Here is a 53,720-nt window from a genome sequence, read left to right as displayed (position 1 = left end):
CGGTTCCGGCGGATGTGGAATTTCTACCTCACCTCTTGCGCGGCGGCCTTCAAAGGGGGTAGTTGCGATGTGACACAGATCACCATCGCAAGGCCCGGATAGATGCCCGTCTCCGATTCCATGCCAACGGCCGGCAAGTTCGTGGCGGCCATCGGTCTGGGTGCTCTTGGCTGGATCGGATCGGACCTGTTCCGCCCGTTGATGCCTGCGGAGACACAGTTCGGCATGTTCAATTACGTCAATGTCGGTCTTGGGATTGTCTGCGGCTGGATGGTGACAGGCAGACGGCTGGGCCATGGATATGCCACCTCGATCAGCGCCGGGCTGACGGGGATGATGGCCCTGGTGTTCTGGGCGCTGTTTTTCCAGAGCCTGAACGAGATGCTGCGCCTTGCGCTTGACCGCCGGATCAACGGGCTGATGACGGGTTTTACCACGATGCTGGAGCTTGCCGCCGAGTATGTGGTGATCATGCTTGACGGCACGCTGATCGGCGTGCTGCTGGCGGGCGGCTTTCTGGTGGGCGTTCTCGGCGAATTCGTGGCGCGGCGGTGGTCGTGAGCGCGGCGCAGGATGCCTATGTGACGGCGGTTCTTGGGGAGGCCGTGGGCGAGGCACTGCGCGTCGAGGCCATGGCCGAGGTGCTGCGCGGATATGAGCGGGGCGCGGAGGCCGCAGAAATGGCCACGCGGCGGCAGATGATCCTGGCGCGCGCCCATGCACGGCTGGCCGCGCGGGCGCATGCCGCGCCGGTGACCCTGCGCAGCGATGCCCCGCGAGACGCGGTTCGCGAAGAGGCCGTCGAGATCACCCATGACGGGTTCTTTCTCACCCGCCGCTACAGCTTGCGCGCGCCGCTTTTCGATGGCGGGCAGAGCGAGATGCTGGCGCGCGAGGTGTTCGTGGCGACCGATGCCGCGCTGGTGCTGCCCTATGATCCGGCGCGCGACCGGGTGCTTCTGGTGGAGCAGTTCCGCATGGGGCCATATGGGCGCGGCGATCCGCGCCCCTTCTTGCTCGAGCCGGTGGCGGGGCGCATCGATGGCGGCGAGACGCCCGAGGAAACCGCGCGCCGCGAATGCCGCGAGGAGGCCGGGCTCGAGTTGCGCGGGCTGGAGAAGATTTCAAGCCATTACTGCACGCCGGGCTATTCGACCGAATATTTCCATCTTTTCCTCGGGATTTGCGACCTGCCTGAGCTTGGGCAAGGGCGCGGCGGTCTGGAGACCGAGCACGAGGACATCCGCACGCATGTCATCGGCTTCGCGCAGGCCATGGATCTCTTGCGCTCGGGCGAGGCCAATAACGGGCCGCTGGTGCTGAGCCTTCTGTGGCTTGAGCGCGAGCGCGCGCGGCTTCGGACGGCGGGTTGAGTTCCGCAGCCCAACCCCATAAACCTGAAGGCCGAGACAGGACAGGAGCGACCAAAATGCGCATTGCACGGGATCTGGCCGAGGCCGTGGGGAACACCCCCCTTATCCGGCTCCGCCGCGCCAGCGAGGAAACCGGCTGCGAGATCCTCGGCAAGGCCGAGTTTCTCAACCCCGGTCAGTCGGTCAAGGACCGCGCTGCGCTCTATATCATTCGCGATGCGGTGAACAAGGGCCTGCTTGCTCCGGGTGGCACCATCGTCGAGGGCACGGCCGGCAATACCGGCATCGGCCTTGCGCTGGTGGGGGCGTCCATGGGGTTCAGGACGGTGATCGTCATCCCCGAGACTCAGAGCCAGGAAAAGAAGGACATGCTGCGGCTGGCCGGGGCCGATCTGGTGCAGGTGCCCGCCGCCCCTTACAAGAACCCCAACAACTATGTGCGCTATTCGGGACGACTGGCCGAGGAACTGGCGCGCACCGAACCCAATGGCGCGATCTGGGCCAACCAGTTCGATAACGTGGCCAACCGTCAGGCGCATGTGGAGACCACGGGGCCGGAAATCTGGGAGCAGACGGGCGGCAAGGTGGACGGGTTCATCTGCGCGGTGGGATCGGGCGGCACGCTGGCGGGCGTGGCGATGGCGCTTCAGGGCAAGGGCGTCAAGATCGGGCTGGCGGACCCCGACGGCGCGGCGCTGCACAGCTTTTACACCACCGGCGCGCTCAAGGCCGAGGGCAGTTCGATCACCGAAGGGATCGGGCAGGGGCGCATCACCGCCAACCTCGAGGGCTTCACCCCCGATTTCAGCTACAACATCCCCGATGCCGAGGCGCTGCCGCTCGTGTTTGACCTGCTGGCAGAGGAGGGGCTGTGCATGGGCGGCTCAACGGGCATCAACATCGCGGGTGCCATGCGCATGGCGCGCGAGATGGGGCCGGGGCATACCATCGTCACCATCCTGTGCGATTTCGGCAACCGATATCAGTCCAAGCTCTGGAATCCCGAGTTCCTGCGCGAAAAGGGCCTGCCGACGCCTGCCTGGCTTGAGGGGGCACCACGCTCGATCCCGGGGGTGTTCGAGGCGTGAGACATCTCCTTGTTGCTTTCTGGCTTGCACTGGCGACGGCACTGATAGGTGCCGTCTCGACCGTTTCCATGATCCCGGCCGCGCAGGCGCAGCAGGCGCTGAGCGGACCGGATTATGGGGTTTGGGAAAACCTTGCAGGGCGGGTCGAGGGGGCACTGGAAAGCGGCGAGGTCGAGACACTCGAGCTTGAGAACCTGCGGCGGCAGCTGGTCGAGTTTCGCCAGCAGTTCCTTGACGCGCAGGGTGTCAACGCCACTCCGATACGCACCGTTCGAGATCAGATCGAGGCGCTCGGGCCGGTGCCTGAAAGCGGCACCGAGCCGGATGACGTCGCCGCGCAGCGCGAGGAGCTGAACCGGCGGCTGGTGCGGCTGGAGGGTCCGGTGCGCACCGCCGAACTGGCGCGGAGCAGAGCGGATGGGCTGATCAACGGTATCGACGAGATGATCCGCAACCGGCAGACCGCCGAACTGTTGCGGTTGGGGCCGATGCCGGTCAATCCGCTGCACTGGCCAGAGGCTGCCAAGAGCGTGTTCGCCCTGCTGGACGGGATCCGCGCCGAGGTGGTGCAATCCTGGCGCAGCCCGCTGGGGCGGGTCATTCTCAACGACAACTTGCCGGTGATCTTTGTCTGGACCATGCTTGGGCTGGTGCTGCTTGCGCGGGGCCGGTTCTGGTCGATGCGGCTGATGCGGCAATTGTCCAAGGACGAGCCGAGCGCGGGGCGCTGGATCGCAAGTTTCGGGGTCTCGCTGGGGGAGTGGTTCCTGCCCTATGCGGGGATCTATGCGCTGGTCAAGGCGATTTCGGCGTCGTCCCTTCTGGGGCCGACGGGTGAGATCGTCATCAGTCAGATCCTGCCCGCCGCGTTCATATTTCTGCTGGCGCGCTGGTTGTCGCAGCGGGTCTTTCCCCGGCGCGAGCCGCGCGGCCCGGTGCTGCGGCTCGACGAGCGGTGCCGCTATTCGGGCAGGCTCTATGGTGCGCTGCTGGGGCTGGTGGTGGCGGCATTCTATTTCGTGCAGGCCGTGGCGCATGAGGCGGACTGGAGCGAGGCCGCGACCAATGTCGTGATCTTCCCGATCATGGTTCTGACCGGGTTGTTGCTGTGGCGGCTGTCGGCGCTTCTGCGGCTTCACCACCGGGCCTGCGTGGAGGATGCCGAGACCGAGACCGGCTTTGCCGACAGGATCACGCGGGCGGTGTCGCGGATCATGGTGGCGGTGGCCTTTGTCGGGCCGCTCCTGGCCGCTGTAGGCTATGTCAAGGCGGCGCAGGCGATGATGCTGCCGATGGCGATGTCGATCCTGATGCTGGCCGCGCTGCTCATTCTGCAACGTTTCCTCACCGAGCTTTACGTGATGATCACCGGCAACCGGGCGGGGGCGCGGGAATCTCTGGTGCCGGTGCTGGCGGGCTTTGCGCTCATCCTCGGGTCCTTGCCGGGATTCGCACTCATCTGGGGGGCGCGTCCTGCCCAGCTCGAGGAATTCTGGATGCGTCTGAGGGAAGGGATAAGTCTTGGCGGGATAAAGCTGTCGCCAACGGTTTTCCTCACCTTCGTTGCCGTCTTTGGCGCGGGCTATGTTGCGACGCGGCTGTTGCAGGGCGCGCTCAAGAACACGATCCTGCCCAAGACCAAACTCGATATGGGCGGGCGCAATGCCATCGTCTCGGGTCTGGGCTATGTAGGGATATTTCTCGCGGCGCTCATTGCCATAACGAGCGCGGGCATCGACCTCAGCTCGCTGGCGATTGTCGCCGGGGCGCTCTCGGTGGGTATCGGTTTCGGCCTGCAAAACATCGTGTCGAATTTCGTTGCGGGCATCATCCTTCTCATCGAGCGGCCGATTTCCGAGGGCGACTGGATCGAGGTGGGCGGGCAGCATGGCTATGTGCGGGGCATCTCGGTGCGCTCAACCCGGATCGAGACCTTCGACCGCACCGACGTGATCGTGCCAAATGCCGATTTCGTCTCCGGCACGGTGACGAACTACACCCGTGGCAATACCGTGGGCCGGGTGATCGTGCCGGTGGGCGTGGCCTATGGCACCGATACCCGGAAGGTGGAGGCGATCCTGCGCGAGGTGGCCGAGGCGCATCCGATGGTGCTGATGAACCCCAAGCCGACGATCCTTTTTCAGAATTTCGGCGCAAGCTCGCTCGATTTCGAGATCCGCGCGATCCTGCGCGATGTGAACTGGGTGGCGAGTGTCAGATCGGACATGAACCACGAGATTGCGCGGCGCTTTGCCGAAGCGGGCATCGAGATTCCATTCCCGCAGCAGGATCTGTGGCTGCGCAATCCCGAGGCGCTGCGTGGCGAGGCCGCACCCGCCACCGAACCACCCGCACCCGCACCAGGCGCGCCGTCCTCCGCACCCGCGATGATGACCGAGGGCGATATGGACGGCGATGGCGGCGAAGGCGACGGACGATGAGTGTGGCGCTCTATCTGGACGATCCTTACCTTGCCGAAGCCCCGGCGCGGGTGGTGGCGCATACGCAGGAGGGCGGCGTGGTCCTTGATCGCTGCCTCTTCTACGCCACCGGCGGCGGGCAGCCGGGGGACAGCGGCCGGCTGGACTGGCCGGGGGGCAAGATGGTGGTGGCCACCACCCTGAAGGCCGAGGCGGGCATCGCCCTTGTGCCGGGCGCGCCGCAACCGTTGCCGCCCGTGGGGGCTGAGGTGATGCAGTCTCTCGACTGGGAGCGGCGGCACCGTCTCATGCGGATGCACACCGCGCTGCACCTGCTTTCGGTGGTCATCCCCTTGCCCGTCACCGGCGGGCAGGTGGGTGAGGCGCGCAGCCGTCTCGATTTCGACATGCCCGAGGCACCCGAGGACCGCGAGACCCTGGAGGCGTATCTCAACCTTTTGGTGGAGCGCGATCTGCGCGTGTCGGAAGACTGGATCACCGATGCGGAGCTGGACGCCAGTCCGGCGCTGGTCAAGACCATGTCGGCAGCGCCGCCGCGCGGGCAGGGGCGGGTGCGTCTCATCCGTATCGGGCAGGGAGAAGGTCAGGTCGATCTTCAGCCCTGCGGCGGCACCCATGTGGCGCGCACCGGCGAGATCGGTGCGCTGCGTCTCGGCAAGGTCGAGAAGAAGGGCCGCCAGAACCGGCGGGTCTATCTGCATCTGGACGACTGAGCGTTACCGCCGCCGGTCCAGATCCGATTCGGTCTCGGCCAGACCTTCGCGCGACAAGAGCACCGCTACCGCGCGCAGCCCCGGCACATGACTGCACACGATCATGATCCCCACCATGATCGGCACCGCGAGAAACATCCCCGGTATTCCCCAGACCGCGCCCCAGAAGGCGAGGCTGATCATGATGCCGAAAGAGGACACGCGCAACGCGCGCCCCATCAGCGTCGGGTCGATGATGTTGCCGTTGAGGAACTGGATCGCGCCGGTAATGGCGAAAATGGCAAGTGTCAGCGGGCCGTCGGCCAGTTGCACGAAGGCCACCAGCGCCACCAGCACCGTGGCGATGATCGAGCCGATGGCCGGAATATAGTTGAACACGAAGGTAAGGATCCCCAAGGGCCCCGCGAGATCAAGCCCGAAGGCGCGCGCCACGAAATAGACCATGAGGCCGGTGATCGCGCTTACCGCGGTCTTGACCAGCAGGTAATAGTTCACCCGGTGGATGATCGAGGAGATGATGCGGCTGGCCTTGGCGGCCTGTGTGGCGTCGCCCAGAAGGTTTTCCAGCTTGGTGTCGAACCACACGCGCTCGGCGAAGAGGAAGCCGACGAAAAGGATGACCAGAACGGCGCCCTGCATCAGGCTGCCCGCCTGTCCCGCGAGCGTGCGCAGATAGCCCGCCACATCAAAAGTGGCGACCGCGTTGCGCACCGCGGTTTCGGCATCGGGACCAAGCCAGGCGACGGTGGCCGCGAGCGCCTCGGGGGCGCGGTCGGTATAGGCCAGCGTGGTCGAGAGCACGGTGTTGGCCTGCGACAGAATGATCGCCGAGAGGCTGAGCAGGGCCGCCGAGATGAGCGCCAGCGCGGTGAGGCTGGCCAGCCAGTTGGGGATTCGGGCCGGCCCGATGCGCACCCGCGCGATGGAGTTGATCGCATCGGAGGTCAGGCTGAAGAGGATGATCGCGGTGGCAAGCGAGATCAGCATGAAGCGCGCCTGCACCAGCAGGAAAAGCACCACGGCAAAGGCGATGATCACCTGTGCGGCGGTGCGGACGCGCCCGAGATCGGGCACGGGGTCTGGCGTGGGCACGGGGGCGTGCGGAGGGCGCTCGGCTTTGGTCATGGCCCTGAGTATCGGGAAATCCCCGCCAAGATCAACCGGCCTTGGCCTGCGACAGAAAGAGCCGGAGGGTTTCGGTATCGTGGGTGATCCGGATCGCGGCAGCGCTTTCGGCAAGGGCCCGGCCGAGGACGGCAAACTCGATCCGGCGCGGGTCAGGCGCGGGCCGGGCGGCGCGCCCCGAAAGCCCGTCCCAGAGCGCGGGATCGGCGTTGATCTGACCGGTGGCGGTCAGCGCGAGTGCCGCGCCATCGCGCGCCACATGCAGCGTGCCGCCGCGCGGCAGGGCGTGGAGCGCGCACATGAGCGCGAGGGTGAGCTGCTGCGCCTCGGAGCGCGTCAAACTGCCGTCAACTGCCCAGGTGAGCGAGAGGCGCGGGCGCGCGGCGAGCGGGGCGGCCAGCAACCTGTGCAACACCTCGCTGTCAACGGATGCGCCGGTGCTGGCCTGACCGAAGGCAAGCCGCATGAGATCGAGCGTGGCGCGCGCGCTGTCAACGCTTTCGCGCATGAGCGCCAGTTCCGGCGTTGGCGGTCCGGCCATCTCCATCAGGTCGAGCCCTGCCATGAGCGCGCCCAGGGGGCTTGCCAGATCGTGGCAGATACGCGACGCTAGAAGCGGAGCAAGGTCGGGCACGTCATCGGCCATCGCGCAACCGTCGGCAGGGCCTCGGAATGACAGAGATGAACGCCTTTCTCGAGCCGGGGATGCTTGTGACCAACCCGGCGCGCCCCGAGTGGGGCGTGGGGCAGGTGCAATCTAACGTGTCCGGGCGCATCACGGTGAACTTTCGCGAAGAGGGCAAGGTGGTCATTGACGGCAACCGGGTGGTCCTTCTGCCCCATCTGGATGACTGAACTTGGTTAGCGACAGGTTAACACGCGCATGGCCATGCGCCAACGCCGCGTTGCAAGCCTGCCCCTCGATAGGCTAAACCCGGCCAACCGCAGAAAGCCGAGGCCGATGAGCGCAGCCCCCCGATTCCGAGTAGAGCTTGCCCGCACCGAGGCCGATGTCATGGCGGCGCAGCGCCTGCGCTACGAGGTTTTTGTCGAGGAACTGGGCGGCGATGGCGAGATGGTCGATCACGCCGCGCGGCTGGAACGGGACCGGTTCGATCCGTTCTTCGACCATCTTCTGTTGCGCGACGACACGCGCGGCGGCGCGGTGGTGGGCGTCTATCGCCTGTTGCGGCAGGAGGCCGCAGCGCGCGCGGGGCAGTTCTATTCCGAGGATGAATACGATCTGGCCCCGCTCAAGGCAAGCGGGCGGCCCTTGCTCGAACTGGGCCGGTCCTGCGTGGCGCGGTCCTATCGCGGGGGTGCGGGGCTCTATCATCTCTGGCAGGGGCTGGCGCGCTATGTCGAGGCGCATGGCATCGAGGTGCTCTTTGGCGTGGCAAGCTTTCACGGGACCGATGCGCAGGCGCTGGCGCAGCCGCTGTCGCTTCTGCATCATCGCCACCTTGCGCCGCCCGAATTGCGGGTGCGCGCGCGGCAGGCGCATTTTCAGCGGATGGATCTGATCCCCGAGGCCGGGATCGAGCGGCCCGTGGCGATGCGCGCGGTGCCCGCGCTGATCAAGGCCTATCTGCGGCTGGGGGGCTGCGTGGGCGAGGGGGCGTTTGTCGATCATGCCTTCAACACGATCGACGTTTGTCTCGTGATGGATACCGCGCGGCTGAGCGCGCGGCAAAGGGCGCTCTATTCCGGCGAGGATGCGCGGTGAGCATGACCTGGTATTCGGACGCGCCGCCGCCCGAGGTGGCGCGCGCGCGCGGGTATTGGTGCCGCGTGATCTGGCGCGGCGCGCGCATTGCAGCGGTGATCGGCGCGGGCGTGCTGGCGACGCTCATTCTGCGGGGACCGGAGCACGCGCTGCACGGGCTGCAACGGCCCTGGACACAGCCCGTGACCGTCTACGTGATGGGCCGCGTGTTTGCCATTCTCGGCATCGCGCTGGTGGTCGAGGGCACGCCCATGACCGGCCCCGGCGCGGTGGTGGCCAATCATGTCTCATGGCTCGACATCTTTGCGCTCAACGCGCGCAAGCGGGTCTATTTCGTGGCCAAGTCCGAGGTGTCGGGCTGGCCCGGCATCGGGTTTCTGGCGCGGCTGGTCGGCACGGTCTTCATCCGCCGCAACCCGCGCGAGGCGAAGGCGCAGACCGGGATTCTGGCGGCGCGTCTCGGCGCGGGGCATCGGCTGCTGTTCTTTCCCGAGGGCAGCAGCACCGACGGGCAGCGCGTGTTGCCGTTCAAATCCACGCTCTTTCAGGCGCTGCGCGGTCTGGGCGCAGGGGTCCGGGTGCAGCCGGTGACGCTGATCTACGAGGCGCCAGAGGGGCAGGACGCGCGGTTCTACGGCTGGTGGGGCGATATGGAGCTTGGTGCGCATCTGGGCCAGGTGCTGGGTGCGGCGCGGCAGGGGCGGGTGCGGATCATCTGCCACGCGCCGCTTGACGTGGCGGCTTTCCCTGACCGCAAGGCGCTGGCGCTCGCGTGTGAGCGCGCGGTGCGGGCTGGGATGGGCGCGCGATGATCGGGCAGGGCACGAAAAACCCCCGTGAAACCCCCGTGCGGAACGTCCGCACGGGGGCTGGCCTGCCCGCAAGCGGGCAGGAGGAGAGCCGTAACACGCCTAGGAAGAGTGCCCGGAGAGCGCCGTCACCGAAACGGGGCTGGGGATGAGACTGGTCACAGCTACCGGATCGTTTTCGCCACTCACGTCGCGACCCTGATACACAACAAACCCCGCGACGATCAGACTTGCCAGAACAAGCATCCTGATTGTGTTGGCCACCCGCATGATCCCGTGCTCCTTTTTTCCCAAGCGTCACACACCTGCAACCGGCAGGCAGATCATCGTTGCCGCGGCGCGGCACGGTCAGGCAATAACGGCGGGCTGTTATCGGATAACACGGGCCTTTTTCGGCGGGCAGGTCGTGCTATCTTGACGACATCAAAGGGAGAAACCCATGGCTTTACGTCTTGTGCTGGCAATGATGCTTGCCATGTCCGGCCCCGCCCGATCGGATCAACCCATGCTCGATTACACCCCGCCGCCGCTTTCGTCCTGGAGCTATGTCAGCGATCAGGTCATGGGCGGGGTGAGCGAAGGTGGCGCGCGCGTCGCGGCCGATCATGTCCGGCTTGAGGGCGCGGTGAGCACGGCGAATCGGGGGGGATTCATTCAGACGCGGGTGATGCTCGACACGCCGTTTCCGGAAAATGCCCAAGGGCTGGTGATTCGCGTGCGCGGCAACGGCGAGCGGTATTTCATGCATCTGCGCACCGGCGGCACGCTGTTGCCGTGGCAATATTACCAAGCGGCGTTCGAGACCGGGCCGGCGTGGCAGGTTCTGCGGGTTCCGTTCACGGCTTTCCGGCCCTCTGGCGCGATGCTGCGCGCGACGCCGCGCCCCGAGACGGTCAAAAGCGTGGGTTTCGTGGCCTTCGGGCGCGACCACCGGGCCGATCTGGCGGCAGAGTGGCTTGGGCTTTACTGAGCCGGGTCACATCGCCGCGAGAAGCCGGGACAGCGCCGCACCGGCATCGTCCTCGCGCCAGATTTCCTCGCCGAAGGCCAGGAAGTCGCTGACCGGGGCAAGGCTGGCGACGGTCTGGCCATCAAGCGCGCCCTCGGCCACGACCGGCAGTTCGATCATCTCGGACCACCACTCGAAGAGCTCTCTCTCGGCGCGTGTGCCCGAACCGAGCGCCGTGGCCCCGACCGGACCGAAGGACACGTAATCCGCGCCCGCCTCTCCGGCGCTCATGCCGTCATGGCGCGAGGCCCCGCAAAAGGCCCCGACAATGGCATCGGGACCAAGCGCCTTGCGCGCCGCGCGCACCGAGCGCGCGCCGTCCGGAAGGTGCACCCCGTCGAGGCCAAGCCGTTCCACCAGCCCGAGATGGCGCTCGATCACCAATGCCACGTCGCGCGCGTGTGTTATTTCGCGGCAGGCATCCGCGGCGCGCGCGACACTGTCCTCGTCGGTGCTGGCCAGGGCGAGGCGCACGCAGGCCACGGCCTGCGCATCGAGCACGGCGGCAAGGCGGGGGGCAAACGCGTCCCGTTCGAAGGCGGGCGGGGTGACGAGGTAGATCTGCGGTTGCTCTGCTTCGGCCATGGCGCGAACTCCTTGAAATCGTGCCGCTCTCTTAGCGGGGAAAATCGTGTTTGACCACTCGTCGCGGGAAATGGCCTCTGGCAAGGTGCGGCACCGCTCTCTATCTTGGGCGCAACGGGCAAAAGGGGCGGGGCGTGGCGATTGCGGGGCTGGCCGAAGGGCTGACACGGGGCATCGAGGATCTGGGCGACCGCGTATCGGGCGCGTTCTTCGAGCCGGTGATCCGGCTGGGCGTCACTGGCCTTGCGCGCGCGGGCAAGACGGTGTTCATCACCGCGCTGGTGGCCAATCTCATGGACCGGGCGCGCATGGGCGGGCTGCGCGCGGCGGGCGAGGGGCGCATTCTGGCTGCCTATCTGCAACCGCAGCCCGATGTGACCCTGCCGCGTTTCGAGTACGAGACGCATCTGGCGGCGCTCACGGGGCCCGAGCCGCACTGGCCCGAAAGCACGCGCGCGGTCTCGGAATTGCGGCTCTCGCTGCGGGTGCGGCCTGCGGGGATGCTGGCGGGGCTGGCGGGGCCGCGCACGGTGCATCTCGACATCGTCGACTATCCGGGCGAATGGCTGCTTGATCTGGCGCTTCTGGACCAGAGTTACACACAATGGTCGCGCGGCGCGCTGGCCCGGGCCGAGGGGCAGGCGGAGGCCGGGGAATGGCGCGCGGCGCTCGATGCTGCCGATCCCGCAGCCCCCCATGACGAGGCCGAGGCGCAGCGGCTGGCGCGGGCCTATACCGGATGGCTGACAGCGGCGCGCGCCAAGGGGCGCGCCGATTGCACGCCGGGGCGGTTCCTGCTGCCCGGCGATCTGGCGGGCGCGCCGGTCGTCACCTTCGCGCCGCTGCCCGAGTTGCCGGGGGCGGGACGCCGCAGCCTTCTGGCCGAGATGGCGCGCCGGTTCGAGGGCTACAAGCGCGAGGTGGTCCGCCCGTTCTTTCGCGCCCATTTCGCGCGGATCGACCGGCAGATCGTGCTCGTCGATGCGCTGGATGCGATCCACAAGGGGCCGCAGGCGCTGGAGGAGACGCGCGGTGCCATGGCGGGCATCCTCGGCGCGTTCCGGCCGGGGCGCAACGCGTTCCTGACGCGGATCTTGCAGGGGCGGCGGGTGGAGCGGATCCTTTTCGCCGCCACCAAGGCCGACCATCTGCACCACACGCAGCACGCGCGCCTTGCCGCGATCATGGAGGCGCTTCTGCGCGAGGCGCGCGACCGGGCGGATTTCGCCGGGGCGCAGACGCGCGCCATGGCCATCGCCGCGCTGCGCGCCACGGTGGAGGAAGAGCGCGGCCATGGCGGCAAGGTGCTTGGCATGGTGCGCGGGCGGCTTCTGGAGACCGGGCGGCAGGCGGCGTTTCATCCCGGCGATCTGCCCGAGGATCCTGCCGCGCTGCTGTCGCCTGCCCGCGCGGGGGCCGAGGCGTGGCTGGGCGACGGCTTTGGCGCCATGCGCTTTGCGCCTGCGCGCCTGAGCCTGCGCCCCGGCGAGGGGCCGCCGCATATCCGGCTCGACCGGGCGGCGGAGTTCCTGATCGGGGACCGGCTGTGAGGCTGGCGCGCGCGCATATCTGGCAGGTGCCCCGGCTGGCGGCGATCCTCTGGGCCTTTACCCGCGAGACGCCGTGGTTGCCGCGCGCGCGCAGCCGGGGCGCGGATCTGCGGGTGCTGGTCACGGTGGTGCGGCGCGGCTGGGTGCGGGTGGCGTGGCTGCGCGGGCGCGTCGCGGGTTTCGTGGTGCGCGAGGGCAGCCGCATTCACGCCCTCTATGTCTGTCCGCGCATGCGGGGGCAGGGGGTGGGCCGCGCGCTCCTGACCGAGGCCAAGGCGGCGGGGGCGCTTGATCTCTGGGTTCTGGTGGCCAATGCGCCCGCCCGCGCCTTTTACCGTGCCGAGGGCTTTGCCGAGGAGAGTTATGCGCGGGGCGGCGGCAACGACGAGGGGCTGCCCGATATCCTGATGATCTGGCGCGAAAGGAACGGGGCATGAGCAAGGGGCCGGTGCTGATCGAGCTGGACGAGGGATCCGAGGCCGCGCCCGACCGTGCGCCCCCGGTGCCCGAGGCGCTGCCCGAGGGGCAGGCCATGCGCGCGGCGATGGCGGGGCTGGCGCGGCGGCCGTCCTGGCTCGGTCGGGCGTTCTGGGGGCTGGCGCTGGCGCTTCTCGGCGCGGCGGTGTCGGTCGCGGCCTGGGATTTCGTCATGGCGCTCCTTGCGCGCGCGCCCCTGCTTGGCTGGGCGGTGGCGGGCGTCGGCGTGGCCTTGCTGGGGGTGGCCGTGCTCATCGGCCTGCGCGAGGTGGCGGGGTTTGCCCGTCTCGGGCGGCTCGATTCGCTGCGCGCAGAGGCCGGGGCGGCGCGTGATGCGGGCGATCTGGCCGCGGCGCGCAGGGTGCTGGCGCGGCTGCGCGCGCTCTACCGGGGCCGGGCCGAGGCGGCCTGGGGTCTGGCGCGTCTTGACGAGCGGGCGGGCGATGCCTTTGACGCCGATGCGCTTCTGGCTCTGGCCGAGGCCGAACTGCTAGCGCCCCTCGACGCCGCAGCCCTGCGCGAGGTGGAAGGTGCTGCGCGGCAGGTGGCCGCCGTCACCGCGCTGGTGCCACTGGCGCTTGCCGATGTGGTGGGGGCGCTCGTTGCCAACCTGCGGATGATCCGCGCGGTGGCGACGATCTATGGCGGGCGCACCGGCACGCTTGGCAACTGGCGGCTGGCGCGGGCGGTAATGGCGCATCTGGTGGCCACGGGCGCGGTGGCCGTCGGTGACGACCTCATCGGCAGCGTGGCGGGTGGCGGGCTGGTGTCGCGGCTCTCGCGGCGCTTTGGCGAGGGGGTCGTCAATGGCGCGCTGACGGCGCGGGTGGGGCTGGCCGCGATCGAGCTGTGCCGCCCCCTGCCGCGCATCGCCACGCCCGCGCCCTCGGTCGGCGGCGTGGTGCGGCGCGCGCTGACCGGGCTTTTTTCGCGTGGAGACGCGGCGGGGTAGGGCGCGGCGCGGTTAGCCGAGCCGCGCCTTGACCTGCCCGCCCACGGCACCGAAATCCATCTGACCGGCGTGGCGGTCCCTGAGCCGGGCCATGATCTTGCCCATGTCGCGGATCGAGCTTGCGCCCACATCGGCGATGGCGCGGTCGATGGCGGCCGCGACCTCGGCGTCATCGAGCTGGCGCGGCAGGAAATCCTCGATCACCGCGATCTCGGCGCGCTCGCGTTCGGCAAGATCCAGACGCCCGCCCTCTTCATAGGCGCGCACGCTTTCGTTGCGCTGCTTGGTCATCTTGGCGAGAATCGCCAGAATGTCGGAATCGCCCAACGGGGCCGCATCCTCGGAGCCGCGCTGCGCGATTTCCTGATCCTTGATCGCGGCATTGACCAGCCGCAGCGTGGCGAGGCGGCTCTGGTCCTTGTCCTTCATGGCCTGTTTGAGGGCGTGGTTGACCCGGTCGCGCAAATCCATCTGTCCATCCCCATGGCAGTTCGCAAGTCCATGACATTAGCCAATGCGCAGACCCAAGGCAACCTGTCCACATGCGGCGTGGATCGCGGCTTGACCCTGTCGGGGGCTGGGCCTAGGTATGCGCCGATTTGCCCAAGCCCGGAGACGCGCCCGATGGCCCATGCGACCAAGCCCCGCCCGACCGCCTGCCTTGCGCTTGCCGATGGCTCGCTCTTTTACGGACACGGCTTCGGGGCCGTGGGCGAGACGGTGGCGGAACTGTGCTTCAACACCGCCATGACCGGCTATCAGGAAATCATGACCGACCCCTCCTATGCCGGGCAGATCGTGACCTTCACCTTTCCGCATGTCGGCAATGTCGGCGTGAACGCGCAGGATGACGAGACCGCCGAGCCGGTGGCCGAGGGCATGGTGGTCAAGTGGGACCCGACCGAGCCGTCAAGCTGGCGCGCCGAGGAGCATCTGGCGCAGTGGCTCGCGCGACGCGGGCGCATCGCCATCGGCGGCGTGGACACGCGGCGGCTGACGCGGGCGATCCGCCAGCAGGGCGCGCCGCATGTGGCGCTGGCGCATGATCCGTCGGGTAATTTCGACGTGGGCGCGCTGGTGGCGAAGGCGCGCGGTTTCGCGGGGCTGGAGGGGATGGACCTTGCCCGCCGCGTGACCTGCGCGCAGTCCTACCGCTGGGACGAGATGAGATGGGCCTGGCCCGAGGGTTATGCGCGCCAGACAAAGGCGCGCCACAAGGTTGTTGCGGTCGATTACGGGGCCAAGCGCAACATCCTGCGGTGCCTTGCAAGCGCGGGCTGCGAGGTCACGGTGCTGCCCGCGACGGCCACGGCCGAGGACGTGCTGGCCCATTCCCCTGACGGGGTGTTCCTGTCCAATGGCCCCGGCGATCCGGCGGCCACGGGCGACTATGCCGTGCCGATGATCCGGGGCGTTCTAGACAAGGGGCTGCCACTCTTCGGGATCTGCCTTGGTCATCAGATGCTGGCGCTGGCCCTCGGGGGCCGCACGGTCAAGATGAACCACGGCCATCACGGCGCGAACCACCCGGTCAAGGATCTGGAGACCGGCAAGGTCGAGATCACCTCGATGAACCACGGCTTTGCCGTCGATGGCCAGAGCCTGCCCAAGGGCGTGATCGAGACGCATGTCTCGCTTTTCGACGGGTCGAATTGCGGCATACGTCTCAAGGACCGGCCGGTCTTCTCGGTGCAGCACCACCCCGAGGCAAGCCCCGGACCGCAAGACAGCTTTTACCTCTTCGAGCGGTTCGCGGCCTCGATGGCGCAGTGACGGGCATTGCCTCTTGCCGTCGCCCGCTGCACGCGCTCAACTGGCGGCAAAACGGCAAAACGGCGAAAGGCGGCTGAGATGGACATGAACCTTGGAATGCGCCCCGAGATGCGGGCGCTGCTCGCGCGGGTGGCGGAGATGGTGCGCGACGAGATCGCGCCCATGGAGAACGCGTTTCACGCAGAGGTGGAGAAGGGCGACCGCTGGCAATTCACGCCCCGGCAGGCCGAGATCCTCGATGGGCTGAAGGCACGGGCCAAGGCGGAGGGGCTGTGGAATTTCTGGCTGACCGAGGGTGAGGCGGGGTTTGGCCTCACAACGGTCGAATACGCCTATTTCGCCGAGGAACTGGGCAAGAGCCCGCTCGCCCCGGAGGTGTTCAACTGCAACGCGCCCGACACCGGCAACATGGAGGTGTTTCACCGCTACGGCACGGCGGCGATGAAAGAGCGCTGGCTCAAGCCGCTGCTCGCGGGCGATATCCGCTCGGCCTACCTGATGACCGAGCCGGATGTGGCCAGTTCGGACGCCACCAATATCGCCATGTCCTGCGTCCGTGAGGGCGATCACTACGTTCTGAACGGTGAGAAATGGTGGGCGACCGGCGCGGGCGATCCGCGCTGTGCCGTCTATATCGTGATGGTGCGGACGGGGGGCGAGGACCTGCCCAGGCACCAGCGTCATTCGATGATCGTCGTGCCCGCCGACAGCCCCGGTATCGAGAAGCTGCGCGCGATGGAGGTCTACGGCCATGACGACGCGCCGCACGGGCATATGCATATCCGTTTCTCGGGCGTCCGCGTGCCGGTGGAAAACCTGCTTCTGGGCGAGGGGCGCGGCTTCGAAATCGCGCAGGGGCGGCTTGGGCCGGGGCGGATCCATCACTGCATGCGTGCGATCGGGCTGGCCGAGGCGGCGCTGGGGATGCTGTGCAAGCGCAGCCTCGCACGCGAGGCCTTCGGTAAGCCGCTGGCAGAGCTGGGCGCGAATTACGACATCATCGCCGAATGCCGCATGGAGATCGAGCAGGCGCGGCTTTTGTGCCTCAAGGCCGCGTGGATGATGGATCAGGGCGATCCGCGCGCCGCAGCGCCGTGGATTCACCAGATCAAGGTGGTGGCCCCGCGCGTCGCGCTCAAGGTCATCGACGAGGCCGTGCAGATGTTCGGCGCGCAGGGCATTTCGCAGGACGTGCCGCTGGCGGCGATGTGGCACCATGTGCGCACGCTGCGGCTGGCCGACGGGCCGGATGCGGTGCATCGGCGGCAGGTGGCGCGGGCCGAGTTGCGGCGCCATACGCAGGCGAAGGTCTAACCCAGCCACTCCCGCACGGCCGCCTCGAATTCGCGCGGCTTCTCGGCGTGGAGCCAATGGCCCGCGCCGGGGATCTTCATGAATTGCGCGCGCGGGAACATCGCCTTGATCCGGGGGCGGTGTTCGGGCGTGACATAGCCCGAGTCCGCGCCGGTCAAAAACAGGCATTTGCCCTCGTAAACACCTGATATATCAGGAAACCCTATGATTTTCGGCATCTCGCGCGCCAGCGTGTCGAGATTGAGCAGCCAACGCTTTTCCTTGACGTCGAGCGCCTGAAGGAAAAACGGCACGAGGTCGGGATTGTCGATCCGTTGCAGAAGTTGCGCGCCCGCGTCAGAGCGCCGTTCGATCACAGAGAGATCGACCGATTTCATCGCCTCGACATAGGCAAGCTGGCTGTGAGAATAGGCGACGGGGGCGATATCCGCCACGATCAGACGGTTCACAAGCTCGGGGTGCGTCAGTGCCAGCACCATCGCCGCCTTGCCGCCCATGGAATGGCCCATCACATCCCATGTGCCACCTTCGGCCGCGATCACCTCGGCCAGATCGGCGGCCATGTCCTCATAGGAATGCGTGTCGAACCAGGGGCTTGCACCGTGATTGCGCATGTCCACGGCAAGCACGCGACGGGTATCCGACAGGCGCTTGGCGATCACGCCCCAGTTGCGGGCAGAGCCGTAAAGCCCGTGTGCGATCAACAGCCCGGGGCGATCGGTCGGCTTGCCATGGTCGATATGGGTCAACATGGGGTATCCTTAGCGCCACAGGTCGGGCTTGGCCAGAGCGGGCGGGTGTTGTAAGTTGTGTCAGGAGAGGTGTTCAAGTGATTGATACAGTGGAGTTTCATAGGAAAATCGAGGCGTTGCGCGCGGCGCTGGAGGGAAAGCTGCGCGTGAAAGGGGCGGATCTGGACCGCCAGATCCGGCGCGCGGGGCGTCGTCTGCCAAAACGCCAGCGGCGTGCGGCGGCGGTGATTCTCGGCGCGCAGGACTGGATGGGTCATCCCCGTCTGGCACGGCTGGTCGATCATCGCGCGGTGAACGCGGCCTTTGGCGATCTGCACGGCCATCTCGGGCGGCTCGATCCGGGAGAGGCGCGCAAGACAGCGCTTTTGCGTTTTCTGGGCGGTATCGTTCTCAACCTGATGGTGTTCGGGGCGTTGCTTTACCTGATCTATTCGCTTGTCGGCGCGTCCTGAACCTCCTGCAGGCGCGCGCGCAGCGCGGTTTTCAGAACCTTGCCGTAATTGTTCTTGGGCAGGCTCTCGACCGCGACATAGCGTTTGGGGGCCTTGAACCGGGCGATATGCGCGCGGCAATGGGTGTCGAGCGCCTCGGCGCTGACATCGCCCACGATGAAGGCCACCACCACCTCGCCCCAGTCGGGATCGGGCGCGCCCACGACGGCGGCCTCCGTCACGTCGGGGTGGATGAGCAGCACCTCCTCCACCTCGCGGGGATAGATGTTGCTGCCGCCCGAGATGATCATGTCCTTGGACCGGTCGCAGAGCGTCAGGTAGCCCGCGCCGTCCATCCGCCCCAGATCGCCGGTCCGGAGCCAGCCGCCCCGCAGCGCCTGCGCGCTGGCCTCCGGGTTCTGCCAGTAGCCGGGCATCACCAGATCGCCGCGCACGAGGATTTCGCCCACAGCGCCCTCGGGCACGTCCTGCCCGCTCTCGTCGGCGATGCGCACCTCCACCACCGATTGCGCGCGCCCGACCGAGCCGAGCCGCGCGCGCCAGTCGGGATGGGCGCGGTCCGCCACCTCGGCGCGGGAAAGTGCCGTGATCGCCATGGGCGCTTCGCCCTGACCGTAGATCTGGAGAAAGACCGGGCCGAACCAGTCCACCGCGTCGAGGATGTCGGCCTCATACATCGGCCCGCCGCCATAGACGATGCGGCGCAGCCCCTCGCCGCGCGCGCCCGTCGCCCTGGCATGGGCGGTCAGGCGGCGGACCATGGTGGGGGCGGCGAACATGTGCAACCGGCCATGATGGCGCGCGAGATCGAGGATCTCGCCCTCGTAGAAGCCGCCCGATGCGGGGCAGACATGGCGCGCGCCGCGCAGCACATGGACCAGCGCGTAAAGCCCCGCGCCATGGCTCATCGGCGCGGCATAGAGCGTGGCATCGTCGCCCGAGACCGCGTCCACATCGGCCAGATAGGCAAGCGACATCGCCGCCAGCATCCGGTGGGTGATCATCACCCCCTTGGGCCGCCCGGTGGTGCCCGAGGTGTAGAAGAGCCAGGCCAGATCCTGCGGCGCGCGCGGGGCCACATGGGCCAGCGGCGCGCCCTCGGTGACGGGCTGCGCGGCCACGCCTTCGGCCTCAAGCGCGGCGCGGCGCGGCGCGTCTGCCAGCACCATGCACGCGCCCGCATCGGCAATGATCCAGGCCGCCTCGGCCCCGTGCAGCTTGGCATTGATCGGCACCGCGACCGCGCCCGCATACCAGATGCCGTAAAGGGCGGTCAGGTAGTCCGGCGCGTTGCCCATGAAAAGTGCGACCCGGTCGCCCGGCGTGACCCCCTGCGCGATGAGCGGGCCCGCGACGCCGCGCGCGCGGGCATCAAAGCCCGCATAATCGGCCACCTGCTTGCGCCCGAGAAAGAGCGCAGGGTGTCGGGGCGCGCCACGCGCCGCCCGCTCAAGCCAGAGACCGATATTCATGGGGCCATCCTTCCCTTGTCCGGGGCAACAAACCACCCTCTGCGCGGCGGCGCAATTCCGTAGGACTACGCAAATCGCTTGGAGCGGCGCGGCGCGCGCGGCATAACGGAGGCCATGGAGATCGGAACCCTCGCTTTCGAACACGCGCCCATCGGTCTTGCCGTGCTCGAACATCGCATCATCCGCGCCTGCAACCGGCAATTCGCCGCGACCTTCGGCGGTGCGCCCGGGGATTATGGCGACGTGCCGCTCGCACGGTTCTACCCGTCGATCGAGGATTACCGGCGCATCGGGGCCGATGCGCTGGCGGTCATGCGCCGCACCGGACGCTATGGCGATGAGCGTGTGATGCGGCGGGCGAGTGGCGATCTCTTCTGGTGCCGCGTGCGCGGCGCGTCGCTCACGCCATCGGCCCCGTTTCAGCGCGGGGTCTGGTCTTTTGCCGATCTGTCGGAGGAGCGGCCCCTTGTGCGGCTCACGCAACGCGAACGTGAAGTGGCGATCCTGACCTGCCGGGGCCAGACATCCAAGGAAATCGGGCTGGAACTGGGGCTGAGCTATCGCACGGTGGAGGTCTATCGCGCGCGCCTGCTGGAGAAATTCCACGCCCGCAATCTGGCCGAACTGGTGGCCAAGCTGTCGGGGATGCCGCTTTGACGCACCTGCCGCCACGGCAATTGGCCGCTTTTCTCAGCCCCCCGCATGGCCTATAAGCGGCCAAACTCACGCCATGCGGGCACGTCATGCCTGCTACGCACTTACCGAGGACGCAAATGTCGAACAAATCGCATGAATCGGACGTGGCCTTTATCAAGGCCCTCGCGGAACTTCTCAACGAGAATGACCTGACCGAGCTGTCGGTCAAGCGCGAATATGGCGAGGATGACACGCTTCACGTCCGGGTGAGCCGCAAGGGCGAGGCCGTGACCTATGCCGCCGCCCCGGCCCCCGTGGCCCATGCCGCCCCCGCTGCCGCTGCCGCTGCCGCCCCTTCCGCCGCTGCCGCGCCTGCCGAGGACCCGGCAAGCCATCCCGGTGCTGTCACCTCGCCCATGGTGGGCACCGTCTACATGCAGGCAGAGCCGGGCGCGCCCGCCTTTGTCAGCGTGGGTGCGCAGGTGGCGGAGGGTGACACCCTTCTGATCATCGAGGCGATGAAGACCATGAACCACATCCCCGCCCCGCGCGCGGGCACCGTCAAGCGCATCCTGATCGAGGATGGCGCGGCGGTGGAATATGGCGCGCCCCTGATGATCATCGAGTGAGGCGCAGATGTTCGACAAGATCCTTGTGGCCAACCGCGGCGAGATCGCGCTCCGGGTGATCCGTGCCGCGCGCGAGATGGGGATTGCCTCGGTCGCCGTCCATTCCACGGCGGATGCCGATGCGATGCATGTGCGCATGGCCGACGAATCGGTCTGCATCGGCCCGCCGCCCTCGTCCGAGAGCTATCTTTCCATCCCCTCGATCATCGCCGCCTGCGAGGTGACGGGCGCGCAGGCGATCCATCCGGGCTATGGGTTTCTGTCGGAAAACGCCAATTTCGTCCAGATCGTCGAGGATCACGGGCTGACCTTCATCGGCCCCTCGGCGGAGCATATCCGCATCATGGGCGACAAGATCACCGCCAAGGACACGATGAAGGCGCTTGGCGTGCCTTGTGTGCCCGGCTCCGAGGGCGGCATCGCCGATGTGGCCGCCGCCAAGGCGCTCTGTGCCGAGATCGGCTTTCCGGTGATCGTCAAGGCGACGGCGGGCGGCGGCGGGCGCGGCATGAAGGTGGCGCAGAGCGCCGACGAGCTGGAACGCGCCTTTCTCACCGCGCGGTCCGAGGCCAAGGCGGCGTTCGGCAATGACGAGGTCTATATCGAGAAATACCTGACCACGCCGCGGCATATCGAGGTGCAGGTGTTCGGCGATGGCAAGGGTCGTGCGGTCCATCTGGGCGAGCGGGACTGCTCGCTTCAGCGCCGCCACCAGAAGGTTCTGGAAGAGGCACCCGGCCCCTGCATCACCGAGGAAGAGCGCGCGCGCATCGGCAAGATCTGCGCCGACGCCTGCGCCAATATCAGCTATCGCGGCGCGGGCACGATCGAGTTTCTCTATGAGCAGGGCGAGTTCTTCTTCATCGAAATGAACACGCGCCTTCAGGTGGAACACCCCGTCACCGAGGCGATTTTCGGTGTCGATCTGGTTCAGGAACAGATCCGCGTGGCCGAGGGGCTGCCGATGTCCTTCACGCAGGAGGATCTGCGCATCAATGGCCACGCCATCGAGGTGCGCATCAACGCCGAGAAACTGCCCGATTTCGCGCCGCGCCCCGGCCGGATCACGCAGTTTCACGCGCCGGGCGGTCTGGGCGTTCGGATGGATAGCGCGCTTTATGACGGCTACAAGATCCCGCCTTATTACGACAGCCTGATTGCCAAGCTGATCGTCCACGGGGTCGACCGGCCCGCCGCGCTCAACCGGCTTGCGCGCGCGCTTGGCGAGTTGATCGTCGACGGGGTGGATACCACTGTGCCGCTCTTTCACGCGCTCTTGCAGGAAGAGGACATCCAGCGCGGAACGTATAATATCCACTGGCTGGAACGCTGGCTGGAAACCAATCTGCGGGCGTGATGCCCGCGTTTCTGCCCCCGGAGATGCTGTTGCGTGCCTATGCGGCGGGGGTATTCCCGATGGCCGAGCACCGCGACGACCCGGAGGTGTTCTGGGTCGATCCGAAACGGCGCGGGGTGCTGCCCTTGGGCGGGTTTCACATCTCGCGCAGTCTGGCGCGGCGGATGCGGCGCGGGGGCTACCGGGTGACGCTTGATGGCGATTTCGCCGGCGTGCTCGACGCCTGCGCCGAGCGCGCGGATACCTGGATCAGTGCGCCGATCCGCGCGGCCTATCTGGTCTTGCACGCGCGGGGGGATGCGCATTCGCTGGAGGTGTGGGAGGGCGGCGCGCTTGCGGGCGGGGTCTATGGCGTGACGCTGGGACGGGCGTTTTTCGGCGAAAGCATGTTCTCGCGGCGCACTGATGCGTCCAAGCTGGCGCTGGCATATCTGGTGGACCATCTGCGGCGCTGCGGTTTTACCCTGTTTGACACGCAGTTCCTGACCGACCATCTGGCAAGTCTCGGCGCTGTCGAGATCAGCCGCGCCGCCTATCACGCGCGTCTTGCCGAGGCGCTGTCAGGCGCGGCGGATATCCACGCCGTGCCGCTGGAAGGCGATCCGGTTCAGGTGGTGCAGCGCAACACCCAGACATCGTAGCGCGGATGCTCCAGCGCGTTGAGCGCGGGCGAGGAGGCCAGCATCCAGCCTGAGAAGAGCACCTGCCCGCCTTGTGTCGTGCGGATGTTGAGAAAGGCATAGGCGTCGCTGGCGGGGTTTTCGACGGGGTAGCGACATTCGCCGAGTTCCACGGTCAGAGAGCCGAATTCCGCCGTGCCCCCGTTGGCCAGTTCCAGATCGCGCACTTCGGTGGTGATCTTGTCGAGCGCGCGCAGCACAGCGCCCGTGCCGGGGGTGGCAGGCTCCTGTGCCCAAGCGGACCCAGCCAGAACCAGAGCGCAGAGCGCCGTGCGCGTGCGCCTCATTGACCCGCAGGCGCCTGCTCGCCCCCCGAGACGAATTTCATCAGGAGGGACACGAGGCTGACCGAGCCTTGGGTGAATTCGATCTCGTCGCCCGCCTCGAAATGGAAGGGCGATCCGCCGGGCAGAATCTCGACATAGTTGCCGCCCAGCAGCCCCTCGGAGGAGATGGCCACGGCGCTGTCATCGGGCACGTTGATGCCCTCACGCACGGTAAAGACCGCGTTGGCGCGATAGGTTTCGGGGTTGAGCTGGATATCGGAGACGCGGCCCACCTTGACGCCGGCAAGGCGCACATCAGTGCCGACGTTCACACCGTCCGCGCTGCGGAAAGAGGCGGTGAGCGTGTATTCACTACCCCCCCCGGTCATGCCGGTGGTCTTGCCGGCATAGACCAGGAACCCCAGTGCCACGGCAAGAACGACCCCGCCCACCAGAACCTCGGATTTGTTCTCGGACATGTTGCGCCCCTTATTCCGGTTGCCATGCCTCGTAATCGCGCCGCTCCACCGGGGCGGTGCGGCGGATCGAGCCTGCGGGCGCATAGGCGAGCGGTGTGCCGGTCAGGTTCTCCTGATGCGGCTTTTCCCAGGATTTGCGGGGCAGGGGGCGCTCGGTCGGTGCCTCGGCAAAGGTGTGATGCAGCCAGCCATGCCAATCGGGGCTGACGCGGCTTGCCTCGGCCTCGCCGTTGAAGATCACCCAGCGGCGCTTGGCGTCACGGCTCTGGTAAAAGATGTTGCCCTGGTCATCCTCGCCGACGCGCACGCCCTTGCGCCAGGTATGTAACTGGGTGTTGAGCGTCTGCCCGTTCCACCAGGTGACGGCGCGCAGCAAGGTGTTGAGAATGCCCATGGACGACTCCTGTCTCGTGTCCCGCTCTTATAGGCCGAACCGCGCCGCAAGGTCCAGACGCAGCGCCGTCGCGGGGTCAGGCGCGGTCCGGGGTTGGGGCCAGCGCGGTCAGTTCGATCTCGATGCGGTATTTCGGGTCGATGAGATTGCATTCCACCATGGTCGCGGCGGGCGGATTGGCACCGAAGGTCTCGCGCAGGATAGGCCAGCACGCCTCGAACTCGGCCGCGTCGGGCAGGTAATAGGTCACGCGCACCGCATCGGCAAACCCGGCCCCCGCCTTGGCCAGCGCAGTCTCGATGGTGGCGAGTGCCGCGCGGCATTGTTCGGTCACGGTGTCGCCCGCGCCGACGGTGCCCGCCACATGGACGAACCCACCCGCCACCACGGCGCGGGCATAGCCCACCTTTTCCTCGAAAGGGCTGCCTGAAAAGATCCGCTTCATATCCTGCTCCACGTAAAAAGGCGGGGCCTGTGCCCCGCCTTGGCCGGTCCGGTTGGCGGGGTCAGCCCGCGCTCTTGCCTTCCTTCTTGCCGCGTTTCTCGGCGTATATGATCAGAGGGGCGGCGGCCACGGCCACGGCCTCTTCGTTGACCACCACCTCTTCGACATTCGTGAGGCTGGGCAGGTCGAACATGGTGTCGAGCAGGATATCCTCGAGGATCGAGCGCAGGCCCCGCGCGCCGGTCTTGCGGGCGATGGCGCGCTTGGCGATGGCCTTGAGGGCGTCATCGGTAAAGGTGAGGCGCGCGCCCTCCATCTCGAAGAGGCGCTGATACTGTTTCACCAGCGCGTTCTTCGGCTCGGTCAGGATGATGACAAGCGCGTCCTCGTCGAGATCCTCGAGCGTGGCCAGAACCGGCAGACGGCCGACGAATTCCGGGATCAGGCCGAACTTGAGCAGGTCCTCCGGCTCCAGTTCCTTGAAGAGTTCGCCCACGTTGCGCGCGTCGGGGTCCTTGACCTCGGCACCGAAGCCCATGGCGCTGCCCTTGCCGCGCTGCGCGATGATGCGGTCAAGCCCGGCAAAGGCCCCGCCGCAGATGAAGAGGATGTTGGTCGTGTCCACTTGCAGGAATTCCTGCTGCGGATGCTTGCGCCCGCCCTGCGGCGGCACGCTGGCCACGGTGCCCTCCATCAGCTTCAGAAGTGCCTGCTGCACGCCCTCGCCGGACACGTCGCGGGTGATCGAGGGGTTTTCCGATTTGCGCGTGATCTTGTCCACCTCGTCGATATAGACAATGCCGCGCTGCGCGCGCTCGACATTGTATTCGGAGGACTGCAAGAGCTTGAGGATGATGTTTTCCACATCCTCGCCCACATAGCCCGCCTCGGTCAGGGTGGTGGCATCGGCCATGGTGAAGGGCACATCGAGGATGCGGGCCAGCGTCTGCGCCAGAAGCGTCTTGCCGCAGCCGGTCGGGCCGATCAGCAGGATGTTGGATTTCGACAGCTCGATATCGTTCTTGCCCGACTGGTTGAGGCGCTTGTAGTGGTTGTGCACCGCGACCGACAGAACGCGCTTGGCGCGCGCCTGACCGATCACGTAATCGTCGAGCACCTTGCAGATGTCATGCGGCGCAGGCACGCCGTCGGTGGACTTGAGCCCGGCGCTCTTGGTTTCCTCGCGGATGATGTCCATGCACAGCTCGACACATTCATCGCAGATGAACACGGTCGGCCCCGCGATCAGCTTGCGCACCTCGTGCTGGCTCTTGCCGCAGAAGCTGCAATAGAGCGTGTTCTTGCTGTCGCCGGAATTGTTCGCCATGGCTTTCCTTTCAGCGCCGCTGCCCGCGCGGCGTCGGTCGTCTTGTCTGATGCTTCCCGCCAAGCTTAAGTCAGGGCGAAAAGCACCACAATGCGAATTTCACGATCGCCCGCGCACGGGCGATCACCGATCATTTATCGTCGGCCTCATCGGGTTTCGCGCGGTTGGCCACGATTTCGTCGATCAGGCCCCAGTCCTTGGCCTCTTCGGGCGACATGAAGTTGTCCCGCTCGAGCGCGGCCTCGACCGCCTCGATCTTCTGTCCGGTGTGGCGCACGTAGATTTCGTTCAAGCGGTCCTTGAGCTTTTGCGTCTCGCGGGCGTGGATCATGATATCGGTGGCTTGCCCCTGATAGCCGCCCGAGGGCTGGTGCACCATGATCCGGCTGTTGGGCAGCGAAAACCGCATCCCCGGCTCGCCGGCGGTGAGCAGCAGAGAACCCATGCTTGCCGCCTGACCGACCACGAGGGTCGAGACCTTGGGCTTGATGTATTGCATGGTGTCGTAGATCGACAGGCCGCTCGTCACAACGCCGCCGGGGCTGTTGATATACATGCTGATTTCCTTGGACGGGTTTTCCGCCTCAAGATGCAGCAATTGCGCGACAATGAGGCTCGACATGCCGTCATGCACGGGCCCGCTCAGGAAGATGATCCGTTCCTTGAGCAGGCGCGAGAAGATGTCATACGCGCGCTCGCCCCGGCTGGTCTGCTCCACGACCATCGGCACGAGGGTGTTCATATATGTCTCGAAAGGGTCTTTCATCCTGTCCCGCCTGCTGGTTCGCCCGGACCCCGAGAGGCGCGAGCCGTCAAAATACGCCGATGATACCGGCTGGTTGCTAAAGGAGTCTTAGTGGCGCGCCCCACCCCCTGCAAGGGCCGCGCGCGCGATTCGTGTGAGACAATCGCGGCTTTGGCGATTGCCGCGCGGGCCCGAAAGCCTTAAAACCGGCGCAAAAGGATGGCTGGACGATGACCTTGCCCGATATCACCGAGACCGACATGGCCCAGATGCAGGACAGCGCGGAAAAAGCCGCGGATTTCCTGCGCGCTCTTTCGCATGAGGGGCGGCTGATGATGCTGTGCCATCTGGTGCCGGGCGAGCGGTCCGTGGGTGAGCTTGAAGAGTTGCTCGGCGCGCGTCAGGCTGCGGTGTCACAGCAACTGGCGCGGCTGCGCCATGAGGGGCTTGTGCGGACGCGGCGCGACGGAAAGACCGTGTATTACAGCCTTGCCGATCCGCGCGCGCTCCGGCTTCTCGAAGTGCTCTACGAGATGTTCTGCGCCCCCGCAGGGCAGGGGCGCAAAGGTTAGGCCTCTCAGGCCGGTTCGACCGATTTGCCAACCGCGAAGGGCGCGAATTTCGCGTCAAGCTCGGTGTGGTTGACGTGGTTGGCGTAGTTCGAGATGGTCTTGACCGCCAGCGCGAGGATGATCTCGAGGATGTGCATGTCGCTGTAGCCTGCGGCCTTGAACGCCTCGGCCTCGGCCTTGGTTGGCAGGCCGCGCGTCTCCCACATGTGGTGGGTGAATTTGCGCAGCGCCTCGAGTTTCGCGTCACTGAGCGGCTTGCCATCGCGCAGAGCCTGCGTATGCGCCTCCGACAGTTTCGAGACATGCACGGCCAGCATCGAATGCGCTGCGGTGCAATAGTCACAGCCATTGCCCTCGGAAATGGTCAGGAATACGACCTCCTGTTCCGGCGGGGTGAAATTGGCCTGCTCGCGGAAATGGGCATAGCCGTGCAGATAGGTGCTCAGCAGGCCCGGATTGTTGGCCATGCCGCGATACATGTTGGGCACGAAGCCCAGCTTGGCGCGCGCGCCGTCAAGCAGGTCCTTGGCCTTGCCCGTGGCGGCGTCGTCGCTCACTTGCGGCAGATCGGTCTTGTATTCGGCAGTCATCAGCGCCTCCTTTGGTTGCGTTGCCATGTTAGTTATTGCGCTTCGAGGTGGAATGTAACCGCCGCCGCGTTCACCAGAACGTGAGCGCCGTGCGCAGGCGAGAAGCCGGGTGTGCAGTCATGCAGGGCCTCGGGGCGCGGGCACCCGTCGCCGCCCCTCACGCCACAAAAGCACGCCCGCCCCGGTGAGGATGACCGCGGCGCCGAGGATCGAGACCGCATCGGGCCAGACCCCGAAAAAGATCCCGTCATAAAGCGCCGCAAAGATCAGCGCGGTATAGAAGAACGGTGCGACAAAGCTCGCATCGCCCCGCGCCATGGCATTGACAAAGGCGGTCTGCGCCAGCGCCATCAGCAGCCCGAGTGCCACCAGCGCCGCCCATTGCGCGGGCGTGGGTGCGGCCCAGACCCAGATCACGGCGAGCGTGGCGAGGACAAGGCCGATCGCGTTGTTGACCAGCAGGATCTGCCACGGCCCCTCGCGCCCCGCGAGCCGCTTGATGAAGATAAGCTCGCCCCCCAGACAGACCGCCGCGCCAAGCGCCAGTAATGCGCCGGTCTCGATGACGCCCGAACCGGGGCGCATCAGGATTGCCGCGCCGACAAGTGCGGTCGCCGCCGCGCCCCACCGCACCGGCCCGACCTTCTCGCCCAGAAGCGGGATGGCCAGCATCATGCCGAAAACCGGGTTGAGAAAGCTGATCGCGGTGGCGTCCGACAGCGGAATGAAGGCGGCGGCCGCAAACATCAGCGTGACCCCGCCCCAGCCAAGGGCCGAGCGCTTGGCATGGGTGGCGAGGTCCGGCTGCGTGAGGCGGGGCCGGATCACCGCCGTCATGGTGGCGATGGCCAGAAAGGCAAAGAGAAACCGGCCGTGGCTGATCTGGAACGGGCTGAGCGCGGGGCCAAGCGCGCCGGTCCCGAGCGCCTTGGCCAGAAGCGTCGTGCCCGCCAGCAGCGCGGCGGCCAGAAGCGTGAGCAGGGCGGCGAGGCCGGGATTGGGGGCGCGCGGCGTGAACATGGCCGATCCATGCGTCAGCGCCGCCGTCCCTGCAAGCGGGAAACGTGCTCGCCATGCGACAAGATTTCGTGCGCCGTGCTCCAAAAACGACATCGCGTCGCGCCCCGCCAAGCCCGCGCGCGCGGCCCGTGCCAAGCCGGGGGCAGAGGAGAGCCCATGCAACCGCGTTCCGTCCCAGACTGGCTGCGCCATCCGCCCACCCCTTCGGTGCGCGGTTTCGGCTTTCTGGCGGGGTTCGAGGCAATGGCGCGCGGCATTCTCATCTCGGTCATGCCGCTCGAGATCTACCGCGCGCTCGGGGCCGCGACGCGGGTGTCCGAGATCTATTTCCTCGTGGGTCTCCTGTCGCTCGCCACCGGGCTGATGGTGCCCTATGTCACGCGCTTCGTGCCGCGCCGCCGGGTCTATGCGGGCGGCTGCGTGATGTTCGCCACCGGCGCGGGGATGGGTGCGCTTGGCGGTCCGGTGGCGATGGTCGCGGCGCTGGCGCTGGTGACGGCGGCGACGGTGACGATCTTTGTCTGTTTCAACGCCTATGTGCTCGATCATATCGCCAAGTCCGATCTGGGCCGGTGCGAGACCTCGCGCATGTTCTTCGGGGCGTTGGGCTGGACGGTGGGGCCGTGGCTGGGCGTGGTGCTGCTCGATGTCTGGCGGCCCTTGCCCTTTGGCATTTCGGCGCTGGCGGTCCTGGCGATGCTGGGCGTGTTCCAGTGGCAGAGGCTGGGCAACGGGCGGCTCATAACCCGCGCGCGTGGGCCGGCGCCCAATCCGCTGGCGTGGCTGCCGCGCTTTGCCGCGCAGCCGCGGCTTGTGGCGGGGTGGCTCTTTGCGGTGGTGCGCTCCTGCGGCTGGTGGGTCTATGTGGTCTATCTGCCGATTTTCGCGCTGGAGCGGGGATTGGGTGACTCGGTGGGCGGGATGCTGCTTTCGGTCTCCAACGGGATGCTCTTTGCCACGCCGCTGATGCTGGCCTGGATGCAGCGTCGCTCGATCCGGCAGGCGGTGCGCACGGGCTTTACCGTGGCGGGCGCGCTCTTTCTCGTCGCGGCTCTGATGGGCACCTGGCCATGGGCCGCGGTGGCGGCGCTGGCGCTCGCCTCGGTGTTTCTGGTGCTGCTCGACATCTCGGCGGGGCTGCCGTTTCTCCTGGCGGTCAAGCCCTCGGAGCGCACCGAGATGTCGGCGATCTATGCCAGTTTCCGCGATGTCTCGGGGATCGTGACGCCGGGGGTGGCCTGGGTCGTGCTGCTCGCCGCGCCGCTCTCGGGGGTGTTCGCGGTGGCGGGTGCGGGACTTCTGGGCTGCGCGCATCTGGCCGGGCGGCTGCATCCGCGCCTGGGCACCGTGCGCAGCCGCGAAATTCCGCTTCCCCAGGGGCAGGAAACCGGCTAAGGACGCCGCCATGATCACGACCTTCGCATATGCCGGGACCCGACGCCGACGCATCCGCGCCTGACGTTCCGTCCGTGATCCCGGTGCGTCCGCGCACCACCCTCAAACCCCAGATCGTTGACTTGCCCCCGCCCATGCGGCACTCAAGGGGCCTTATGTTCCTCAAAGGACCTTGCCATGATCCCGTCGATCCTGCCCACCTATAACCGCGCGCCCCTGACTTTCGTGAAGGGCGAGGGAAGCTGGCTCATCGAGGCCGACGGGCGACGCTTTCTCGATCTGGGCGCGGGCATCGCGGTCAATGCGCTCGGCCATGCCCATCCCGATCTGGTGGCGGCGCTGACCGGGCAGGCGGGCAAGCTCTGGCATACCTCGAACCTCTACAACATCCCCGCGCAGCAGGACCTTGCCGACCGGCTGGTGGCCGCCACCTTCGCCGATACGGTCTTCTTCACCAATTCCGGCACCGAGGCTTGTGAGTTGGCCATCAAGATGGCGCGCAAGCATTTCCATGATGCGGGCCAGCCCGAGCGCACCACGATCCTGACCTTCGAGGGGGCCTTTCACGGGCGTTCCTCGGCGGCCATCGCGGCGGCCGGATCGGAGAAGATGACCAAGGGCTTTGGCCCTCTCTTGCCCGGCTTCAAACACCTGCCCTGGGGCGATCACGATGCGCTCCACGCCGCGATAGACGACACGACCGCCGCCATCCTGATCGAGCCGGTGCAGGGCGAGGGCGGTATCCGCCCGCTGCCCGACCAGTGCCTCAAGGGGCTGCGCGCGCTCTGCGACGAGCATGGCCTGCTCTTGATTCTCGATGAGGTGCAATGCGGGATGGGGCGCACCGGGCGGCTCTTCGCCCATGAATGGGCCGGCATCACCCCCGATATCATGATGGTCGCCAAGGGCATCGGCGGCGGCTTTCCCCTCGGCGCCGTGCTTGCCACCGAGCGGGCAGCAGCGGCCATGGGCGCGGGCACGCATGGCTCCACCTATGGCGGCAACCCGCTGGCTTGCGCCGTGGGCTGCGCGGTGATGGCGCATGTCGCCACGCCGGAATTTCTGGCCGAGGTGAACCGCAAGGCCGCCCTTCTGCGCCAGCGCCTCGAAGGGCTGGTGGCGGCGCACCCTTCGGTCTTCGAGGAGGTGCGCGGCGCGGGCCTGATGCTCGGCCTCAAGTGCCGTGTGCCCAATTCGGACGTGGTGCAGGCCGGCTATGACGCGCTGCTCGCCACGGTCCCTGCCGCCGACAACGTGCTGCGCCTCCTGCCGCCGCTCAACATCACGGATGCGGAGATTTCCGAGGCGCTCACCCGCCTCGATGCCGCCGCCACTGCATTGCAAACGGCCTGAGTTTCTTCTGGCCTCAAATATCCCGGGGGTGCGGGGGCTGGCCCCCGCATGCGCCCCAAGACACAAGCGAACCGCATCATGACCCATTTCCTCGATATCCATACAACCCCCGCCGATGACCTGCGCGGCATCATCGACAGCGCCCGCGCCATGAAGGACGCGCGCCAAGGCCGCCCGCGCGGCGCGCCCGATGAGGAGCAGCCGCTTGGCGGTCACATGGTGGCGCTCATCTTCGAGAAGCCCTCGACGCGCACGCGCGTTTCCTTCGACGTGGGCGTGCGGCAGATGGGCGGGCAGACCATGGTGCTGTCGGGCACCGACATGCAGTTGGGCCACGGCGAGACCATCGCCGACACCGCCCGGGTGCTGTCGCGCTATGTCGATCTGATCATGATCCGCACCTTCGACGAATCCGTGTTGCTGGAAATGGCCGAGCATTCGGACGTGCCGGTGATCAACGGTCTGACCGACCGCACCCATCCCTGCCAGATCATGGCGGATGTGATGACCTACGAGGAACATCGCGGCCCCATCGCAGGACGCAAGGTGGTATGGTCGGGCGACGGCAACAATGTCTGCGCGTCATTCCTTCATGCGGCCGCGCAATTCGGGTTTGACCTCACCTTCACCGGCCCGGTGCAGCTCGACCCCGAAGCCGAGTTCATCGGCTTCGCGCGCAAGGCAGGCCGTAGCATCACCATCGAGCGCGATCCGATGAAGGCCGTCGAGGGGGCGGATATGATCGTCACCGACACCTGGGTGTCGATGCATGACAGCCAGTCCACCAAGGAGCGCCGCCACAACATGCTGCGGCCCTATCAGGTGGATGCGCGGCTGATGGCGGCGGCCAAGCCCGATGCGCTCTTCATGCACTGCCTGCCCGCGCATCGCGGCGAGGAGGTGACATCGGAGGTGATGGACGGCCCGCAATCGGTCATTTTCGATGAGGCCGAGAACCGCCTGCACGCGCAAAAGGCCGTGATGCGCTGGTGTCTGGGGGTCTGAGGCGGCGGCCGTGACGGGAGATCCTCCGGTCAAGCCGGAGGATGGTGCCGTCGGTGTCCCCCGTCACCCTCGGGCCTGACCCGAAGGTCCTGTCGGCGCTTGCATTCGCGCCGCGCACGGGCGTAGCCTGATCCGGCGGTGTTAGCGGTAGCAGGGGGGCGCATGGCACAGATTGGGATCTACGGGCTGGGCACCATGGGCAGCGCGCTCGCGTTGAACCTGGCAGAGCACGGCTTTGATGTGGCCGTCACCAACCGCGAGGTGGACTGGATTTCACCCTTCATCGAGGAGGCGGGCGATCTGGCGCCGCGATTACACCCCAGCGAACGGCTGGCGGAGTTTGTCGCGGCGCTGGGGGTGCCCCGTGTCATCCTCCTGATGATCCCCTCGGGCGCGCCGGTGGATGCGATGCTGGCGCAGATCACGCCGCTTCTGGACCCCGGCGATATCGTGATCGACGGGGGTAATGCCGATTTCCACGACACCCGCCGCCGCGCCGGGGCGCTGTCGGCGACCGGTCTGCATTTTGTCGGTCTCGGCGTCTCGGGCGGCGAGGCGGGGGCGCGGCACGGCCCCTCGATGATGATGGGCGGCAGCGCCGGGGCGTGGGCCGCGCTCGAACCGATCCTGACCGCCATCGCTGCGAGGCATGAGGAGGAGCCTTGCGTCGCGCATCTTGGCCCCGACGGGGCGGGGCATTTCGTCAAGACGGTGCATAATGGCATCGAATATGCCGACATGCAGATCATCGCCGAGATTTACGGCCTTCTGCGCAACGGTGCCGCGCTCTCGCCGCCAGATATCGCGGCGATTTTCGCAGACTGGAACGCGGGGCCGCTGCGATCCTACCTTGTCGAGATCACCGCCGAGGTGCTGGCCGCGCGCGACCCCGAGACCGGGCACCCGGTGGTGGATGTCATCAAGGACGCCGCCGGGCAGAAGGGCACCGGGCGCTGGACGGTGATCGAGGCGCTGCGGCTGGGCCAGTCGGCCAGCGTGATCGAGGCCGCCGTAGGGGCGCGCGGCTGGTCCTCGGAAAAGGAGACGCGGCAGCAAGCCGAGACGGTGCTGGGCGGCGCGGTCGGGGCGATCATCGCCAGCCCCGAGGTTCTGGCCGAGGCGTTTCTCGCGGCCAGGATGCTGGCCTATGCGCAGGGGTTCCGCGTCATGGCGGCGGCGTCCGATGACTATGGCTGGTCGCTTGACCCCGCACAGATCGCGCGGATCTGGCGGGCGGGCTGCATCATCCGTGCCGACATGCTCGACACCATCGCCGATGCCTTTGGCGCGGGCGCGCCGCGCGGCGAATTGATCCTTGTGCCCGGAATCGCCCGCGACCTGACCTTGTGGCTGCCCGCGTTGCGGCAGGTGGTGGCCGAAGCGGTCCATGCTGGCCACGCGGTGCCCGCGCTCTCGGGGGCACTGGCCTGGTATGACACGATGCGGCGCGGGCATGGCACGGCCGCGCTCATCCAGGCGCAGCGCGACCGGTTCGGACATCACGGGTTCGAGCGGTTGGGGCAGGCGGGGCGGCATCACGGGCCGTGGTGGGATTGAGGGCAGTCTTGCCCGGAATCGCGGCAGCGAAAAAAAAGGCCGAGCACTAAGCTCGGCCGAAGTCCAACAGGGAGGTATGAAAGTGATCGCGCGAGCGCCATCAAATCCATGACCTGCAAATAAAACCGGCATCCCGCCCGATCAAGGAAAATAATGCCGCAGGTGCAGCATGGCCGATATGATCTTGGCGCATGGCTTATTTTCGAAGTGCCGCCCTGGCGGGCAGGATGCGCAAAGCTTCGTCAGACTTTCAGGGTGCGACGGTAGATCACGATTTCGTCCTGCACGAAATCCCGGAACACGGAGACGCGCTTGGACTGGCGCAATTCCTCCGGATAGGCGAGAAAGACCGGCACCTCGCTCGAGGAGACATCCGGCAGGACGCGCACCAGTTGGTGAAAGTCGTGCGACAGGTAATCGGGCAGCACGCCGATGCCCAGATCGTGCAGCACCCCCTGAAGCACGCCGAAATAGTTGTTGACGGTCAGCAACGAGGAAATATCGTTCGTCATCAATTCACTGACAAGCGTGGCCCCGGCACCCACCTGGGCCGAGCGCGGGTTCTGGCAGATCAGCCGATGCGCCGAAAGCGCCTCTGGCGTGTCGGGCGCGCCATGGGAGTCCACATAGGACCGGCTGGCAAAGAGGCACATATGCACGCTCATCAGCCGCTTGCGGATAAGGTCCGCCTGAGACGGCTCCTTCATGCGGATGGCCACATCCGCCTCGCGCATGGGCAGGTCAAGCACGCGCTCCTCAAGCATGAGGTCGATCTTGAGATCGGGATATTTCGCATAGAGCTTGGGCAGGCGCGGCACCATCCACAGCGTGCCGAATCCGGTGGTGGTGGTCACGCGCAACTCGCCGAACACCTCTTCCTCGCTGTCGCGGATACGCGCGGTGGCGGCGTCGAGGCGCTTCATCATCGCGCGGGTGGCGTCAAACAGCAATTCGCCCTGTTCGGTGAGAATCAGACCGCGCGCATGACGGTGAAACAGCGTGGTGTTGAGCGAGTCCTCCAGCGCGCGAATCTGGCGCGAAACCGCCGATTGTGACAGGTGCAGCGCATCGCCCGCATGGGTGAGGCTGCCCGCGTCGGCCACTGCGTGAAAGATTCTGAGCTTGTCCCAGTCCATGAGCTAATACCTGAAAATCTGTGCCGCCCTTGACGCAATAGCAGGAAATCCCGCTTCGGCGATAGCAAGAGCACGATTTTTTTATGAATTTGCGCTTTGTAGGTCATAAATTATGACCTATTATAGTCCTATATTGGGACATAGGTCTCAGAACAGGGAGGCACGACATGACCACGCAGAAGGTATCGCTCACCGACCGGTTCGATCTGGAGAAGTCGCCGGTTCTTCTCAACGGCACGCAGGCGCTGGTGCGCCTCATGCTGATGCAGAAGGCGCGCGATCGGGCGGCGGGGCTGAACACCGCAGGCTATGTCACGGGCTATCGCGGCTCGCCTCTGGGGGCGGTGGATTTGCAGATGCGGCGCGCGGAAAAGGTGCTGACCGCGTCCGACATCCGGTTTCAGGAAGGGCTGAACGAGGATCTGGCCGCCACCGCGCTCTGGGGCACGCAACAGGCGGAACTGCGCGGCGAGGGCACGCATGACGGCGTTTTCGGCCTCTGGTATGGCAAGGGGCCGGGGGTGGACCGGTCGGGCGATGTGATGCGCCATGCCAACATGGCGGGCACCTCGCCCTACGGGGGCGTGCTGATGGCCATGGGCGATGACCACACCGGCGAAAGCTCGACCGTGTGCCACCAATCCGACTGGGCGCTCGTTGATGCCTATATGCCGGTGCTATCGCCCGCGGGCGTGCAGGAAATCCTTGATTTCGGGCTTTACGGCTTTGCGCTGTCGCGCTTCGCGGGCGTCTGGGCGGGGCTCAAGACGATGAAGGACACGGTCGAGGTCACAAGCGTCGTGGATGGCCGCCCGGACCGGATGCAGTTCGTTCTGCCCGAGATCGACATGCCCGAGGGCGGGCTGAATATCCGTCTGAACGATCACTGGATCGCGCAGGAGGCACGGATGATCGACCACAAGCGCTTTGCCGCCGAGGCGTTTTCCCATGCCAATGGCATGGACCGGCGGATGCATGGCAAGGCGGGCGCGAAGATCGGGTTCGTGGCGGCGGGCAAGAACTGGCTCGACCTCGTGCATGCGCTGTCGCTTCTGGGGATCGACGAGGCGGAATGTGCGCGGCTGGGGATCACCACCTACAAGGTCGGCCAGACCTTTCCGATGGACATGAAGGGGTTTCACGACTGGGCCGAGGGGTTGGAGCTCATCGTCGTGGTCGAGGAAAAGCGCAAGCTGATCGAGGTGCAGATCAAGGAGGCGATATTCGACGACCGGCGGGGCAGGCGCGTCTATGGCTGGTACAAGGGCGGCGCGGGCGGCATGCACCGCGAAGAGCTGTTTCCGACGCGCTATGCGCTCGATCCGGTGTGGATCGCGGAAAAGCTGGGCGCGATCCTGATCGAGGAGGGGCGCGGCACCGACCGGATCAAGGCCGGTATGGCCGAGATCAACGAGGCGAAGAAGGGCGACAATGCCGAGGAAATCGCCAGCCGTCTGCCCTATTTCTGCTCAGGCTGTCCGCACAACACCTCGACCAAACTGCCCGAGGGCAGCCGCGCCTATGCCGGTATCGGCTGTCATATCATGGCGCTCTGGATGGACCGCGGCACCAGCGGCTACACCCATATGGGCGGCGAGGGGGCCAACTGGATCGGCGAGGCACCGTTTTCCAATCGCAAACATGTGTTCCAGAACCTTGGCGACGGGACCTATAACCATTCGGGTATCCTCGCCATTCGCGCCGCGCTGGCGGCAAAAACGACCATCACCTACAAGATCCTCTATAACGATGCCGTCGCCATGACCGGCGGGCAGCCCAACGAGGGCGGCCTCAGCCCGCAGCGCATCGCGCAGGAATTGCGCGCCATGGGGGTGCAACACATCTTCGTGGTCTATGACGAAAAGGAAGAGGTGGCGCGCGAGGGCTTTCCCTCCGGGCTGGAGTTTTCCGAGCGCGCCGACCTGCCCCGCGTGCAGGACCGCTGCACGGAAATCGAGGGCGTGAGCGTCATCCTCTATATCCAGACCTGCGCCGCCGAGAAGCGCCGCCGCCGCAAGCGCGGCAAATTCCCGGACCCGGACCGCCGCGTGTTCATCAACACCGACGTGTGCGAGGGCTGCGGCGATTGCGGGGTGCAGTCGAATTGCGTCTCGATAGTGCCGGTGGAGACGGAACTGGGCCGCAAGCGGGCGATTGATCAGTCAAGCTGCAACAAGGATTTCTCCTGCCTCAAGGGGTTCTGTCCCTCGTTCGTGACGCTGGAGGGGGCAAAAATCCGCAAGGAGGCGAGCGCCGATCTGGTGCTGCCGGATCTGCCCCTGCCGAAGCTGCCCGAAATCCGTGGCACGCATAACGTGGTGATCACCGGCGTGGGCGGCACCGGCGTTGTCACCATCGGCGCGATCCTTGCGCAGGCCGCGCAGATCGACGGCAAGGGGGCGGGCATGATGGAAATGGCCGGGCTCGCGCAAAAGGGTGGCGCGGTGCATATCCATTGTCGCATCGCCAACAGCCCCGCCGATATCAGCGCCATCCGCGTGGCCACCGGCGAGGCCGATGCCCTCATCGGTGGCGATCTGGTGGTGAGCGCGGGCGCCAAGACGCTGGGCCTCACGCGGCAGGGGCGCACCGGGGCCGTGGTCAACAGCCACGAGATCATCACCGGCGAGTTTACCCGCAACACCGACTTCCGCCTGCCCGCCGAGCGGCTGACACTGGCGCTGGAGGCGCGGCTGCGCGAGGACGTTCAGCTTTTCGACGCATCAGAGCTGGCGCGCGTGGCGATGGGCGATTCGATCTATTCCAACATGATGGTCTTTGGCGCGGCCTGGCAGCGGGGCCTTGTGCCGCTGAGCCTTGAGGCGATTACCGAGGCCATCCGCCTCAACGGCGCGGCGGTGGAGGCCAATCTGCGCGCCTTCGAGGTGGGCCGTTGGGCGGCGCATGACCCGCAGGCGGCGGCGCGGCTGGTGACGCCTTCGGTGGTGGCGAAACCGAAAACGCTGGAGGAACGGATCGCCTATCGCGCCGATCACCTTGTGAAATATCAGGGCAAGCGGCTGGCGCGGCGCTATCGCAAGCTGGTTGATGGCGTGACCGATGAGGCCGTGAAAGAGGCGGTTGCCAAGGGCTATCACAAGCTCTTGGCCTACAAGGATGAATACGAGGTGGCGCGGCTGCATCTGGAGACGGAAGCGAAGGCGCGCGCCGAGTTCGGCGGCGATTTCAGGATGAAATTCCACCTCGCCCCGCCGATCCTGTCGAAAACCGGCCCCGATGGCCGCCCGCAAAAGCGCGAATACGGCCCCGGCATGATGCGGATGTTCCGCCTGCTGGCGCGGCTGAAGGGCTTGCGCGGCACTCCGCTCGATCCCTTCGCGCGCAACCCCGAGCGCCGGATGGAGCGCGCATTGATCAAGCAATACGAGGCCGACATGGCCGAGGTGCTGCCCAAACTCGATGCGCGCACCCGCGACGCGGTGATTGCGCTGGCGGAACTGCCCATGCAGATCAAGGGGTTCGGCCCGGTGAAACAGGCCAATGAGCAAAAGGCCGCGAAACGGCGCGAGGAGTTGCTGGCCGTGATCCGCGCGGGCGGGCCCGAGATGGCACGTGCGGCAGAATGACCGTCATGAAATTGTCATGTGATCTGGTCATGGGTGTCGCATAAATTTAACAGGGCAGCGACTCAGCCCGAGGGAAGGCCCATGCGCCAGGATCGTCACATCGCCCGCGACATCAGCTATTCCTTTTCCGCCCAGACCAAGGGCGGACGGGCCATGATCCGCACGATGGAGAACCTCACCGGGCGGATCGGCCTGATCAAGCGCGCGGCGGGCTACGAGCATGAGGTGGCGCAGGGCCGCGATTTCTGGGAGGTGATCGTCGAGCGCTATGGCCTCAGCCTTGATATCATCGGTGGGAGCCTTGATCTGGTGCCGCGCGAGGGGCCGCTGGTGCTGATTGCCAATCATCCCTACGGGATCCTCGACGGGCTGATGATGGGCCATATCCTGAGCCGGACGCGGGGCGATTTCCGCATCCTCGCGCATCAGATCTTCCGCCGCGCCCCCGATCTGGAGCGCGTCGTCCTGCCGATCAGTTTCGACGAGACCAAGGAGGCCGTGGCGCTCAACCTCGAGACGCGCAAGACGGCGCTCTCCTATCTGGGGCAGGGCGGGGCCATCGGCATCTTTCCCGGCGGCACGGTCAGCACGGCGGCCAAGCCCTTCTCGCGCCCGCTCGATCCCGGCTGGCGCGGCTTTACCGCGCGGATGATCGCCAAATCCAATGCCACGGTCCTGCCGGTCTTTTTCGACGGGCACACGAGCCGCCTCTTTCAGCTTGCGAGCCACCTGCATGTGACGTTGCGCATGGGGCTTCTGATCAAGGAATTCCGCAAGCGGGTGGATACGCCCGTGCGCGTGGTGATCGGCGCGCCGATCCCGCGCGCCGAACTGGTGCCCTATGCGGGCGATACCAAATCGCTCATGGCGTTCCTGCGGCAAAAGACCTATGAGTTGTCGCCAAATCCGGTCGCGGCCTCCGAGATCGGGTTCGAGTTCGACTGATTTCGCGGGTGGCCTCATGGCGGTTGGGATTTTCGATAGCGGGCTGGGTGGCCTGACGGTCTGGGATGCGGTGCACAAACGCCTGCCCGAGGTGCCCTTTGTCTATCTGGGTGACAATGCGCACGCGCCTTACGGGGTGCGCGACGCGGACGACATCTATGATCTGACCACGGCTGCGGTGGCGCGGCTGTTCGAGGAGGGGTGCGATCTGGTGATCCTTGCCTGCAATACCGCAAGTGCGGCCGCGCTGCGCCGGATGCAGGAAAGCTGGGTGCCCGAGGGCAAGCGCGTGCTGGGCGTGTTCGTGCCGCTCATCGAGGCGCTGACCGAGCGGCACTGGGGCGACAACTCCCCCCCGCGCGAGGTGGCGGTGAAGAACGTGGCGCTTTTCGCCACCCCCGCCACGGTGGCAAGCCGCGCCTTTCAGCGTGAGCTTGCGTTCCGCGCCATCGGTGTCGATGTCGAGGCGCAGGCCTGTGGTGGCGTTGTCGATGCCATCGAGGAGGGCGACATGATCCTCGCCGAGGCGCTGGTGCGGTCCCATGTCGATGCGCTCCGCCGCAAGATGCCGCACCCGGAGGCCGCCGTGCTGGGCTGCACCCATTATCCGCTGGTCGAGGACGTGTTCCGTGACGCGCTTGGCCCCGATGTGGCGGTCTATTCGCAACCGTCGCTGGTGGCGGCCAGCCTTGCCGATTACCTCGCGCGCCGCCCCGAAAAGGTGGGGCCGGGGCAGGAGGCGATGTTCCTGACCACGGGCGATCCCAGGCGCGTCTCGTCCCGCGCGACGCAGTTTCTCCGACGAGAGATCACATTCCGCCCCGCCTGACCCTGCCAAACCATCCTCTGCGAGGACCAGATGACCCATAAAATCGCCATTCTCGGGGCCTCGGGCTATACCGGGGCCGAGCTTGTCCGCCTGATCGCCACCCACCCGTCGATGGAGATTGCCGCGCTTGCCGCCAATTCCAAGGCGGGGCAAAGCATGGCGCAGGTGTTCCCGCATCTGCGCCATCTCGACCTGCCCGATCTGGTGACCATCGAAGAGATTGATTTCTCGGGTATTGACCTCTGTTTCTGCGCCCTGCCGCACAAGACCAGCCAGGAGGTGATCGCCGCCCTGCCGCGCGATCTGCGGATCGTGGACCTCTCGGCGGATTTCCGGCTGCGCGACCCGGGCGAGTATCAGAAATGGTATGGCAACCCCCATGCCGCGCCCGACTTGCAGCGCGAGGCGGTTTACGGCCTGACCGAGTTCTACCGCGCGGAAATCGCCGCCGCGCGGCTGGTGGCGGGGACGGGCTGCAATGCGGCGACGGGGCAATATATCCTGCGCCCGCTGATTGCGGCGGGGGTGATTGATCTTGACGAGATCATCCTCGATCTGAAATGCGGCGTGTCGGGGGCGGGGCGCAGCCTCAAGGAAAACCTGCTCCATGCCGAGCTCAGCGAGGGCTGGCACGCCTATGCCGTGGGCGGCACGCATCGCCACCTGGGGGAATTCGATCAGGAATTCTCGCGCGTCGCCGGTCGCCCGGTGGAGATTCAGTTCACCCCGCACCTCATTCCGGCCAATCGCGGCATCCTTGCCACCGCCTATGTGCGCGGCGCGGCGGACCGGATTCATGACACGCTCGCCGCCGCCTATGCCGACGAGCCGTTCCTGATCACCTTGCCCATGGGGGAGACCCCGAGCACGCGCCATATTCGCGGCAGCAATTTCTGCCATATCGGCGTGGTGGCCGACCGGCGCGCGGGGCGCACCATCGTCATCGCCGCGCTCGATAACCTGACAAAAGGTAGCAGCGGGCAGGCGTTGCAAAACGCCAATCTGATGTTATCTGAGCCAGAGGAGGCGGGCCTGATGCTCGCCCCCGTCTTTCCCTGATCGCCGCGAGGTCGCCCCATGAAAACCCTCAAGAAAAAGCGCCGCGTTCAGATCATCGCCATCGCGGCCATCGCCCTGATCGCGGCGACCGCGCTCATTGGCTACGGGATGCGCGACGGGATCAATTTCTTTCGCTCGCCAAGCCAGGTTGTGGCCGAGCCGCCCGCGCCGTCCGAGGTGTTCCGGATCGGCGGGCTGGTCGAGACGGGCAGCATCGTGCGCGGGCAGGGCGAAGAGGTGCGTTTTGTCGTGACCGATGGCGGGGCGTCGGTGCCGGTCGTCTATCGCGGCATCCTGCCCGATCTCTTCTCCGAAAACGAGGGCATGGTCGGCACCGGCAGCTATCGTGACGGGGTCTTCGTCGCCACCGAGATCCTGGCCAAGCATGATGAGACCTACATGCCGCGCGAGGTGATCGACGCGCTCAAGGAACAAGGCGTCTATCAGGACCCCAAGGATAGCTGAGCGGTTTCTTCTGGCCTGAAATATCCCGGGGGAATCGCCGCGTGCGGCGATGGGGGCAGCGCCCCCGCCATGCACCGCGCGCCGCGCACATCCCCCGTTAACCGCCGCATCGCCACTCTTGCCACGACACAAGGCAAGAGGTGGCAGTCATGCGCAGCATCCGGCAACTGGCCGAGGATATCGTCGCCCGCGAGGGCGGTTTCGTCGTCGACCCCGACGATCCGGGCGGGGCCACGAATTTCGGCGTGACGATCCACACGATGCGCCGTCTCGGGCTTGACCTTGACGGCAACGGGATCACCGACGCCGCGGATGTGCGCGCGCTGACCCGCGTGCGCGCCGTCGACATCTTCATCGAGCAATATTACCACCGCACCGGGATTGCCCGCCTGCCCGAGGCGCTGCGCCCGAGTGTCTTTGACATGCAGGTGAATGCGGGCGCGAACGCGGTGCGCATCCTGCAACGGCTTCTGCGCGAGATGGGCCATGCGGTCGATGTGGACGGGGTGATCGGGCCGCAGACCGTGGCGGCGGCAGAGGCCGCCGCAAACGCCGCGCCCGATCATATCGCCGATGCCTACGGGATCGCGCGGCGCAATTATTACTTCCGTCTGGCCGATACCCGCCCCTCCAGCCGCAAGTTTGCGCGCACGCGCGCGGGGGGGAAGGGCGGCTGGATCCGGCGCGCGGAAGAATTCATCTCGCCGCGCTTTCATCTGAGTGGGGCGGAATTCAGCGAGAGGGTGGCGGCATGGTAAGCGATATTCTGCGGATTCTTTTCGGCGGCGGCGGCAATATCGTGCGCGAGACGGCCGAGGTCTTCCGCGTCAATGCCGAAGCCGCGGACGCGCGCGGTGCCGAGATGCAGCGCGCCGCACTCGACCAGATGGCGGCAGAGTTTCGCGCCACCGAGCGCGGGCTGTTCGACCGGATCATCGACGGGCTGAACCGCCTGCCGCGCCCGGCGATGGCGCTTGGCACGCTGGGGCTCATGGTGGCGGCGATGGTCGATCCCTTGTGGTTCGGCGAGCGCATGGCGGGCCTCGCGCTTGTGCCCGAGCCGCTGTGGTGGCTTCTGGGGGCGATCGTCAGCTTCTATTTCGGCGCGCGCCATCAGGCCAAGGGGCAGGAGTTCCAGCGCTCGCTGGCCACCACGCTGGCGCGCGCGCCGCAGGTGGTCGAGAGCGTGGCGGCGATGCGCGCGCTGCGCGCGGACAGCCCCGGCGCGGCTGATCCGGGCGCGGATGCCGGGGCTGTGCTCGCCGCGAGCGCGCCCGCGGCGAACCCGGCGCTGGCCGAATGGCGTTTGCGGGCCGCGACAATGTGATCCGCACGGCGCACCGATTACGATTGGACCGCCCGCGAGCCTGCGCTATCATCACCGCATGATTACAGAGCTCGGTCACTTCGCCCTCATCCTGGCCTGCCTCGTGGCGGTGCTTCAATCCATCATTCCGCTCATCGGCGCGCACAAGCGATGGCAGGGCTGGATGGCCGTGGCCGAGCCTGCGGCGGTGGCACAGTTCCTGCTGACGGCGGCCTCGTTCGCGGCGCTGACCTATGCCTTCGTCATCTCGGATTTCTCGGTGCGGCTGGTGACGCTCAACAGCCATACCGACAAGCCGATGCTCTACAAGATCACCGGCGTCTGGGGCAATCACGAGGGCTCGATGCTGCTCTGGGTGCTGATCGTGGCGCTCTTTGGCGCGGCGGTGGCGTGGTTCGGGTCGAACCTGCCGCCGACGCTCAAGGCGCGGGTGCTGGCGGTTCAGGGCATGATCGGCGTGGCGTTCTTTCTCTTCATCCTGCTCACCTCCAACCCGTTCCTGCGCATGGCGGTGCCGCCCTTCAACGGGCAGGACCTCAACCCGCTCTTGCAGGATCCCGGCCTCGCCTTTCATCCGCCGTTTCTCTATCTCGGGTATGTCGGTCTTTCGATGACCTTCTCCTTTGCCGTGGCCGCCCTCATCGAGGGCCGCGTCGATGCGGCCTGGGGCCGCTGGGTGCGGCCCTGGACGCTGGCGGCATGGATTTTCCTGACCATCGGCATCGGACTTGGCTCCTGGTGGGCCTATTACGAGCTGGGCTGGGGCGGGTTCTGGTTCTGGGACCCGGTGGAAAACGCCTCGTTCATGCCCTGGCTCATCGCGGCGGCGTTGCTGCACTCGGCCATTGTGGTGGAAAAACGCGAGGCGTTGAAAAGCTGGACCATACTCATGGCGATCATCGCCTTTGGTTTCTCGATGGTCGGCGCGTTCATCACCCGCTCGGGCGTGCTGACAAGCGTTCACGCCTTCGCCACCGACCCCGAGCGCGGCGTGTTTCTGCTGGCTATTCTCGCGGTCTTCATGATGGGGGCGCTGACACTCTTTGCCGTCCGCGCGGGCGCGATGCAGGCCAAGGGTGTGTTCTCCATGGTCAGCCGGGAATCGGTGCTGGTGCTCAACAACATCCTTCTGGCGGTTTCGGCCTTTGTGGTCTTCGTCGGCACGATCTGGCCGCTGGTGGCGGAGATGGCCTTTGACCGCAAGCTGTCGGTCGGCGCACCGTTCTTCGACGCGGCCTTCTCGCCCTTCATGCTGGCGCTTGGCCTCGTCCTGCCGGTCGGCGCGATGCTGCCCTGGAAGCGCGCCAAGCTGGGGCGGATCGTGCGACCGCTGGTGCCTGCCTTCGTGCTGGCGCTGGCCATCGGCGCACTGGCCTGGGCGATGCAGTCGGGGCGTTCGACGCTGGGGCCGATCGGGCTGTTCCTTGCCGCTTGGCTGGTGATGGGGTCTGCGGTTGATCTGTGGTCGCGTACCGGACGGGGGCAGGGGCGGCTGGCACGCCTCACCCGGCTGCCGCGCGCGGATTGGGGCAAGTCGGTCGCCCATGCCGGCTTTGGCGTGACCATCGCGGGCGTCGCCGCGATGATGGCCTGGCAGACCGAGGATATCCGCGTGATGCGGGAGGGCGATACCGTCGATATCGCGGGCTACACGCTGCGGCTTGATACGGTGGAAGAGTTGGAAGGCCCGAATTTCCTCTCGACCACGGCGAATTTCACGCTGTTGCGCGAGGGAAATGTCGTGGGCACCATGCACCCGGAAAAACGGATTTATCCGGTGGCGCAGATGCCCACAACCGAGGCCGCGCTGAACAATGGTTTCCTGCGCGACATCTATATCGCCGTGGGCGATCCGCAGGAGGGCGGTGGCTGGGCGGTGCGCAGCTATTACAAGCCGCTGGCCAACTGGATCTGGGGCGGCTCGATCCTGATGGCGCTTGGCGGGTTCCTGTCGCTCAGTGACCGCCGGTTCCGGGTGGCGGCGGGCGCGCGCAAGGTGCCGCAAGGGGTGCCTGCGGAATGAGACGGCTCATTCTTGCGCTTTGCGTGATCGCCGCCCCCGCATTTGCGGTTCAGCCTGACGAGATCCTCGACGATCCCGTACTCGAGGCGCGCGCGCGCGATATCTCCTCGGGCCTGCGCTGCCTCGTGTGCCGGAACGAGAGCATCGACGATTCGAACGCGGAACTGGCGCGCGATCTGCGGCTTCTGGTGCGCGAGCGGCTGGTGGCGGGGGACACGAACGAGGAGACCGTGGCCTATATCGTGGACCGCTACGGCGAATACGTGCTGCTGAGCCCCACGGCCACCGGCACAAACCTGCTTTTGTGGCTTGCAGGGCCGATCATGTTCGGGGCGGGGCTGATCATGGCCGGGGTATACCTGCGGCGGCGCGCCACGGCCCCGGAGCCTGCCGTTGCGCGGCTCAGCGCGGAGGAAGAGGCGCGGCTGCGCGACATTCTGCGCGACTGACGCGCCGTTTCGCTTGGCCTTGGCCCTGGGCTGCGCTCTAAAGGGCGCAGGATCAGCGAAAGGCCCGCCCTTATGAAAGATTATCAGACCATCACGCTCGACATCGCCGAGGGCGTTGCCGTGCTCACGCTCAACCGGCCCGAGAAAATGAATGCCCTCAATGCGCAGATGCGCGCCGAGATCACCGATGCGATGACCCATGCGGGGCGCAGCGCGCGCGCCGTGGTGCTGACGGGCAATGGGCGGGCGTTCTGTTCGGGGCAGGACCTGACCGATGGCGGCAACGTGGCAACCCTCGATCTGGAGCGGGTGCTGCGCGAGGAATACGTGCCGATGCTGCGCGCCATCACCGATTGCCCGGTGCCGGTCATTTCGGCGGTGAACGGGCCTGCGGCGGGGGCAGGGGCCAATCTGGCGCTGGTGGCCGATGTGGTGATCGCCACCGAGAGCGCCTATTTCCTTCAGGCATTCGCGCGGATCGGCCTTGTGCCCGATGCGGGGGGCACATGGTTCCTGCCGCGCCAGATGGGACAGGCCAAGGCCATGGGGGCCGCGCTTTTCGCCGAGCCGATCAGCGCCCGGCAGGCAAGCGACTGGGGCATGATCTGGGAATGTGTCAGCGACGATGGCTTTGCCGCGCAGTGGCGCGCCCGCGCGGAGCATCTCGCCAAGGGACCGACGCAGACCTATGCCCGTGTGCGTCAGGCGATCCGCGAAAGCTGGTCCAACACGCTTGACGCGCAGCTCGATCTCGAGGCGCGTTTGCAGGGGGCCTGCGGGCAGAGCCGTGATTTCCAGGAAGGCGTCATGGCCTTTCTGGAAAAGCGCCCCCCGCAATTCGAGGGGCGTTGAGGGGCACGGACCCTATTGCCGGGTCGACGCACGCCTGAGCAGGTCGGCGGCGTTGGGGTGGTCGAGCAGCGCGCGGCTGATCTCGAATTGCAGATGCGCGCGCGCGTCATGATCGGCGCAAGGGGCGGTGCCCGTCCCGGCCTCGTCGGGCAGGGCGGAGCGGGTGCGCGGGTCGAGCAGAAGGGTTTCGGCGGCGATCCCCTCGGCATAGATGATCTGGTGGCGGTCAAACAGAAGCTGGACATAATCCACATGCCCGCCGTTCTCAAAGCGCACGGTGTCGCCGTTGACCAGATGGCGCGCGCGCACCAGCACCTCGTTCCGTCCGGCTCCCAGGGTATCATCGCGCTGATAGATGAACAGCCGGTGATCGGGGCTGACCAGCAGGTCATGCGCGTTGTTGAGGGTGCCGGCGGTGATCCTCACCGGGGCAAACTCGCCGATGGCGCGCATCGTGCTTTGCCCGATCCAGCGCAACGGCTGCGGCCCGTCACCGCGCGTGAGCACCATGTCCCCGGGTCGGAGTGCCTCGACCGGGACCTGCGCACCGGTGGCCATGGTGATCCGGGTGCCGCGCGTGAACGAGACGCAAGCCGCCTGCGCGAAGCGTTGCCGCGCGCTCGCCCGGTCGATCCCGACAAGCGCATAGCCCGTGCGCGGCGCGACATGTGCAAGCGGCATGGCGTAGACGCCGGCAACACAACCCTCGGGGTCGGTCTCGACGAAAATCAGCACCTCCACCACATTGCCGGAGGCGGGCATGAGGGTCAGGCACGAATCAAGATGAACCGCCGCGCCGGGTGTGCCAAGCTCGGAGCCTGCGTCGATGGTGAAGGGCCCGGACCCGTCCATCACCAGCGCGAGCCTGCGCGCGCGCGCGCGCGGCCCAAGTTCGTAGATGTCGTCAAGGTCAAGCTCATCGGCAAAGGACAGCGTGTCACCGAGATTGGCACCGTTGACCACGCGCAGATCGCAGGCCTCGAAGACCGGGACGGATTGGGCGGGCAGGTGGGTTGAAACGGGCATGGCGGCAGACTCTGATGACATCGTCGTGATGCCGGAAAGCTAGGATAGGATTGTGGCACCTTCGGGTCAATTCCGGCAAGAAATCCCGGCGGCGGCGGCACTGGCCATTTTCCGCCCAGGGGTGTTAACTCCGGGTGAAGAACAGAAGGGATAACGGATGGATCTGGGAATTCGGGGCAAGAGGGCGTTGGTTTGCGCCTCGTCCAAGGGGCTTGGGCTGGGCTGCGCGCGGGCGCTGGCGGCGGCGGGCGTGGATCTGGTGATGAACGCGCGGGGCGCGGAGGCGCTCGAGGCGGCAGCAGATGCCATCCGCGAGGCGTTCGGCGTCGGGGTGGTGACGGTCGCTGCCGATGTGACCTCCGAGGAGGGGCGCGCAAAGCTGCTCGAGGCGGCGGGCGATGTGGATATCCTGGTCAACAATGCGGGCGGGCCGCCGCCGGGGCTGTGGACCGACTGGGAGCGTGCGGATTTCATCAAGGCGCTTGACGCCAACATGCTGACGCCCATCGCGCTCATCAAGGCGCTGGTGCCGGGCATGATGGAACGGGGCTGGGGCCGGGTGGTCAACATCACCTCGCAATCGGTCAAGTCGCCCATCCCGATCCTGGGGCTGTCGAACGCCGCGCGCGCGGGACTGACGGGCTATGTCGCGGGCACCGCGCGGCAGGTGGCGGGCAAGGGCGTGGTGATGAACAACCTTTTGCCCGGCATCCACGCCACCGACCGGGCGGTGGCGCTCGATCAGGGCGTGGCCGCGCGCGAGGGGATCACCGTGGACGAGGCGCGCGCGCGCCGCTGCGCCACCATTCCCGCGGGCCGCTACGGCTCGGCAGAGGAATTCGGCGCGACGTGCGCCTTTCTTTGCAGCCAGCATGCGGGCTTCATCATCGGCCAGAACATCCTGCTTGACGGAGGGGCGATCAACGCCACGCTCTGAGCGGAACGGCAATGGGGGCACTCAGGAAACTTTCAAAGTTTCCTGACCGGAGTTTTGCGAAAACTCCGGTCCCGCGCGTTCAAGGCGTTTCGGTTTTTCGTTGAAAAGCCAGAACAGTCCTCTGATTTCGTGCAATGACGAACCGAAAACGTCTGTCAACACTCACGCTCACACTGCGCGAAGCTGAGCAGGATGTTCAACGTCAGCCGCCCCATGGACGTGGTGGTGTTGAAGGACTGCGTGACCGACACGAACGTCACGCCATTCCGGTCGAACACCTCGACCAGCTTCGAGAAGTCCATCAGCGACCGCGACAGGCGGTCGATCTTCCAGACGCAGCGCGCGCGTCTGAAACGTCAGGTGTTTGGCGCGTCATAAAATTTTACCGATTGATAAAAAAATGATTCGTGGAATACTGCATCCAGACCGAACGGCACCGAAACGGCACCAACAGGAGAGGATGACATGGCTGCGAATGCGCTTACGCCGGGCATTGTCACGGGGCGGCTGACGCCGCAGGACTATGCGCGGAATTTCTCGGACCTGCATCCGCCGCTCGACGCGCATGAGGCGCGGGTGGAGGCGGACCGCTGCTATTTCTGCCATGATGCGCCCTGCATCACGGCCTGCCCCACCAGCATCGACATCCCGCTTTTCATTCGCCAGATCGCCACCGGCACGGCGCAGGCGGCGGCGGTCACGATCTTCGAGCAGAACATCCTGGGCGGCATGTGCGCCCGCGTCTGCCCGACCGAAACGCTCTGCGAGGAGGCCTGTGTGCGCGAGGCGGCCGAGGGCAAGCCGGTCAGGATCGGACAGTTGCAGCGCCATGCCACCGATACGCTCATGGTGGCGGGCGGGCATCCTTTCACGCGCGCGGCCCCCACCGGTCGGCGCGTTGCGGTTGTGGGGGCGGGGCCAGCGGGCCTTGCCTGTGCGCACCGGCTGGCGATGAAGGGGCATGAGGTGGTGATCTTCGACGACCGGCCCAAGCCCGGCGGGCTGAACGAGTTCGGCATCGCCGCCTACAAGACGCCCGGGGGATTTGCCCAGGCGGAGGTGGCGTGGCTTCTGGAAATCGGCGGGATCACGCTGCGCGCGGGCACGGCGCTCGGGGGCGAGATGACGCTCGCGGCGCTGCGCGCCGAGTATGACGCGGTCTTCCTCGGGATCGGTCTTGGCGGGGTCAATGCGCTTGGCGCGCCAGGGGACGACAAGGAGGGCGTGGAGGACGCGACCGGCTTCATCGCGGAGTTGCGGCAGGCGGGCGATCTTGGCGCGCTGCCGGTGGGGCGGGACGTGGTGGTGATCGGCGGCGGCATGACGGCGATTGACGCGGCGGTGCAGGCGAAACTGCTGGGCGCGCTCAACGTGACGCTGGTCTATCGGCGCAGCCGCGAGCGGATGAACGCAAGCCGCTTCGAGCAGGATCTCGCGGCCTCGAGGGGTGTGCGGATCATCACCAATGCGCAGCCCGTCGCGGTGCATGGCAATGGCTGCGTGCGCGAGATCGAGTTCGAATATACCGATGACGATCTGACCCCCACGGGAGAGCGGTTCCGCCTTGCGGCCGATCAGGTGCTGCGCGCCATCGGCCAGACGCTCGACGGTGTCGGCCTGCCTGCGCTGGAAGGGCGCAAGATCGCGGTCACCGGGCATGGGCGCACCTCGTTGCCCGGCATCTGGGCGGGGGGCGATTGTGCGGCGGGCGGCGATGACCTGACGGTGACGGCGGTGGCCCAAGGGCGCGATGCCGCCGAGGATATCCATGCAACGCTGATGGCGGAGGGCTGAGCCATGGCCGATCTGACGACCACTTTCATCGGGATCACCTCTCCCAACCCGTTCTGGCTGGCCTCGGCACCGCCCACGGACAAGGAATACAACGTGCGCCGCGCCTTCGAGGCGGGCTGGGGCGGGGTGGTGTGGAAGACCCTCGGCGAGGACGGTCCGCCCGTCGTCAACGTCAACGGCCCGCGCTATGGCGCGGTCTGGGGCGCGGATCGGCGGCTTCTGGGGATGAACAATATCGAGCTGATCACCGACCGCCCGCTTTCCGTCAACCTCGAGGAGATCACCCGCGTCAAGCGCGACTGGCCCGACCGCGCGCTGGTGGTGAGCCTGATGGTGCCGATGAACGAGGGCGCGTGGCAGGACATTCTCAAGCGGGTCGAGGATACCGGCTGCGACGGGGTGGAGCTCAACTTCGGCTGCCCCCACGGGATGAGCGAGCGCGGCATGGGCAGCGCGGTGGGGCAGGTGCCTGACTACGTGCGGCAGGTCACCGAATGGTGCAAGACCCATTCCGACCTGCCTGTGATCGTCAAGCTCACGCCCAACATCACCGATATCCGCAAGCCCGCGCAGGCGGCGAAGGATGGCGGCGCGGATGCGGTGAGCCTGATCAACACGATCAATTCGATCACGGCCGTTGATCTCGATCTTTTCGCGCCCGAACCCACCATCGACGGCAAGGGCGCGCATGGCGGCTATTGCGGCCCGGCGGTGAAACCCATCGCGCTCAACATGGTGGCCGAGATCGCGCGCACGCCCTCGCTTGCCGGATTGCCGATCTCCGGCATCGGCGGCGTGACGACCTGGCGTGACGCCGCCGAGTTCATCGCGCTCGGTGCGGGCAATGTGCAGGTCTGCACGGCGGCGATGACTTACGGCTTCAAGGTGGTTCAGGAGATGATTTCCGGCCTGTCGCAATATCTGGACGAAAAGGGGCTGGCTTCGGTCGAGGCTTTGGTCGGGCGCGCGGTGCCGAACCTCAGCGACTGGCAGAACCTCAACCTCAACTACGTGACAAAGGCGCGGATCAACGAGGCGTCGTGCATCAAGTGCGGACGCTGCTATGCCGCCTGCGAGGATACCAGCCATCAGGCCATCGCCATGTCGCCCGAGCGGGTCTTTACCGTGAAGGACGAGGAGTGCGTGGCCTGCAACCTCTGTGTCAACGTCTGTCCGGTCGAGGGCTGCATCACCATGGTCGAGATGGCACCTGGCAGCGTCGATCCGCGCACCGGGCGCGTGGTGGCGGGACAGCACGCGGACTGGACGACGCATCCCAACAACCCTGGTACCTGCGCGGCAGAGTGAGGCCCCGAGATTTTTCGTTCGAAAAATCTCGGGTTGGCGAGAAAATTCGCACGAATTTTCTCGCCCGCGCCTCAGCAGATCACGCGCAGATGACCATCGTGGCAGATGACGAGATACTGGTCCCCGCACTCGATCAGGTGAAATCCGCGCGCACGCACCTCGGCGACAAAGGCCTCATATCCTATCTCGCGATGTACATCGCGCTTCTTGCGGCGCACGACCCCGCCTGTTTGCGCGGCCCGTGCCCCGAAAAGCCGGGAGCACCAGGCGGGGTTGACGGGGCGCGGGGCAGGGTCGAAATCTCTCATGCCCCAAGTATTGCCCCGACAAGGTTAAACGCTCGTTAACGCGTGAGCAGTTTTCGGAACATCGCCTCCAGATGGGCCTCCGCGCCTTGCCAGAGCGCGGCGCGCTCGGGCATCAGCACCGCCAGTTGCGCCTCGAAATCGGCGTAGTGCTGCGTCGTGGCCCAGATCGACACGATCAGGTGGCCCGGATCGACCGGCGCGATCCGCCCCGCGCTCACCCAATCGGCGATCAATCGGCATTTGCGATCGAAAAGCGGTTTCAGGCCGGTTTCGAGGTGCGGTGCCATGCGCGGCGCGCCTTGCAGGATCTCATTGGCAAAGAGGCGGCTTTCGCGTGGGAAATCGCGGCTCATCTGCAATTTGCGGCGGATATACCCCAGAAGTTCCTCAAGCGGTTCGCCATCCGCCTCCATCCGTTCCAAGGGCTCCAGCCATGTCAGCATCAGCCGGTTGAGCAGGGTCAGGTGAATATCCTCCTTGCCGGTGAAATAGTAGAGGATGTTGGGCTTCGAGAGGCCTGCGGCCTCGGCGATCTGGTCCAGTGTCGCGCCGCGATAGCCGTGCTGCGAGAACGTGTCGAGCGCCGCGTCGAGGATGCGCTTGCGGTTCTGGCGCTGAATACGGCTCGGGCTTTTCCGGCTGGGCTGGTCCATTCTTGCCGTAACCTTCATCAGGGGGCTCGCCCCGGGTTTGACGGATTTCTCGCGCGCCTTGACAGGCCGGGAGTGATTGGTAATCGTGACTTTACCAAATGGTAAAAAAGCGGCAAGCCAAGTCGTGAATGACAGGAGAATTGCGTCATGTCCGCAGCGGGCGAGAATCTTCGGATCAATGGAGAGCGGCTTTGGGACAGCCTCATGGAAATGGCGAAGATCGGCCCCGGCGTGGCAGGCGGCAACAACCGGCAGACCCTGACCGACGCCGATGCCGAGGGCCGCGCGCTCTTCCAGAGCTGGTGCGAGGCGGCGGGCATGACCATGGGCGTGGACGAGATGGGCACCATGTTCGCCACCCGCCCCGGCACCGACCCCGATGCGCTGCCGGTCTATGTCGGCAGCCATCTCGACACGCAGCCCACGGGCGGCAAATATGACGGGGTTCTGGGGGTTCTGGCGGGGCTGGAGATCATCCGCACGCTGAACGATCTGGATGTCAGGACGCGTCACCCCATCGTGGTGACCAACTGGACCAACGAGGAGGGCACGCGCTTTGCGCCCGCGATGCTGGCCTCCGGTGTCTTTGCGGGCGTGCTCGAGCGCGATTGGGCCTATGACCGGCTTGATGCACAGGGCAAGCGCTTCGGCGACGAGCTGGAGCGTATCGGCTGGAAAGGCCCCGAGGCGGTTGGCGCGCGGAAAATGCACGCGTTTTTCGAGCTGCATATCGAACAGGGCCCGATTCTCGAGGCCGAGGGCAAGGATGTGGGCGTGGTCACCCACGGGCAGGGGCTGCGCTGGATCGAATGCACGGTGACCGGCAAGGGCAGTCACACCGGCTCGACGCCGATGTACATGCGCCGCAACGCGGGGCGCGCGCTTGCGCGGGTGACGGAGCTTGTCCACGAGATCGCGCTGCAATATCAACCCAATGCGGTGGGGGCCATCGGTCATATCG

58 protein-coding genes and 1 pseudogene (2 of these 59 cut by a window edge) are annotated in these 53,720 nt (G+C 66.5%); 39 read left to right on the top strand and 20 right to left on the bottom strand.

Annotated features, from left to right (window positions below; genetic code table 11):
* The 6 genes in view from ACSSV8_RS03175 to ACSSV8_RS03150 are tightly spaced (at most 56 nt apart) and all read left to right on the top strand, a layout consistent with a single transcriptional unit that may run on beyond the window.
* On the top strand, positions 1–102 hold the 3' portion of the coding sequence (locus tag ACSSV8_RS03175; RefSeq protein ID WP_454281515.1) for a class I SAM-dependent methyltransferase. 1,134 nt of this gene lie to the left of the window's left edge; only the last 102 of its 1,236 coding nucleotides appear in the window; its start codon lies beyond the left edge, outside the window; the stop codon is at positions 100–102.
* Positions 103–561 carry a TrgA family protein gene (locus ACSSV8_RS03170; RefSeq protein ID WP_454281477.1) on the top strand — a complete coding sequence of 153 codons (459 nt, stop codon included), beginning with the start codon at positions 103–105 and terminating at the stop codon, positions 559–561.
* Positions 558–1,373 carry an NUDIX domain-containing protein gene (locus ACSSV8_RS03165; protein ID WP_354537189.1) on the top strand — a complete coding sequence of 272 codons (816 nt, stop codon included), beginning with the start codon at positions 558–560 and terminating at the stop codon, positions 1,371–1,373. The genes ACSSV8_RS03170 and ACSSV8_RS03165 overlap by 4 nt, the downstream gene beginning before the upstream one ends.
* A 56-nt stretch (positions 1,374–1,429) precedes the next feature.
* Positions 1,430–2,461 (top strand): cysteine synthase A, encoded by a 1,032-nt coding sequence (locus ACSSV8_RS03160; RefSeq protein ID WP_454281476.1) that lies wholly within the window; start codon positions 1,430–1,432, stop codon positions 2,459–2,461.
* Positions 2,458–4,902 (top strand): DUF3772 domain-containing protein, encoded by a 2,445-nt coding sequence (locus ACSSV8_RS03155; RefSeq protein ID WP_454281475.1) that lies wholly within the window; start codon positions 2,458–2,460, stop codon positions 4,900–4,902. The genes ACSSV8_RS03160 and ACSSV8_RS03155 overlap by 4 nt, the downstream gene beginning before the upstream one ends.
* Positions 4,899–5,615 carry an alanyl-tRNA editing protein gene (locus ACSSV8_RS03150; protein ID WP_454281474.1) on the top strand — a complete coding sequence of 239 codons (717 nt, stop codon included), beginning with the start codon at positions 4,899–4,901 and terminating at the stop codon, positions 5,613–5,615. Before ACSSV8_RS03155 ends, ACSSV8_RS03150 begins: the two co-directional genes overlap by 4 nt.
* Before the next feature lie 3 nt (positions 5,616–5,618).
* On the opposite strand, the gene ACSSV8_RS03145 is transcribed toward ACSSV8_RS03150, so the two are convergent.
* On the bottom strand, positions 5,619–6,740 hold the full coding sequence (locus ACSSV8_RS03145) for an AI-2E family transporter (RefSeq protein WP_454281473.1): 1,122 nt from the start codon (positions 6,738–6,740) through the stop codon (positions 5,619–5,621).
* Positions 6,741–6,771: 31 nt separating this feature from the next.
* Positions 6,772–7,386, bottom strand: coding sequence for a histidine phosphotransferase family protein (locus tag ACSSV8_RS03140; RefSeq protein WP_454281472.1), 615 nt, complete (start codon positions 7,384–7,386; stop codon positions 6,772–6,774).
* 26 nt (positions 7,387–7,412) lie between these two features.
* On the opposite strand from ACSSV8_RS03140, the gene ACSSV8_RS03135 reads away from it, so the two are divergent.
* The 3 genes from ACSSV8_RS03135 (at position 7,413) to ACSSV8_RS03125 (ending at position 9,278) form a co-directional block, all read left to right on the top strand.
* On the top strand, positions 7,413–7,595 hold the full coding sequence (locus ACSSV8_RS03135) for a DUF3553 domain-containing protein (protein ID WP_354537183.1): 183 nt from the start codon (positions 7,413–7,415) through the stop codon (positions 7,593–7,595).
* A 106-nt stretch (positions 7,596–7,701) separates the two neighbouring features.
* Entirely contained in the window at positions 7,702–8,466 is a 765-nt protein-coding gene (locus tag ACSSV8_RS03130; protein WP_354537182.1) for a GNAT family N-acetyltransferase, read from the top strand.
* A 2-nt stretch (positions 8,467–8,468) separates the two neighbouring features.
* Positions 8,469–9,278 (top strand): lysophospholipid acyltransferase family protein, encoded by an 810-nt coding sequence (locus ACSSV8_RS03125; RefSeq protein WP_354537372.1) that lies wholly within the window; start codon positions 8,469–8,471, stop codon positions 9,276–9,278.
* 99 nt (positions 9,279–9,377) lie between these two features.
* Here ACSSV8_RS03125 and ACSSV8_RS03120 read toward each other — a convergent pair whose 3' ends face one another.
* Positions 9,378–9,545, bottom strand: coding sequence for a hypothetical protein (locus ACSSV8_RS03120; RefSeq protein ID WP_454281471.1), 168 nt, complete (start codon positions 9,543–9,545; stop codon positions 9,378–9,380).
* A gap of 169 nt (positions 9,546–9,714) precedes the next feature.
* On the opposite strand from ACSSV8_RS03120, the gene ACSSV8_RS03115 reads away from it, so the two are divergent.
* On the top strand, positions 9,715–10,245 hold the full coding sequence (locus ACSSV8_RS03115; protein ID WP_354537181.1) for a CIA30 family protein: 531 nt from the start codon (positions 9,715–9,717) through the stop codon (positions 10,243–10,245).
* A gap of 6 nt (positions 10,246–10,251) precedes the next feature.
* On the opposite strand, the gene ACSSV8_RS03110 is transcribed toward ACSSV8_RS03115, so the two are convergent.
* Positions 10,252–10,869: a thiamine phosphate synthase gene (locus tag ACSSV8_RS03110; RefSeq protein WP_354537180.1), complete on the bottom strand. Its 618-nt coding sequence runs from the start codon at positions 10,867–10,869 to the stop codon at positions 10,252–10,254.
* 134 nt (positions 10,870–11,003) lie between these two features.
* On the opposite strand from ACSSV8_RS03110, the gene ACSSV8_RS03105 reads away from it, so the two are divergent.
* Genes ACSSV8_RS03105 through ACSSV8_RS03095 form a run of 3 tightly spaced genes read left to right on the top strand, consistent with a single transcriptional unit; the run spans position 11,004 to position 13,848 of the window.
* Complete coding sequence (locus ACSSV8_RS03105) at positions 11,004–12,419, top strand: YcjX family protein (protein WP_454281514.1); 1,416 nt, start codon at positions 11,004–11,006, stop codon at positions 12,417–12,419.
* The gene (locus ACSSV8_RS03100; protein WP_354537178.1) at positions 12,416–12,856 is read left to right on the top strand and encodes a GNAT family N-acetyltransferase; all 441 of its coding nucleotides are present in this window, start codon (positions 12,416–12,418) and stop codon (positions 12,854–12,856) included. Before ACSSV8_RS03105 ends, ACSSV8_RS03100 begins: the two co-directional genes overlap by 4 nt.
* Positions 12,853–13,848 carry a YcjF family protein gene (locus ACSSV8_RS03095; RefSeq protein WP_454281470.1) on the top strand — a complete coding sequence of 332 codons (996 nt, stop codon included), beginning with the start codon at positions 12,853–12,855 and terminating at the stop codon, positions 13,846–13,848. The genes ACSSV8_RS03100 and ACSSV8_RS03095 overlap by 4 nt, the downstream gene beginning before the upstream one ends.
* A 12-nt stretch (positions 13,849–13,860) precedes the next feature.
* Here ACSSV8_RS03095 and ACSSV8_RS03090 read toward each other — a convergent pair whose 3' ends face one another.
* Complete coding sequence (locus ACSSV8_RS03090; protein ID WP_354537176.1) at positions 13,861–14,319, bottom strand: GatB/YqeY domain-containing protein; 459 nt, start codon at positions 14,317–14,319, stop codon at positions 13,861–13,863.
* Positions 14,320–14,472: 153 nt separating this feature from the next.
* Here ACSSV8_RS03090 and carA point away from each other — a divergent pair, with 153 nt between their 5' ends.
* Positions 14,473–15,621, top strand: a complete 1,149-nt coding sequence (gene carA, locus ACSSV8_RS03085) for a glutamine-hydrolyzing carbamoyl-phosphate synthase small subunit (RefSeq protein ID WP_454281469.1) — start codon at positions 14,473–14,475, stop codon at positions 15,619–15,621.
* Between the two features lie 78 nt (positions 15,622–15,699).
* Entirely contained in the window at positions 15,700–16,935 is a 1,236-nt protein-coding gene (locus ACSSV8_RS03080; RefSeq protein WP_454281468.1) for an acyl-CoA dehydrogenase family protein, read from the top strand.
* Here ACSSV8_RS03080 and ACSSV8_RS03075 read toward each other — a convergent pair.
* Positions 16,932–17,687 carry an alpha/beta fold hydrolase gene (locus tag ACSSV8_RS03075; RefSeq protein WP_354537173.1) on the bottom strand — a complete coding sequence of 252 codons (756 nt, stop codon included), beginning with the start codon at positions 17,685–17,687 and terminating at the stop codon, positions 16,932–16,934. The genes ACSSV8_RS03080 and ACSSV8_RS03075 overlap by 4 nt on opposite strands.
* 77 nt (positions 17,688–17,764) lie before the next feature.
* On the opposite strand from ACSSV8_RS03075, the gene ACSSV8_RS03070 reads away from it, so the two are divergent.
* Entirely contained in the window at positions 17,765–18,139 is a 375-nt protein-coding gene (locus ACSSV8_RS03070) for a hypothetical protein (RefSeq protein ID WP_454281467.1), read from the top strand.
* Here the strand turns inward: ACSSV8_RS03070 and ACSSV8_RS03065 are convergent.
* Positions 18,115–19,611, bottom strand: coding sequence for a class I adenylate-forming enzyme family protein (locus ACSSV8_RS03065; protein ID WP_454281466.1), 1,497 nt, complete (start codon positions 19,609–19,611; stop codon positions 18,115–18,117). The genes ACSSV8_RS03070 and ACSSV8_RS03065 overlap by 25 nt on opposite strands.
* Positions 19,612–19,725: 114 nt before the next feature.
* Here ACSSV8_RS03065 and ACSSV8_RS03060 point away from each other — a divergent pair, with 114 nt between their 5' ends.
* The 4 genes from ACSSV8_RS03060 (at position 19,726) to aat (ending at position 22,874) form a co-directional block, all read left to right on the top strand.
* The gene (locus ACSSV8_RS03060) at positions 19,726–20,268 is read left to right on the top strand and encodes a PAS and helix-turn-helix domain-containing protein (RefSeq protein ID WP_354537170.1); all 543 of its coding nucleotides are present in this window, start codon (positions 19,726–19,728) and stop codon (positions 20,266–20,268) included.
* Positions 20,269–20,384: 116 nt separating this feature from the next.
* Positions 20,385–20,876, top strand: a complete 492-nt coding sequence (gene accB / locus ACSSV8_RS03055; RefSeq protein ID WP_354537169.1) for an acetyl-CoA carboxylase biotin carboxyl carrier protein — start codon at positions 20,385–20,387, stop codon at positions 20,874–20,876.
* A gap of 7 nt (positions 20,877–20,883) precedes the next feature.
* Complete coding sequence (accC, locus tag ACSSV8_RS03050; RefSeq protein ID WP_354537168.1) at positions 20,884–22,233, top strand: acetyl-CoA carboxylase biotin carboxylase subunit; 1,350 nt, start codon at positions 20,884–20,886, stop codon at positions 22,231–22,233.
* Positions 22,233–22,874 (top strand): leucyl/phenylalanyl-tRNA--protein transferase, encoded by a 642-nt coding sequence (gene aat / locus ACSSV8_RS03045; RefSeq protein WP_454281465.1) that lies wholly within the window; start codon positions 22,233–22,235, stop codon positions 22,872–22,874. Before accC ends, aat begins: the two co-directional genes overlap by 1 nt.
* Here aat and ACSSV8_RS03040 read toward each other — a convergent pair.
* From ACSSV8_RS03040 to ACSSV8_RS03015, 6 genes are all read right to left on the bottom strand, one after another.
* Positions 22,841–23,200, bottom strand: coding sequence for a DUF2155 domain-containing protein (locus ACSSV8_RS03040; RefSeq protein WP_454281464.1), 360 nt, complete (start codon positions 23,198–23,200; stop codon positions 22,841–22,843). The two genes, aat and ACSSV8_RS03040, sit on opposite strands and share 34 nt — an antisense overlap.
* The gene (gene mlaD / locus ACSSV8_RS03035; RefSeq protein ID WP_454281463.1) at positions 23,197–23,658 is read right to left on the bottom strand and encodes an outer membrane lipid asymmetry maintenance protein MlaD; all 462 of its coding nucleotides are present in this window, start codon (positions 23,656–23,658) and stop codon (positions 23,197–23,199) included. The genes ACSSV8_RS03040 and mlaD overlap by 4 nt, the downstream gene beginning before the upstream one ends.
* A gap of 10 nt (positions 23,659–23,668) precedes the next feature.
* The gene (locus ACSSV8_RS03030; RefSeq protein WP_354537164.1) at positions 23,669–24,052 is read right to left on the bottom strand and encodes an NADH:ubiquinone oxidoreductase subunit NDUFA12; all 384 of its coding nucleotides are present in this window, start codon (positions 24,050–24,052) and stop codon (positions 23,669–23,671) included.
* Positions 24,053–24,128: 76 nt separating this feature from the next.
* Entirely contained in the window at positions 24,129–24,497 is a 369-nt protein-coding gene (locus ACSSV8_RS03025) for a RidA family protein (protein ID WP_354537163.1), read from the bottom strand.
* A 61-nt stretch (positions 24,498–24,558) separates the two neighbouring features.
* On the bottom strand, positions 24,559–25,824 hold the full coding sequence (gene clpX, locus ACSSV8_RS03020; protein ID WP_354537162.1) for an ATP-dependent Clp protease ATP-binding subunit ClpX: 1,266 nt from the start codon (positions 25,822–25,824) through the stop codon (positions 24,559–24,561).
* 130 nt (positions 25,825–25,954) lie between these two features.
* Positions 25,955–26,590, bottom strand: a complete 636-nt coding sequence (locus tag ACSSV8_RS03015) for an ATP-dependent Clp protease proteolytic subunit (RefSeq protein WP_354537161.1) — start codon at positions 26,588–26,590, stop codon at positions 25,955–25,957.
* Positions 26,591–26,799: 209 nt separating this feature from the next.
* Here ACSSV8_RS03015 and ACSSV8_RS03010 point away from each other — a divergent pair, with 209 nt between their 5' ends.
* Positions 26,800–27,141: an ArsR/SmtB family transcription factor gene (locus tag ACSSV8_RS03010; protein ID WP_354537160.1), complete on the top strand. Its 342-nt coding sequence runs from the start codon at positions 26,800–26,802 to the stop codon at positions 27,139–27,141.
* Between the two features lie 5 nt (positions 27,142–27,146).
* Here ACSSV8_RS03010 and ACSSV8_RS03005 read toward each other — a convergent pair whose 3' ends face one another.
* Both ACSSV8_RS03005 and ACSSV8_RS03000 read right to left on the bottom strand, forming a co-directional pair.
* Complete coding sequence (locus ACSSV8_RS03005; protein WP_454281462.1) at positions 27,147–27,731, bottom strand: carboxymuconolactone decarboxylase family protein; 585 nt, start codon at positions 27,729–27,731, stop codon at positions 27,147–27,149.
* Positions 27,732–27,848: 117 nt separating this feature from the next.
* Positions 27,849–28,751: a DMT family transporter gene (locus ACSSV8_RS03000; RefSeq protein ID WP_354537158.1), complete on the bottom strand. Its 903-nt coding sequence runs from the start codon at positions 28,749–28,751 to the stop codon at positions 27,849–27,851.
* Positions 28,752–28,907: 156 nt separating this feature from the next.
* Here ACSSV8_RS03000 and ACSSV8_RS02995 point away from each other — a divergent pair, with 156 nt between their 5' ends.
* From ACSSV8_RS02995 to gndA, 4 genes are all read left to right on the top strand, one after another.
* Positions 28,908–30,146, top strand: coding sequence for an MFS transporter (locus tag ACSSV8_RS02995; RefSeq protein WP_454281461.1), 1,239 nt, complete (start codon positions 28,908–28,910; stop codon positions 30,144–30,146).
* A 177-nt stretch (positions 30,147–30,323) separates the two neighbouring features.
* The gene (locus ACSSV8_RS02990; RefSeq protein ID WP_454281460.1) at positions 30,324–31,499 is read left to right on the top strand and encodes an acetylornithine transaminase; all 1,176 of its coding nucleotides are present in this window, start codon (positions 30,324–30,326) and stop codon (positions 31,497–31,499) included.
* Between the two features lie 78 nt (positions 31,500–31,577).
* Complete coding sequence (gene argF / locus ACSSV8_RS02985) at positions 31,578–32,504, top strand: ornithine carbamoyltransferase (protein WP_454281513.1); 927 nt, start codon at positions 31,578–31,580, stop codon at positions 32,502–32,504.
* Positions 32,505–32,666: 162 nt separating this feature from the next.
* Positions 32,667–34,061 (top strand): NADP-dependent phosphogluconate dehydrogenase, encoded by a 1,395-nt coding sequence (gndA, locus tag ACSSV8_RS02980; RefSeq protein ID WP_454281459.1) that lies wholly within the window; start codon positions 32,667–32,669, stop codon positions 34,059–34,061.
* A 242-nt stretch (positions 34,062–34,303) separates the two neighbouring features.
* Here gndA and ACSSV8_RS02975 read toward each other — a convergent pair whose 3' ends face one another.
* The gene (locus ACSSV8_RS02975; RefSeq protein WP_454281458.1) at positions 34,304–35,197 is read right to left on the bottom strand and encodes a LysR family transcriptional regulator; all 894 of its coding nucleotides are present in this window, start codon (positions 35,195–35,197) and stop codon (positions 34,304–34,306) included.
* 167 nt (positions 35,198–35,364) lie between these two features.
* Between ACSSV8_RS02975 and ACSSV8_RS02970 the strand changes: the two genes are divergently transcribed.
* The 10 genes from ACSSV8_RS02970 to ACSSV8_RS02925 all read left to right on the top strand — a co-directional run bounded on the left by ACSSV8_RS02970 (position 35,365) and on the right by ACSSV8_RS02925 (position 46,733).
* The gene (locus tag ACSSV8_RS02970) at positions 35,365–38,784 is read left to right on the top strand and encodes an indolepyruvate ferredoxin oxidoreductase family protein (protein WP_454281457.1); all 3,420 of its coding nucleotides are present in this window, start codon (positions 35,365–35,367) and stop codon (positions 38,782–38,784) included.
* Between the two features lie 81 nt (positions 38,785–38,865).
* On the top strand, positions 38,866–39,729 hold the full coding sequence (locus tag ACSSV8_RS02965) for a lysophospholipid acyltransferase family protein (RefSeq protein ID WP_354537151.1): 864 nt from the start codon (positions 38,866–38,868) through the stop codon (positions 39,727–39,729).
* A gap of 16 nt (positions 39,730–39,745) precedes the next feature.
* Positions 39,746–40,558 carry a glutamate racemase gene (locus ACSSV8_RS02960; protein ID WP_454281456.1) on the top strand — a complete coding sequence of 271 codons (813 nt, stop codon included), beginning with the start codon at positions 39,746–39,748 and terminating at the stop codon, positions 40,556–40,558.
* 30 nt (positions 40,559–40,588) lie between these two features.
* Positions 40,589–41,617: an N-acetyl-gamma-glutamyl-phosphate reductase gene (gene argC / locus ACSSV8_RS02955; protein WP_454281455.1), complete on the top strand. Its 1,029-nt coding sequence runs from the start codon at positions 40,589–40,591 to the stop codon at positions 41,615–41,617.
* Positions 41,618–41,635: 18 nt separating this feature from the next.
* Positions 41,636–42,082: a cytochrome c maturation protein CcmE gene (ccmE, locus tag ACSSV8_RS02950; protein ID WP_354537148.1), complete on the top strand. Its 447-nt coding sequence runs from the start codon at positions 41,636–41,638 to the stop codon at positions 42,080–42,082.
* A gap of 149 nt (positions 42,083–42,231) precedes the next feature.
* Positions 42,232–42,840 carry a holin-associated N-acetylmuramidase gene (locus ACSSV8_RS02945; RefSeq protein WP_454281454.1) on the top strand — a complete coding sequence of 203 codons (609 nt, stop codon included), beginning with the start codon at positions 42,232–42,234 and terminating at the stop codon, positions 42,838–42,840.
* Positions 42,834–43,409: a holin family protein gene (locus ACSSV8_RS02940; protein ID WP_354537146.1), complete on the top strand. Its 576-nt coding sequence runs from the start codon at positions 42,834–42,836 to the stop codon at positions 43,407–43,409. Before ACSSV8_RS02945 ends, ACSSV8_RS02940 begins: the two co-directional genes overlap by 7 nt.
* Before the next feature lie 58 nt (positions 43,410–43,467).
* Positions 43,468–45,432 (top strand): heme lyase CcmF/NrfE family subunit, encoded by a 1,965-nt coding sequence (locus tag ACSSV8_RS02935; protein WP_454281453.1) that lies wholly within the window; start codon positions 43,468–43,470, stop codon positions 45,430–45,432.
* Complete coding sequence (locus tag ACSSV8_RS02930; RefSeq protein ID WP_354537144.1) at positions 45,429–45,881, top strand: cytochrome c-type biogenesis protein; 453 nt, start codon at positions 45,429–45,431, stop codon at positions 45,879–45,881. The genes ACSSV8_RS02935 and ACSSV8_RS02930 overlap by 4 nt, the downstream gene beginning before the upstream one ends.
* A 72-nt stretch (positions 45,882–45,953) precedes the next feature.
* Positions 45,954–46,733 carry an enoyl-CoA hydratase-related protein gene (locus ACSSV8_RS02925; protein WP_454281452.1) on the top strand — a complete coding sequence of 260 codons (780 nt, stop codon included), beginning with the start codon at positions 45,954–45,956 and terminating at the stop codon, positions 46,731–46,733.
* 12 nt (positions 46,734–46,745) lie between these two features.
* Here the strand turns inward: ACSSV8_RS02925 and ACSSV8_RS02920 are convergent, their stop codons facing one another.
* Positions 46,746–47,759 carry a Hint domain-containing protein gene (locus ACSSV8_RS02920; protein WP_354537142.1) on the bottom strand — a complete coding sequence of 338 codons (1,014 nt, stop codon included), beginning with the start codon at positions 47,757–47,759 and terminating at the stop codon, positions 46,746–46,748.
* 157 nt (positions 47,760–47,916) lie between these two features.
* Here ACSSV8_RS02920 and ACSSV8_RS02915 point away from each other — a divergent pair, with 157 nt between their 5' ends.
* Positions 47,917–48,696, top strand: a complete 780-nt coding sequence (locus ACSSV8_RS02915) for an SDR family oxidoreductase (protein ID WP_354537141.1) — start codon at positions 47,917–47,919, stop codon at positions 48,694–48,696.
* Positions 48,697–48,857: 161 nt separating this feature from the next.
* On the opposite strand, the pseudogene ACSSV8_RS02910 reads toward ACSSV8_RS02915, so the two are convergent.
* Positions 48,858–49,031: pseudogene (locus ACSSV8_RS02910) on the bottom strand (recombinase family protein); the annotation flags it as partial.
* 130 nt (positions 49,032–49,161) lie between these two features.
* On the opposite strand from ACSSV8_RS02910, the gene ACSSV8_RS02905 reads away from it, so the two are divergent.
* Complete coding sequence (locus tag ACSSV8_RS02905; protein WP_354537140.1) at positions 49,162–50,490, top strand: NAD(P)-dependent oxidoreductase; 1,329 nt, start codon at positions 49,162–49,164, stop codon at positions 50,488–50,490.
* A 3-nt stretch (positions 50,491–50,493) separates the two neighbouring features.
* Entirely contained in the window at positions 50,494–51,798 is a 1,305-nt protein-coding gene (preA, locus tag ACSSV8_RS02900; RefSeq protein WP_454281451.1) for an NAD-dependent dihydropyrimidine dehydrogenase subunit PreA, read from the top strand.
* A 71-nt stretch (positions 51,799–51,869) separates the two neighbouring features.
* Here preA and ACSSV8_RS02895 read toward each other — a convergent pair whose 3' ends face one another.
* Positions 51,870–52,106 carry a hypothetical protein gene (locus ACSSV8_RS02895; RefSeq protein WP_354537138.1) on the bottom strand — a complete coding sequence of 79 codons (237 nt, stop codon included), beginning with the start codon at positions 52,104–52,106 and terminating at the stop codon, positions 51,870–51,872.
* Positions 52,107–52,141: 35 nt separating this feature from the next.
* Positions 52,142–52,759 carry a TetR family transcriptional regulator C-terminal domain-containing protein gene (locus ACSSV8_RS02890; RefSeq protein WP_354537137.1) on the bottom strand — a complete coding sequence of 206 codons (618 nt, stop codon included), beginning with the start codon at positions 52,757–52,759 and terminating at the stop codon, positions 52,142–52,144.
* A gap of 147 nt (positions 52,760–52,906) precedes the next feature.
* On the opposite strand from ACSSV8_RS02890, the gene ACSSV8_RS02885 reads away from it, so the two are divergent.
* On the top strand, positions 52,907–53,720 hold the 5' portion of the coding sequence (locus tag ACSSV8_RS02885) for a Zn-dependent hydrolase (RefSeq protein ID WP_454281450.1). 437 nt of this gene lie beyond the right edge of the window; only the first 814 of its 1,251 coding nucleotides appear in the window; the start codon lies at positions 52,907–52,909; the stop codon falls past the right edge of the window.

It is taken from the genome of Roseovarius sp. MBR-79, from assembly GCF_053628555.1.
The sequence above is the reverse complement of the archived record's forward strand: the minus strand, read 5'-3'. Positions and strand labels throughout refer to the sequence as shown.

What these genes read in the sequence shown, in the direction of transcription:
- ACSSV8_RS03170 (WP_454281477.1), top strand. Translation starts at nt 103, where the DNA reads ATGCCCGTCTCCGATTCCATGCCAACGGCCGGCAAGTTCGTGGCGGCC.
- ACSSV8_RS03160 (WP_454281476.1), top strand. Translation starts at nt 1,430, where the DNA reads ATGCGCATTGCACGGGATCTGGCCGAGGCCGTGGGGAACACCCCCCTT.
- ACSSV8_RS03150 (WP_454281474.1), top strand. Translation starts at nt 4,899, where the DNA reads ATGAGTGTGGCGCTCTATCTGGACGATCCTTACCTTGCCGAAGCCCCG.
- ACSSV8_RS03145 (WP_454281473.1), bottom strand. Translation starts at nt 6,740, where the DNA reads ATGACCAAAGCCGAGCGCCCTCCGCACGCCCCCGTGCCCACGCCAGAC.
- ACSSV8_RS03140 (WP_454281472.1), bottom strand. Translation starts at nt 7,386, where the DNA reads ATGGCCGATGACGTGCCCGACCTTGCTCCGCTTCTAGCGTCGCGTATC.
- ACSSV8_RS03135 (WP_354537183.1), top strand. Translation starts at nt 7,413, where the DNA reads ATGACAGAGATGAACGCCTTTCTCGAGCCGGGGATGCTTGTGACCAAC.
- ACSSV8_RS03130 (WP_354537182.1), top strand. Translation starts at nt 7,702, where the DNA reads ATGAGCGCAGCCCCCCGATTCCGAGTAGAGCTTGCCCGCACCGAGGCC.
- ACSSV8_RS03125 (WP_354537372.1), top strand. Translation starts at nt 8,469, where the DNA reads ATGACCTGGTATTCGGACGCGCCGCCGCCCGAGGTGGCGCGCGCGCGC.
- ACSSV8_RS03120 (WP_454281471.1), bottom strand. Translation starts at nt 9,545, where the DNA reads ATGCGGGTGGCCAACACAATCAGGATGCTTGTTCTGGCAAGTCTGATC.
- ACSSV8_RS03115 (WP_354537181.1), top strand. Translation starts at nt 9,715, where the DNA reads ATGGCTTTACGTCTTGTGCTGGCAATGATGCTTGCCATGTCCGGCCCC.
- ACSSV8_RS03110 (WP_354537180.1), bottom strand. Translation starts at nt 10,869, where the DNA reads ATGGCCGAAGCAGAGCAACCGCAGATCTACCTCGTCACCCCGCCCGCC.
- ACSSV8_RS03095 (WP_454281470.1), top strand. Translation starts at nt 12,853, where the DNA reads ATGAGCAAGGGGCCGGTGCTGATCGAGCTGGACGAGGGATCCGAGGCC.
- ACSSV8_RS03090 (WP_354537176.1), bottom strand. Translation starts at nt 14,319, where the DNA reads ATGGATTTGCGCGACCGGGTCAACCACGCCCTCAAACAGGCCATGAAG.
- carA (WP_454281469.1), top strand. Translation starts at nt 14,473, where the DNA reads ATGGCCCATGCGACCAAGCCCCGCCCGACCGCCTGCCTTGCGCTTGCC.
- ACSSV8_RS03080 (WP_454281468.1), top strand. Translation starts at nt 15,700, where the DNA reads ATGGACATGAACCTTGGAATGCGCCCCGAGATGCGGGCGCTGCTCGCG.
- ACSSV8_RS03075 (WP_354537173.1), bottom strand. Translation starts at nt 17,687, where the DNA reads ATGTTGACCCATATCGACCATGGCAAGCCGACCGATCGCCCCGGGCTG.
- ACSSV8_RS03065 (WP_454281466.1), bottom strand. Translation starts at nt 19,611, where the DNA reads ATGAATATCGGTCTCTGGCTTGAGCGGGCGGCGCGTGGCGCGCCCCGA.
- ACSSV8_RS03060 (WP_354537170.1), top strand. Translation starts at nt 19,726, where the DNA reads ATGGAGATCGGAACCCTCGCTTTCGAACACGCGCCCATCGGTCTTGCC.
- accB (WP_354537169.1), top strand. Translation starts at nt 20,385, where the DNA reads ATGTCGAACAAATCGCATGAATCGGACGTGGCCTTTATCAAGGCCCTC.
- accC (WP_354537168.1), top strand. Translation starts at nt 20,884, where the DNA reads ATGTTCGACAAGATCCTTGTGGCCAACCGCGGCGAGATCGCGCTCCGG.
- aat (WP_454281465.1), top strand. Translation starts at nt 22,233, where the DNA reads ATGCCCGCGTTTCTGCCCCCGGAGATGCTGTTGCGTGCCTATGCGGCG.
- ACSSV8_RS03040 (WP_454281464.1), bottom strand. Translation starts at nt 23,200, where the DNA reads ATGAGGCGCACGCGCACGGCGCTCTGCGCTCTGGTTCTGGCTGGGTCC.
- mlaD (WP_454281463.1), bottom strand. Translation starts at nt 23,658, where the DNA reads ATGTCCGAGAACAAATCCGAGGTTCTGGTGGGCGGGGTCGTTCTTGCC.
- ACSSV8_RS03030 (WP_354537164.1), bottom strand. Translation starts at nt 24,052, where the DNA reads ATGGGCATTCTCAACACCTTGCTGCGCGCCGTCACCTGGTGGAACGGG.
- ACSSV8_RS03025 (WP_354537163.1), bottom strand. Translation starts at nt 24,497, where the DNA reads ATGAAGCGGATCTTTTCAGGCAGCCCTTTCGAGGAAAAGGTGGGCTAT.
- clpX (WP_354537162.1), bottom strand. Translation starts at nt 25,824, where the DNA reads ATGGCGAACAATTCCGGCGACAGCAAGAACACGCTCTATTGCAGCTTC.
- ACSSV8_RS03015 (WP_354537161.1), bottom strand. Translation starts at nt 26,590, where the DNA reads ATGAAAGACCCTTTCGAGACATATATGAACACCCTCGTGCCGATGGTC.
- ACSSV8_RS03010 (WP_354537160.1), top strand. Translation starts at nt 26,800, where the DNA reads ATGACCTTGCCCGATATCACCGAGACCGACATGGCCCAGATGCAGGAC.
- ACSSV8_RS03005 (WP_454281462.1), bottom strand. Translation starts at nt 27,731, where the DNA reads ATGACTGCCGAATACAAGACCGATCTGCCGCAAGTGAGCGACGACGCC.
- ACSSV8_RS03000 (WP_354537158.1), bottom strand. Translation starts at nt 28,751, where the DNA reads ATGTTCACGCCGCGCGCCCCCAATCCCGGCCTCGCCGCCCTGCTCACG.
- ACSSV8_RS02995 (WP_454281461.1), top strand. Translation starts at nt 28,908, where the DNA reads ATGCAACCGCGTTCCGTCCCAGACTGGCTGCGCCATCCGCCCACCCCT.
- ACSSV8_RS02990 (WP_454281460.1), top strand. Translation starts at nt 30,324, where the DNA reads ATGATCCCGTCGATCCTGCCCACCTATAACCGCGCGCCCCTGACTTTC.
- argF (WP_454281513.1), top strand. Translation starts at nt 31,578, where the DNA reads ATGACCCATTTCCTCGATATCCATACAACCCCCGCCGATGACCTGCGC.
- gndA (WP_454281459.1), top strand. Translation starts at nt 32,667, where the DNA reads ATGGCACAGATTGGGATCTACGGGCTGGGCACCATGGGCAGCGCGCTC.
- ACSSV8_RS02975 (WP_454281458.1), bottom strand. Translation starts at nt 35,197, where the DNA reads ATGGACTGGGACAAGCTCAGAATCTTTCACGCAGTGGCCGACGCGGGC.
- ACSSV8_RS02970 (WP_454281457.1), top strand. Translation starts at nt 35,365, where the DNA reads ATGACCACGCAGAAGGTATCGCTCACCGACCGGTTCGATCTGGAGAAG.
- ACSSV8_RS02965 (WP_354537151.1), top strand. Translation starts at nt 38,866, where the DNA reads ATGCGCCAGGATCGTCACATCGCCCGCGACATCAGCTATTCCTTTTCC.
- ACSSV8_RS02960 (WP_454281456.1), top strand. Translation starts at nt 39,746, where the DNA reads ATGGCGGTTGGGATTTTCGATAGCGGGCTGGGTGGCCTGACGGTCTGG.
- argC (WP_454281455.1), top strand. Translation starts at nt 40,589, where the DNA reads ATGACCCATAAAATCGCCATTCTCGGGGCCTCGGGCTATACCGGGGCC.
- ccmE (WP_354537148.1), top strand. Translation starts at nt 41,636, where the DNA reads ATGAAAACCCTCAAGAAAAAGCGCCGCGTTCAGATCATCGCCATCGCG.
- ACSSV8_RS02945 (WP_454281454.1), top strand. Translation starts at nt 42,232, where the DNA reads ATGCGCAGCATCCGGCAACTGGCCGAGGATATCGTCGCCCGCGAGGGC.
- ACSSV8_RS02940 (WP_354537146.1), top strand. Translation starts at nt 42,834, where the DNA reads ATGGTAAGCGATATTCTGCGGATTCTTTTCGGCGGCGGCGGCAATATC.
- ACSSV8_RS02935 (WP_454281453.1), top strand. Translation starts at nt 43,468, where the DNA reads ATGATTACAGAGCTCGGTCACTTCGCCCTCATCCTGGCCTGCCTCGTG.
- ACSSV8_RS02930 (WP_354537144.1), top strand. Translation starts at nt 45,429, where the DNA reads ATGAGACGGCTCATTCTTGCGCTTTGCGTGATCGCCGCCCCCGCATTT.
- ACSSV8_RS02925 (WP_454281452.1), top strand. Translation starts at nt 45,954, where the DNA reads ATGAAAGATTATCAGACCATCACGCTCGACATCGCCGAGGGCGTTGCC.
- ACSSV8_RS02920 (WP_354537142.1), bottom strand. Translation starts at nt 47,759, where the DNA reads ATGCCCGTTTCAACCCACCTGCCCGCCCAATCCGTCCCGGTCTTCGAG.
- ACSSV8_RS02915 (WP_354537141.1), top strand. Translation starts at nt 47,917, where the DNA reads ATGGATCTGGGAATTCGGGGCAAGAGGGCGTTGGTTTGCGCCTCGTCC.
- ACSSV8_RS02905 (WP_354537140.1), top strand. Translation starts at nt 49,162, where the DNA reads ATGGCTGCGAATGCGCTTACGCCGGGCATTGTCACGGGGCGGCTGACG.
- preA (WP_454281451.1), top strand. Translation starts at nt 50,494, where the DNA reads ATGGCCGATCTGACGACCACTTTCATCGGGATCACCTCTCCCAACCCG.
- ACSSV8_RS02895 (WP_354537138.1), bottom strand. Translation starts at nt 52,106, where the DNA reads ATGAGAGATTTCGACCCTGCCCCGCGCCCCGTCAACCCCGCCTGGTGC.
- ACSSV8_RS02890 (WP_354537137.1), bottom strand. Translation starts at nt 52,759, where the DNA reads ATGGACCAGCCCAGCCGGAAAAGCCCGAGCCGTATTCAGCGCCAGAAC.